Source organism: uncultured Sulfitobacter sp., from assembly GCF_964021855.1.
Lineage (GTDB): Bacteria > Pseudomonadota > Alphaproteobacteria > Rhodobacterales > Rhodobacteraceae > Sulfitobacter.
Window position 1 is genome coordinate 56564 of record NZ_CAXHZD010000005.1, and the last position, 57287, is coordinate 113850.

The 57287-nt window shown below is 60.1% G+C and carries 54 protein-coding genes (2 of these 54 running past the window's edge); 34 read left to right on the top strand and 20 right to left on the bottom strand.

What is annotated here, in order from left to right:
* A protein-coding gene (locus tag AADJ11_RS16295; protein ID WP_027238775.1) for an acyclic terpene utilization AtuA family protein crosses the window boundary here: on the bottom strand, positions 1–1707 show its 5' portion. The gene continues 93 nt to the left of window position 1, outside the view; only the first 1707 of its 1800 coding nucleotides appear in the window; its start codon is at positions 1705–1707; the stop codon falls past the left edge of the window.
* A gap of 21 nt (positions 1708–1728) precedes the next feature.
* Positions 1729–2514, bottom strand: a complete 786-nt coding sequence (locus AADJ11_RS16300; protein WP_027238774.1) for an enoyl-CoA hydratase-related protein — start codon at positions 2512–2514, stop codon at positions 1729–1731.
* 134 nt (positions 2515–2648) lie between these two features.
* On the opposite strand from AADJ11_RS16300, the gene AADJ11_RS16305 reads away from it, so the two are divergent.
* The 6 genes from AADJ11_RS16305 to AADJ11_RS16330 are packed head-to-tail and all read left to right on the top strand — an operon-like array spanning position 2649 to position 7636.
* The gene (locus AADJ11_RS16305; RefSeq protein WP_051360508.1) at positions 2649–3863 is read left to right on the top strand and encodes an acyl-CoA dehydrogenase family protein; all 1215 of its coding nucleotides are present in this window, start codon (positions 2649–2651) and stop codon (positions 3861–3863) included.
* Between the two features lie 15 nt (positions 3864–3878).
* Positions 3879–5078 carry an acyl-CoA dehydrogenase family protein gene (locus AADJ11_RS16310; RefSeq protein WP_027238772.1) on the top strand — a complete coding sequence of 400 codons (1200 nt, stop codon included), beginning with the start codon at positions 3879–3881 and terminating at the stop codon, positions 5076–5078.
* Positions 5079–5089: 11 nt separating this feature from the next.
* Positions 5090–5944, top strand: coding sequence for an SDR family oxidoreductase (locus AADJ11_RS16315; RefSeq protein WP_027238771.1), 855 nt, complete (start codon positions 5090–5092; stop codon positions 5942–5944).
* Entirely contained in the window at positions 5937–6740 is an 804-nt protein-coding gene (locus AADJ11_RS16320; RefSeq protein ID WP_027238770.1) for an enoyl-CoA hydratase-related protein, read from the top strand. Before AADJ11_RS16315 ends, AADJ11_RS16320 begins: the two co-directional genes overlap by 8 nt.
* A gap of 12 nt (positions 6741–6752) precedes the next feature.
* Positions 6753–7235, top strand: a complete 483-nt coding sequence (locus AADJ11_RS16325) for a PaaI family thioesterase (RefSeq protein WP_027238769.1) — start codon at positions 6753–6755, stop codon at positions 7233–7235.
* Positions 7235–7636, top strand: coding sequence for a PaaI family thioesterase (locus AADJ11_RS16330; RefSeq protein WP_027238768.1), 402 nt, complete (start codon positions 7235–7237; stop codon positions 7634–7636). Before AADJ11_RS16325 ends, AADJ11_RS16330 begins: the two co-directional genes overlap by 1 nt.
* A gap of 15 nt (positions 7637–7651) precedes the next feature.
* Here AADJ11_RS16330 and AADJ11_RS16335 read toward each other — a convergent pair whose 3' ends face one another.
* The gene (locus tag AADJ11_RS16335; protein WP_027238767.1) at positions 7652–9019 is read right to left on the bottom strand and encodes a TetR family transcriptional regulator; all 1368 of its coding nucleotides are present in this window, start codon (positions 9017–9019) and stop codon (positions 7652–7654) included.
* 27 nt (positions 9020–9046) lie between these two features.
* Here AADJ11_RS16335 and AADJ11_RS16340 point away from each other — a divergent pair, with 27 nt between their 5' ends.
* From AADJ11_RS16340 to AADJ11_RS16350, 3 genes are all read left to right on the top strand, one after another.
* Positions 9047–9871, top strand: a complete 825-nt coding sequence (locus tag AADJ11_RS16340; protein WP_341235577.1) for a glucose 1-dehydrogenase — start codon at positions 9047–9049, stop codon at positions 9869–9871.
* A gap of 112 nt (positions 9872–9983) precedes the next feature.
* Positions 9984–11921 (top strand): AMP-binding protein, encoded by a 1938-nt coding sequence (locus AADJ11_RS16345; protein WP_027238765.1) that lies wholly within the window; start codon positions 9984–9986, stop codon positions 11919–11921.
* A complete protein-coding gene (locus tag AADJ11_RS16350) occupies positions 11918–12772 on the top strand; it encodes an SDR family oxidoreductase (RefSeq protein WP_027238764.1) in 855 nt (284 codons plus the stop codon). The genes AADJ11_RS16345 and AADJ11_RS16350 overlap by 4 nt, the downstream gene beginning before the upstream one ends.
* Positions 12773–12892: 120 nt before the next feature.
* Here the strand turns inward: AADJ11_RS16350 and AADJ11_RS16355 are convergent, their stop codons facing one another.
* The 4 genes from AADJ11_RS16355 to AADJ11_RS16370 form a co-directional block, all read right to left on the bottom strand.
* On the bottom strand, positions 12893–13312 hold the full coding sequence (locus tag AADJ11_RS16355; RefSeq protein WP_205855511.1) for a flavodoxin family protein: 420 nt from the start codon (positions 13310–13312) through the stop codon (positions 12893–12895).
* A 24-nt stretch (positions 13313–13336) separates the two neighbouring features.
* Positions 13337–13468 carry a hypothetical protein gene (locus AADJ11_RS16360; protein ID WP_276202234.1) on the bottom strand — a complete coding sequence of 44 codons (132 nt, stop codon included), beginning with the start codon at positions 13466–13468 and terminating at the stop codon, positions 13337–13339.
* A 229-nt stretch (positions 13469–13697) separates the two neighbouring features.
* Entirely contained in the window at positions 13698–15236 is a 1539-nt protein-coding gene (locus AADJ11_RS16365; RefSeq protein WP_027238763.1) for an AMP-binding protein, read from the bottom strand.
* A gap of 27 nt (positions 15237–15263) precedes the next feature.
* The gene (locus tag AADJ11_RS16370; protein WP_027238762.1) at positions 15264–17297 is read right to left on the bottom strand and encodes an NADPH-dependent 2,4-dienoyl-CoA reductase; all 2034 of its coding nucleotides are present in this window, start codon (positions 17295–17297) and stop codon (positions 15264–15266) included.
* Positions 17298–17390: 93 nt separating this feature from the next.
* Between AADJ11_RS16370 and AADJ11_RS16375 the strand changes: the two genes are divergently transcribed.
* From AADJ11_RS16375 to AADJ11_RS16460, 18 genes are all read left to right on the top strand, one after another.
* Complete coding sequence (locus AADJ11_RS16375) at positions 17391–18572, top strand: acyl-CoA dehydrogenase family protein (RefSeq protein ID WP_027238761.1); 1182 nt, start codon at positions 17391–17393, stop codon at positions 18570–18572.
* Positions 18569–19348 (top strand): enoyl-CoA hydratase/isomerase family protein, encoded by a 780-nt coding sequence (locus AADJ11_RS16380; RefSeq protein ID WP_027238760.1) that lies wholly within the window; start codon positions 18569–18571, stop codon positions 19346–19348. The genes AADJ11_RS16375 and AADJ11_RS16380 overlap by 4 nt, the downstream gene beginning before the upstream one ends.
* Before the next feature lie 9 nt (positions 19349–19357).
* Positions 19358–20518 carry an acyl-CoA dehydrogenase family protein gene (locus tag AADJ11_RS16385; protein WP_027238759.1) on the top strand — a complete coding sequence of 387 codons (1161 nt, stop codon included), beginning with the start codon at positions 19358–19360 and terminating at the stop codon, positions 20516–20518.
* 26 nt (positions 20519–20544) lie between these two features.
* Positions 20545–21936: an AMP-binding protein gene (locus AADJ11_RS16390; RefSeq protein ID WP_341235578.1), complete on the top strand. Its 1392-nt coding sequence runs from the start codon at positions 20545–20547 to the stop codon at positions 21934–21936.
* Entirely contained in the window at positions 21933–23540 is a 1608-nt protein-coding gene (locus tag AADJ11_RS16395; RefSeq protein WP_027238757.1) for a carboxyl transferase domain-containing protein, read from the top strand. Before AADJ11_RS16390 ends, AADJ11_RS16395 begins: the two co-directional genes overlap by 4 nt.
* A gap of 10 nt (positions 23541–23550) precedes the next feature.
* Positions 23551–25557, top strand: coding sequence for a biotin carboxylase N-terminal domain-containing protein (locus AADJ11_RS16400; RefSeq protein WP_341235579.1), 2007 nt, complete (start codon positions 23551–23553; stop codon positions 25555–25557).
* A gap of 4 nt (positions 25558–25561) precedes the next feature.
* Positions 25562–26521, top strand: coding sequence for a hydroxymethylglutaryl-CoA lyase (locus AADJ11_RS16405; RefSeq protein ID WP_027238755.1), 960 nt, complete (start codon positions 25562–25564; stop codon positions 26519–26521).
* An 11-nt stretch (positions 26522–26532) separates the two neighbouring features.
* Positions 26533–27447: an SDR family NAD(P)-dependent oxidoreductase gene (locus AADJ11_RS16410; RefSeq protein WP_341235580.1), complete on the top strand. Its 915-nt coding sequence runs from the start codon at positions 26533–26535 to the stop codon at positions 27445–27447.
* On the top strand, positions 27447–28241 hold the full coding sequence (locus AADJ11_RS16415; protein ID WP_027238753.1) for a citryl-CoA lyase: 795 nt from the start codon (positions 27447–27449) through the stop codon (positions 28239–28241). The genes AADJ11_RS16410 and AADJ11_RS16415 overlap by 1 nt, the downstream gene beginning before the upstream one ends.
* A 3-nt stretch (positions 28242–28244) precedes the next feature.
* Complete coding sequence (locus AADJ11_RS16420) at positions 28245–29408, top strand: acyl-CoA dehydrogenase family protein (RefSeq protein WP_027238752.1); 1164 nt, start codon at positions 28245–28247, stop codon at positions 29406–29408.
* 10 nt (positions 29409–29418) lie between these two features.
* Positions 29419–30258: a MaoC family dehydratase N-terminal domain-containing protein gene (locus AADJ11_RS16425; RefSeq protein ID WP_027238751.1), complete on the top strand. Its 840-nt coding sequence runs from the start codon at positions 29419–29421 to the stop codon at positions 30256–30258.
* A 211-nt stretch (positions 30259–30469) separates the two neighbouring features.
* Positions 30470–31249, top strand: coding sequence for an ABC transporter ATP-binding protein (locus AADJ11_RS16430; RefSeq protein ID WP_036784113.1), 780 nt, complete (start codon positions 30470–30472; stop codon positions 31247–31249).
* A gap of 25 nt (positions 31250–31274) precedes the next feature.
* A complete protein-coding gene (locus tag AADJ11_RS16435; protein ID WP_027238749.1) occupies positions 31275–33251 on the top strand; it encodes an AMP-binding protein in 1977 nt (658 codons plus the stop codon).
* A gap of 15 nt (positions 33252–33266) precedes the next feature.
* Positions 33267–34151: a branched-chain amino acid ABC transporter permease gene (locus AADJ11_RS16440; protein WP_027238748.1), complete on the top strand. Its 885-nt coding sequence runs from the start codon at positions 33267–33269 to the stop codon at positions 34149–34151.
* 3 nt (positions 34152–34154) lie between these two features.
* A complete protein-coding gene (locus AADJ11_RS16445; RefSeq protein ID WP_027238747.1) occupies positions 34155–35207 on the top strand; it encodes a branched-chain amino acid ABC transporter permease in 1053 nt (350 codons plus the stop codon).
* Positions 35208–35242: 35 nt separating this feature from the next.
* Positions 35243–36481, top strand: coding sequence for an ABC transporter substrate-binding protein (locus AADJ11_RS16450; RefSeq protein WP_051360504.1), 1239 nt, complete (start codon positions 35243–35245; stop codon positions 36479–36481).
* A 61-nt stretch (positions 36482–36542) separates the two neighbouring features.
* Entirely contained in the window at positions 36543–37334 is a 792-nt protein-coding gene (locus tag AADJ11_RS16455) for an ABC transporter ATP-binding protein (protein WP_027238745.1), read from the top strand.
* 13 nt (positions 37335–37347) lie between these two features.
* On the top strand, positions 37348–38136 hold the full coding sequence (locus AADJ11_RS16460) for an SDR family NAD(P)-dependent oxidoreductase (RefSeq protein ID WP_027238744.1): 789 nt from the start codon (positions 37348–37350) through the stop codon (positions 38134–38136).
* 25 nt (positions 38137–38161) lie between these two features.
* Here AADJ11_RS16460 and AADJ11_RS16465 read toward each other — a convergent pair whose 3' ends face one another.
* Positions 38162–39265 carry a CaiB/BaiF CoA-transferase family protein gene (locus AADJ11_RS16465; protein WP_036784160.1) on the bottom strand — a complete coding sequence of 368 codons (1104 nt, stop codon included), beginning with the start codon at positions 39263–39265 and terminating at the stop codon, positions 38162–38164.
* Between the two features lie 112 nt (positions 39266–39377).
* On the opposite strand from AADJ11_RS16465, the gene AADJ11_RS16470 reads away from it, so the two are divergent.
* The 3 genes from AADJ11_RS16470 to AADJ11_RS16480 are packed head-to-tail and all read left to right on the top strand — an operon-like array spanning position 39378 to position 42603.
* On the top strand, positions 39378–40166 hold the full coding sequence (locus AADJ11_RS16470; RefSeq protein WP_036784110.1) for an enoyl-CoA hydratase/isomerase family protein: 789 nt from the start codon (positions 39378–39380) through the stop codon (positions 40164–40166).
* A 16-nt stretch (positions 40167–40182) separates the two neighbouring features.
* A complete protein-coding gene (locus AADJ11_RS16475) occupies positions 40183–41421 on the top strand; it encodes a thiolase family protein (RefSeq protein ID WP_027238741.1) in 1239 nt (412 codons plus the stop codon).
* 15 nt (positions 41422–41436) lie between these two features.
* Positions 41437–42603, top strand: a complete 1167-nt coding sequence (locus tag AADJ11_RS16480) for an acyl-CoA dehydrogenase family protein (RefSeq protein ID WP_341235581.1) — start codon at positions 41437–41439, stop codon at positions 42601–42603.
* An 80-nt stretch (positions 42604–42683) separates the two neighbouring features.
* Here the strand turns inward: AADJ11_RS16480 and AADJ11_RS16485 are convergent, their stop codons facing one another.
* The 10 genes from AADJ11_RS16485 to AADJ11_RS16530 all read right to left on the bottom strand — a co-directional run bounded on the left by AADJ11_RS16485 (position 42684) and on the right by AADJ11_RS16530 (position 51806).
* On the bottom strand, positions 42684–43880 hold the full coding sequence (locus AADJ11_RS16485) for a phenylacetate--CoA ligase family protein (RefSeq protein WP_286135106.1): 1197 nt from the start codon (positions 43878–43880) through the stop codon (positions 42684–42686).
* Positions 43881–43907: 27 nt separating this feature from the next.
* Complete coding sequence (locus tag AADJ11_RS16490) at positions 43908–44717, bottom strand: enoyl-CoA hydratase/isomerase family protein (RefSeq protein ID WP_027238738.1); 810 nt, start codon at positions 44715–44717, stop codon at positions 43908–43910.
* Between the two features lie 39 nt (positions 44718–44756).
* Positions 44757–45908, bottom strand: a complete 1152-nt coding sequence (locus tag AADJ11_RS16495; RefSeq protein WP_101657240.1) for an acyl-CoA dehydrogenase family protein — start codon at positions 45906–45908, stop codon at positions 44757–44759.
* Positions 45905–47029 carry an acyl-CoA dehydrogenase family protein gene (locus AADJ11_RS16500; protein ID WP_027238736.1) on the bottom strand — a complete coding sequence of 375 codons (1125 nt, stop codon included), beginning with the start codon at positions 47027–47029 and terminating at the stop codon, positions 45905–45907. Before AADJ11_RS16500 ends, AADJ11_RS16495 begins: the two co-directional genes overlap by 4 nt.
* Positions 47016–47465 (bottom strand): MaoC family dehydratase, encoded by a 450-nt coding sequence (locus tag AADJ11_RS16505; RefSeq protein ID WP_027238735.1) that lies wholly within the window; start codon positions 47463–47465, stop codon positions 47016–47018. Before AADJ11_RS16505 ends, AADJ11_RS16500 begins: the two co-directional genes overlap by 14 nt.
* Positions 47462–48181 (bottom strand): transglutaminase family protein, encoded by a 720-nt coding sequence (locus AADJ11_RS16510; protein ID WP_027238734.1) that lies wholly within the window; start codon positions 48179–48181, stop codon positions 47462–47464. The genes AADJ11_RS16505 and AADJ11_RS16510 overlap by 4 nt, the downstream gene beginning before the upstream one ends.
* A gap of 64 nt (positions 48182–48245) precedes the next feature.
* Complete coding sequence (locus AADJ11_RS16515) at positions 48246–49382, bottom strand: CaiB/BaiF CoA-transferase family protein (protein ID WP_027238733.1); 1137 nt, start codon at positions 49380–49382, stop codon at positions 48246–48248.
* Between the two features lie 10 nt (positions 49383–49392).
* Complete coding sequence (locus AADJ11_RS16520) at positions 49393–50250, bottom strand: MaoC/PaaZ C-terminal domain-containing protein (protein WP_027238732.1); 858 nt, start codon at positions 50248–50250, stop codon at positions 49393–49395.
* 23 nt (positions 50251–50273) lie between these two features.
* Positions 50274–51425 (bottom strand): thiolase, encoded by a 1152-nt coding sequence (locus AADJ11_RS16525; RefSeq protein WP_027238731.1) that lies wholly within the window; start codon positions 51423–51425, stop codon positions 50274–50276.
* 3 nt (positions 51426–51428) lie between these two features.
* Entirely contained in the window at positions 51429–51806 is a 378-nt protein-coding gene (locus tag AADJ11_RS16530; protein WP_027238730.1) for an OB-fold domain-containing protein, read from the bottom strand.
* 104 nt (positions 51807–51910) lie between these two features.
* Here AADJ11_RS16530 and AADJ11_RS16535 point away from each other — a divergent pair, with 104 nt between their 5' ends.
* Positions 51911–53077: a CaiB/BaiF CoA-transferase family protein gene (locus tag AADJ11_RS16535; protein ID WP_027238729.1), complete on the top strand. Its 1167-nt coding sequence runs from the start codon at positions 51911–51913 to the stop codon at positions 53075–53077.
* A complete protein-coding gene (locus AADJ11_RS16540; RefSeq protein ID WP_101657236.1) occupies positions 53074–54240 on the top strand; it encodes a CoA transferase in 1167 nt (388 codons plus the stop codon). Before AADJ11_RS16535 ends, AADJ11_RS16540 begins: the two co-directional genes overlap by 4 nt.
* A gap of 21 nt (positions 54241–54261) precedes the next feature.
* On the opposite strand, the gene AADJ11_RS16545 is transcribed toward AADJ11_RS16540, so the two are convergent.
* Positions 54262–55419 carry an acyl-CoA dehydrogenase family protein gene (locus tag AADJ11_RS16545; protein WP_027238727.1) on the bottom strand — a complete coding sequence of 386 codons (1158 nt, stop codon included), beginning with the start codon at positions 55417–55419 and terminating at the stop codon, positions 54262–54264.
* Positions 55420–55480: 61 nt separating this feature from the next.
* Here AADJ11_RS16545 and AADJ11_RS16550 point away from each other — a divergent pair, with 61 nt between their 5' ends.
* Together AADJ11_RS16550 and AADJ11_RS16555 are read left to right on the top strand one after the other, a co-directional pair.
* The gene (locus AADJ11_RS16550) at positions 55481–55639 is read left to right on the top strand and encodes a hypothetical protein (protein ID WP_161631283.1); all 159 of its coding nucleotides are present in this window, start codon (positions 55481–55483) and stop codon (positions 55637–55639) included.
* A 27-nt stretch (positions 55640–55666) separates the two neighbouring features.
* Positions 55667–56842, top strand: a complete 1176-nt coding sequence (locus AADJ11_RS16555) for an acetyl-CoA C-acyltransferase family protein (protein ID WP_027238726.1) — start codon at positions 55667–55669, stop codon at positions 56840–56842.
* Between the two features lie 112 nt (positions 56843–56954).
* On the opposite strand, the gene AADJ11_RS16560 is transcribed toward AADJ11_RS16555, so the two are convergent.
* Positions 56955–57287 carry the 3' portion of an electron transfer flavoprotein subunit alpha/FixB family protein gene (locus tag AADJ11_RS16560; protein WP_111368636.1) on the bottom strand. It continues 594 nt past the right edge of the window, so only the last 333 of its 927 coding nucleotides appear in the window; its start codon lies beyond the right edge, outside the window; the stop codon is at positions 56955–56957.

Genomic DNA, 57287 nt, shown 5'->3' on the forward strand with positions numbered 1-57287 from the left:
GCCTTGCGGATCGATGCGGACCGAGGCGATGCCGCCCCCGCCCAGCGATTCATGCAGCAGGAAGTTCAGCGCATGGCTTCCGGGCAAATCAAAGCGTTCGACCGCGCCGTCACACAGGTGGGCGAAATAGGCTTTCACCGTGTCTTCGGTCAGGGCCGACCGGATATAGGGCAGATACTCCGGCTTGCGCGCAAGGATGCCGATGTTGGCGATATCGCCCTTGTCGCCCGAACGGCCCCACGCCAGGTCGACGAGGCGCACCTTGACCGCGTCCGGACCGGGCGCGCGGCTATCTGTGGGCGGCGCGGCAGGCGGATCAAGTTGCACAGGTTTGGTGGCCACTGTGACGGGCACATCCTTGCCATCAACCTCAACCGCGACGGGGGTGTCGGCCTTGTCCTGAAGGAAGGAGAACAGACGGACCACCGGCTGTACCTTTGGCCGTCCGGCGAAGAACCCGGTCAGACCCTGCGCGGTCGAAATCGCCATGGGTGCGATTTCTCCGGCAAAGATGTTCAGCGCGGCGCGATCATCATGGACCGCGCCGATCTTGAGCACCACTTCGCGCGTCAGGGCGCGGGCGTTGGCGCCATAGGCGGCCTCGGCGCCCAGCACTTCGACGCTAACCTGCCGGAAATCGCCCATGTTGCGGTCGCGGAAAATTCGGCGGCAGCGGGTCAGGATCGCCTCGGCCACGCGCTCGGCCTTGGCGGGGGCATCAATCGCGGCCAGTGTCAGGGTAGAGACCGCGCGCCAGCCATCGGCATGGGTCGCCGACACCTTGTAGCTGTCGGTGCGCCCGAGACCCTTGCCGCCCTTGACCAACACCCGATCGGGTCCGACCTGTTCAAGGGTAACCCCGGACCAGTCGCAGGTCACGTCGGGCAACAGGTAAGCGCGCGGATCACCGATTTCATAGAGCATCTGCTCTCCGACCGATCCCGGCACGACCAGCCCGCCGGTGTCAGGCGTCTTGGTCATGACGAAACTGCCGTCTTCCGACACCTCGACGATGGGCATCCCCATATTGTCCCACCCCGGCACGTCCTGCCAGTCGGTAAAGTTGCCGCCCGTTCCCTGGGGGCCGCATTCGATCAGGTGGCCGGCCAGTGATCCCTGGCTGAGCTTGTCCCAGTCGTCATCGCCCCAGCCGTATTCGTGCATCAGGGGGCCAAGCGCGACCGCGCTGTCGGCGCAGCGCCCCGTGATTACGATGTCGGCCCCGGCATCCAGCGCGGCCGCGATGGGGCGGGCACCCAGATAGGCGTTCATGCTCCAGATGTCGCCCGGAAACGCGACATCCGAGAACATCTCCGTCTGGCCGGCGGCGCGGATGTCGTCGGCCCGCGCCGACAAATCATCGCCCAGCACGACTCCGATGGACAAATCGATCCCGACCTCGGCGGCGGCTTTGGCAAGCGCATCGCGGCAGCCGCGCGGGTTCACGCCCCCGGCATTGGTAACGACCTTGATGCCCTGACGTTTGATTTCAGGCAGCCACGGAACCAGCGCCTTGACGAAATCCGGCGCATAACCCGCCTCGGGCGTCTTTGCGCGGGCACGCGCCATCAGCGACATTGTCACCTCGGCCAGATAGTCGAACACCAGATAGTTGATCTCGCCCTTGGAGACCAGTTGACCGATCGCTTCAGGCGTGTCGCCCCAGAATCCCGATGCGCATCCGATGCGCAGTTTTCGATCTGACATATGCTTCTCCTCCCCGCTTGTTTAGCGGCCTGTCCATTCAGGTTTGCGCTTCGCAATGAAGGCATCAAAGCCTTCGCGCGCGTCTTCGGTCTGTGCTACTCGCGGTAAAAGTGTTTCTGCAAACCGCATTTGCTGCGGATAGGTCATGTCCTCCATCGCGTGACAGGCGTATTTTCCCAGCCGGATCGCGCTCGGCGACTGCGCAGCAATCTGGGCAACCAGTTCTGCAACCTTGTCGTCCAACCCTGCGGCATCGGTCACATAGTTGACCAGATTGAATTGCAGGGCTTCCTCGGCCGTCAGAGGAACGCCGGTGATGAACATCTCCATCAGCCTCCGCCGAGGCAAAACACGCATCATCGGTGGTACGATCGTCATGGGAAACAAACCCACCTTCACTTCCGGCGTTCCGATGCGGGCGTGGTCCGCCATCACAGCCAGATCGCAGGCACAGATAATGCCCGCCCCTGCCCCCATCGCGACGCCGTTGACACGCGCGATCGTCGGCTTTCGGCAGGCCTGTATCGTTTCGAACAACCTTCCGGCGAAATGATCAGGATCGGCCGGATCCTGAACGAACGGACCACCGTCCGCACCCGCCTTGATGTCGCCGCCGGCGCAGAAGGCGCGATCTCCCTCGCCGGTCAGAACGATCACACGGCAATCGCTGTCCTTCTCGGCAGCATATATGGCGGCCATGATCCCGTCTGCGACTTCACGGTTTAGGGCATTTCGATTCTCAGGACGTCGAATCGTGATACGAACTTCGTCGCCACGCATCTGCGATTGAACAACGCTCTCACCCATTTCCGAAGCTCCCCCAAAATAGTTTGTGCGCCGTGCCTTCTAACGTCAGGTCGCAAAAAGCTTGGCTTGATCTATTTTCTAACATGTGTTTGATTTTGGTCAACACCACAAACGACATTTCTCGGGAGGATGATATGACGACTCAAAGTGAGGCTATCGCGGCTGACCTGGAAGCCATCAGGGCAAACTATTCGTTGACCGACGAGCAACGCCAGATTGTCGATCACGTGGATCGTGTGTCGCGCGAGGTACTGCACCCGTTGCAGGCGCGCATGGACGAGGAAGAATGGTGGCCCGAAGACCTGTTCAAGCAAATGGGTGAGCTGGGCCTGCTGGGAATCACCGCTCCCGAGGAGCTGGGCGGATCGGGACAAGATGAATTCACCCAGGCGCTGGTGTCCGAGGTGATCTCGAAATGGAACCCGGCTGTGGGGTTGTCGCATGGCGCGCATGACAACCTGTGCCTGAACAACCTGCTGCGCAACGGGTCCGAAGAGCAGGTAAAGAAATACGTACCGGGCCTTTGCTCGGGCGAGCTTGTCGGTGCTCTGGGTCTGACCGAACCGGGTGCGGGATCCGATGCGCTTGGGTCCATGGCGACCACCGCGCGCCGTGACGGTGATGACTACGTCATCAACGGCTCTAAGATCTACATCACCAACGGCCCGATTGCCGACGTGATTCTGCTTTACGCAAAGACCGACAAATCGAAGGGCGCCAAGGGCATTTCCGCCTTCATCATTGAGACCGACAATCCCGGCTTCAAGGTGGCGCAAAAGCTCGATAAAATGGGCTTCCGAGGCTCTCCGACCGGAGAGTTGGTGTTCGAAGATTGCCGCGTGCCCGCATCCGCCATGGTGGGTGAGGAAAACACCGGCGTTTCGGTGGTAATGAGCGGGCTGGATCTGGAGCGTGCTATGGTTGCCTCAGTCTGCGTTGGCATGGCCGAACGCGCGCTGGAACTGGGTCTGGAATACGCCAAAATTCGCGAACAGTTCGGCAAGCCGATCGCAAGTTTCCAGATGATGCAGTCGAAACTGGCCGAGATCTACATCGAGGTCGAGACGGCGCGCGCCTTCGGGTATCGAGCGCTGGCCGCCTGTACGGGCCTGCCAAAAGGGGCCGGAGGCCGCGGCGAAATTCACAAACTGACTGCGGCGGCCTGTCTGTACGCCGGCGAGGCATTCAACAAGGCGGTGACCGAAGCCTGCCATATCCATGGTGGCTCTGGCTACATGCAGGACACCGAGATCAACCGGTTGTTCCGCGCCAACAAGTTGTTGGAAATCGGCGCGGGCACAAGCGAAGTCCGCAAGATCATCATTGCCGAAGAACTTCTGCGCGCCTGAGGGGGGGACGAAACCATGAACAAGCAACTTCGCAACGACACCGCTTTGCCAACACATTTCATGACGGAGGAGCAACAGGCTCTGGCCGATCAGGCCGGCAAGTTCTTCATGTCCGAGTTTCACCATCTGAATGCGGAAATGGACGACACTGATGACCTGCCGCCTTCGGTCTTTCCCAAGCTTGGCGAGATGGGCTATCTGGGCCTGAACGTGCCGCCTGAATTCGGCGGTGCGGGGCTGGATTTTACCTCGGCCTGTATCATCACCGAACAGCTTTCGCGGTCCTCTGCCGCCATCGGGCTAACCCATGTGGCCCACGACAACTTGTGCGTCAACAACATCTATCGCAACGCCAGTGACGACCTGCGCCGCAAGTATCTGCCGGGCCTTTGCGACGGCACGCTGATCGGCGCCCTGGGTCTGACCGAACCCGGCGCGGGGTCTGACGCGCTCGGTTCGATGCGGACCACGGCCAAAAAGGATGGAGACGACTACATCCTGAACGGTTCCAAGATCTACATCACCAACGGACCGATTGCCGATCTGGTCCTGGTCTATGCCAAGACCTCGCCGGAAAAAGGGGCCAAGGGAATTTCCGCCTTCATCGTTGAAACCGACACGCCAGGTTTCAAGGTTGCCCAGAAGCTCAACAAGATGGGCTTCCGTGGCTCGCCCACCGGGGAACTGGTGTTCGAAGATTGCCGCGTTCCGGCCAAGAATATGGTCGGCAAACTGGATGGCGGCGTTGCCGTGACGATGTCCGGGCTGGATCTGGAACGTGCCATCGTCTGCTTCAACGCAATGGGCATTGCGCAGCGGGCGCTGGATATTTCCATCGACTACGCCAAGACACGGCAGCAATTCGGCAAGCCGATCGCCAGTTTCCAGATGGTGCAGGCGATGCTGGCCGACATGTACACCCAGATCGAGGCGGCGCGCAGCCTGTCCTTGCGTACCGCGGCCATGTGTGAGGGCCTTGAAGAGGGCGAAGGCGGGCGTGGCGAGATCCACAAGCTCACCGCTGCGGCAATCTACAAGGCCGCCGAGGCGACATCCTTCGTGCTGGACAAGGCCGTCCAGATTCACGGCGGTTCGGGCTATATGCGCGATACCGAAGTGAACCGGCTCTACCGTACCGGTCGCGTGCTCGAGGTCGGCGCGGGCACCCAGGAGGTGCGCAAGCTCATCATCTCTGGCGAACTTCTGAAAAACTAAGGGGGCTGAACATGAGCGAAGAAAAATCAAGACGTTACGCAGCGGACCTCATGGCGGGACAGGTTGCCCTGGTCACGGGATCCGGATCAGGTATGGGCCGGGCGACGGCGCTTGAAATGGCCTCTTGCGGGGCCAGACTTGCGCTGTTTGCGCGCCGGGAAGAGCCGCTGGAGGAGACCGCCGAGATGATCCGGGCTGCGGGGGGCGAGGCGTTTGTGGTGCCCGGCGATACCCGCGACGAGGACAGTATCGAAGCCGCGATGGGACGCATCAAGGACCACTACGGACAGCTCGACGTTCTGGTGAACAATGCCGGCGGCCAGTATATCGCGGCCGCCCGCGATATCACCAACAAGGGCTTCGAAGCCGTGATCCGCAACAACCTGATCGGGTCATGGCAGATGACCCGCGCCGCCGCCGATCACTTCATGTATGACAACGGTGGATCGGTCGTGTTTGTCACCGCCATCTCGGCGCGCACCGCGCTCAGCGGCTTTACACACACCGTCGCCGCGCGCGCCGGTGTGACCGGCATGATGAAGACGCTGGCCGCCGAATGGGGCGAGTATGGCATCCGTCTGAACTGTGTCGCGCCGGGCACGATCAAGACCGAGGCGCTTGGCCGCTACCCCATTTCACCGGATCGATGGAAAGAGCTTAACCGCTCGGTCCTGAACCGGATGGGTATGGCCGAGGACATCGCTGGGACGATTATCTTCCTTGCGTCCGATCTGGGGAATTTCATCACCGGCGAAGATATCTATGTGGACGGTGGGGAAACCCTGCATATGGGCCACGATGCCCGCGACATGATCAATCCCGACATGTTCGAAAAACGCGAACGCGGAGATGGAAAGAATGAGTAAGCAACCCGTCCTTTTGGACATTTCCGACAGGATCGCCACGGTCACGCTGAACGATCCCGAGCGTCGCAACCCGATCACCGGTAATGAAATGATCGCCGCTCTTTTGGACACATTCGCCAAGGTGCAGGCAGACCCGCAAGTCAGCGTCATGATCCTGACCGGCGCCGACCCGGCCTTTTGTGCCGGCGGCGACATCAAGGAGATGAACGACCCCGACAGCGTCTTCCGCAAGGAGCCGCTTGCGGCGGCGCAGAGCTATGTCGATGGGGTGCAGCGCCTGCCACAGGCGCTCTATAACCTGGATGTTCCGACGATCGCCGCGGTCAACGGACCCGCGGTCGGCGCGGGGTGCGACCTGACCATGATGTGCGACATGCGCATCGCCTCGGAGAAAGCAAAGTTCGGCGAGGTGTTTCTGAATCTCGGGATCATTCCGGGCGATGCAGGCAGCTGGTTCCTGTTGCGTCGTCTGGGCCACCAGATGGCCGCCGATCTGACCTTCTCGGGGCGCATGGTCGAGGCCGAAGAGGCGCTGGAGCTTGGCATGGTGCTTGAACTTGTGCCCCATGAAAAATTGATGGAACGGGCCCGCGAGCGGGCCGCCGTCATCGCAGCGAAACCACCGCGCGCGGTGCGGGTCGCCAAACGTCTGATGCGCAATGCCGAACGGATGGACCTACCGGATTTCCTGAATTCCGCGGCGGCCTATCAGGCACTCATGCATCAGACCGAAGACCACCACGAGGCGGTTGCTGCTTTCATCGAGAAACGAAAACCCAACTTCACTGGGCGTTAAAGGAAAGATCGCATGTCTGACATCACCAAGAAGAAGATGGAGCAAATCGCGCAAATGTGGAATGCGCGCGGCAAGGGCCTGATTACGCATATGGCGCTTGAGATCGAAGAGGTTTCGAGCGAAGGTGTTCGGGTTCGGATGCCGTTTAATCCGGATTTTTGCGTCGATGCGGACCAGACCCTGCTTCATGGTGGTATCCTGACGGCTCTCCTGGACAGTGTCTTCGGACTGGCAAACTTTGTGGCAATCGAGGGCGTCAGCACCATGGCCACTCTCGACCTCAGAGTTGATTACCTGCGCCCCGCCTATTCGCGCGCGGATGTCATCGTTCGCGCGCATTGTTTTCGGAAGACCCGCCATATTGCCTTCAATTCCGGCAGCGTCTGGTTCGAGGGCCATGAGAATGCTGAAATAGCCCGTGGAACCGCCTCGTTTGCTTTGACGCGCGGCGGCACTGACCTGTTTGATGCGATGACTAAAGGAAAAACCTCGTGATGGATGTGCAAACTGCCAATGCCAATGTATCCAGGGTGCCGTTCTTCCGATTTCTCAATTTTGAGATCCGAAGCTTGGACAACCTTCATGCCGAGGCTGAAATGACCTTTGATGACCGCCATATCGGTAACCCTGTCATGGAGTACTACCATGGCGGAATCATCGCGAGTTTCATGGAAGCCACGGCCGCGATCGCGGTACAGCCCGACTTCGCGGATGTCCCGGCCAAGCCGATTAACCTGACCGTCGATTACCTCCGACCTGGCGTGAAGGGCCCGCTTTTTGCCCGCGCCAACGTGACGCGCAAGGGCAAGCGGATGGCGAGCGTCAGCGTGATCACCTGGCAGACGGACCGGGAAAAGGCGGTTGCGGAAGGGCTGTATCACTTCCTTCTGGTCTGACCACTGCGACTGCTTTCAGGTCGTGCCTTGTCCTGTGGACGGGGCGGTTTCCCGGTTGCAAATTCCTTCCAGCAGAAGCTTGATGAGCATACCGGAGAACTCAGGCAGTGAGAGATACCCTTCCACTCCTGCCTTGTTCGGGTCGAACCACTCTACCGTCCAGTTCAAGGCACCCAACATCACCTGGCGCAAAGGAACGATCTTGATATCCGACCTTATGGCACCGTCTTGCTGCGCTTCGCGAAGGATCATGTCCCAAAGTCGTCCGTAGTCGTGGCGAATGCCTCGGTGCCTTTCCCGAAAGTGGTTGGGCAGCATCCCATAACTTCTGATGTTCGCTGAGGTGAACTCGCTTGCCTTAAAGAGAAAATCGAGATGCGTCCAGATTGCGGTTGCTATTCTGGTGTGATGATCGCATGGGGAATCGAACTTCTGAACGGCTGCACTGACACCGGATAGCAGATCGCTTAACCCTTCGTTGAGTACCTCGTCCACGATCGCTTCCTTGGATTTGAAATGGTAGTAGACGCTACCCGCCTTCATGTCCGATTCGTCAGCGATCTTCCGCAGCGTTGTCGCCTTGTAGCCATTGTCCCTCAGAACGCGCGCCGCCACTCGCAGGATCTCTGCGCGGGTCTTCGCGGCCTTGCCGTTGGTATCAGGGATATTGACGGGAGCGGCGGGGGTCAGCTTCAGACCTTCTGTTTCAGCTCTGCGATCCAAACACATACCGTCAAGTATCAGCTTGCTCATACGTTCAGCGAGGATGTGCACCGGATACTTTTCGACATCGTACCATTCCACGGTCCAGTTCATGGCACTCAGGATGAACTGGCGGATCACAGTAATGGATATGTCTCTTCGAAGGTGACCGTTACGTTTTGCTTCTTTCAGGAAATTGCCCCAGGCTGCTGCATAAGAGGCACGCAGATCACGGTGGGGAGCGCGTGTTTCATCCGACAACATCGGATAGTTCCGGATATTGGCCGAGGTGAAATCGCTCTCAGTCAACAGGTAGGTCAGGTGGGTTTCGATCAGCAATGCGAAAGTCCTGCGGAAATCCTCCGGATTCTTCTTTGCAACCCGAACGATTTGACTGACCGTTTCGTAGAGCTGACGCACACCAAGTTCCAGAACCTCGGTGAGAATCTGATCCTTGGATTGAAAATGGTAGTATATGCTGCCGGCCTCAACGCCCGCTTCCTGCGCGATATCGCGCATCGTCGTCGCGTGATAACCTTCATACCGAAAAAGTCGAGCGGCCGCCGAAAGGATCGCTTCGCGGGTTCTCTCCGACTTGCTCAGATCATCGTCTGCTCTCTTGGCTGCGTCTGTCATCTGTACCATTCCATGTCGATACTTGCCGGTGGTGAGGCTGTCCATTGCAATAATTCTAACAAATGTTAGAATATGAAGGAGAACGTACCGAATCAAGTTCTCTACGAAGGTCTATTGGAGAAGGAGGACCTCCTTATGCGAGGGTTGAGTGGGAAACGGGTCATCGTGACCGGCGGCGGCAGCGGCATTGGTCGCGCGGTTTGCGGACGGTTCGGCGAAGAAGGTGCCGAAGTCGCCGTTTTCGATCTGAACAAGGATGGGGCGGAAGAAACTGTCCGACTGATCACCGAGGCTGGCGGAAAGGCGCAGGCCTTCAAGGTAGATATCACCGACCGCGCCCAGGTCGACAAGGCGGTGGCCGAATTCGAGGCCGGAGGCCCGATCGATGCGCTGGTGAACAACGCCGGCTGGGACGTGATTAAACCGTTCCTCGATACAGATGTCGATCTCTGGAAAAAGGTCATCGACATCAATCTATACGGTCCGCTGAACATGCACCACGCGGTGCTTCCGGGCATGGTGAAGAACGGTGGTGGCCGCGTTGTCAATATCGCGTCCGACGCTGGTCGCGTCGGGTCATCGGGCGAGGCTGTCTATTCGGCCTGCAAGGGCGGCATCATATCGTTCACCAAGACTGTAGCGCGCGAACTTGCACGCAAAGGTATTCAATTGAACGCCGTCGCCCCCGGCCCGACCGATACGCCGCTGTTCGCACAGGTTGCCCAGGGCGAAGCTGGTGAAAAAATTGCCGAAGGTCTCAAGCGGGCAATTCCGATGAAGCGCCTGGCGCAGCCGACAGATTACCCTGGCATCATCTGCTTCCTGTCGTCGGATGACGCCGGATTCATCACCGGCCAGGTGATATCGGTTTCGGGCGGCTTGTCCATGCACGGTTAACCGCTGGTCGCAGCGCCTGTTACATGGCGCTGCGACCAAGCCGTGACAAGATATTTTACCTCCCCGACTGGCCGCGCTCACTGTGCGGTCTTTTTTTGAAGAAAGGTGATGAATGTTTCAGCCAGACTCTGACATTCAGCGTTCAAGCACGCTGACCGCTTTTCTGAAGGACTGGGGCATTGACAGTTACGAAGATCTCGCCCGCCGCACCAATGAGGACCCGGACTGGTTCTGGGGCCGGATCATCGACCACGTCGGCATTCGGATCGCGCGACCCTACACACGATTGCGGGACATCTCCGAAGGTTCAGAATCGGTCAGATGGGCCGTCGGAGGCACTTTGAATCTGACGGAAACCTGTCTTGACGCCCGAATTGCCGATGGCCTGGGCGAAAAAGTCGCGATCGACTGGATCGGCGAAGACGGAAGCCGCCGCCGCTGGACCTATTCCCAACTTGCCGCCGAAGCCGCCCGCGCCGCCTCGGCCCTTGACGCGCGCGGCGTAAAGCCCGGTCAGGCGGTGGGCATTTATATGCCGATGATCCCCGAAATCGAGGCCGCGCTGCTGGGTATTGCCCGACTGGGCGCGGTCGCGGTGCCGCTGTTTTCCGGCTTTGCGCCCCATGCCATCGTATCGCGCCTGAACGATGCCGGTGCCGTAGCGGTGCTGACAGCGGATGCCACACCCCGGCGAGGCAAGCCGGTCTGGATGGAGGCGGCGCTTGCCGAAGCCCTGACCGAGGTGCCTTCGGTGCACACCGTGGTCAGCCTGCGACGGTTCGGCGGCGCGGTGGCCGATCCGACCCGCGATCTCGACTGGACCGAAACCGTGGGCCCCGCCAGTCCGGATTTCGCCGCTGTTCCCGTCAAGGCCGAAGATCCCTTCCTTATCGCCTATACATCGGGCACCACCGGGCGGCCCAAAGGCGTCGTGCATACCCATTTGGGGGTGCAGGCCAAGGCCACGGCTGATTTCCTGCTTTGTCTCGACATGAAACAGGATGACCGGCACCTGTGGATGACCGACATGGGATGGGTCATGGGACCGCTCACCCTTTTGTCGGTGCTGCTGTCGGGTTCAACGCTGGTGCTTGCTGAAGGCGCACCATCGATGCCCGGCGATTCGTTCAGACTTTTGCGCCTTGCGTCCGAGATGAAGGTCACGCATCTCGGCGTGGCGCCAACCCTGGTACGGCAGTTCATGACGCAGGAGCTCGAGCCGCTGACAGACTACGACCTGTCGCCCCTGCGCATTGTCGCCTCGACCGGGGAACCCTGGACCGAGGACGCCTGGCGCTGGCAACTGGATCATATCTGCCGCCGCCGCGCGGTGCCGCTGAACATCTCGGGCGGGACCGAGTTGTTCGGTGCTATTCTGACATCGACCGTGCTGCACGAAATCAAGCCCGGCGGATTTTCCGCCCAGGCCCTGGGGGTCGGCGCGAAAGTGCTGCGCGAGGACGGCAGCGAAGCCGCGCCGGGCGAGGTGGGCGAACTGGTCGTTACCCAGCCGCCTCTGGGGCTGACCCCGGCCATTTGGGGCGACCGCGATCGCTACCTTGAAACCTACTGGTCCACCTTCCCCGGCCTCTGGCGGCACGGCGACTGGGTGCGCTACGATCCGGACGGGACATGGTTTATCCTGGGCCGGTCTGACGACACGCTGAACATCGCCGGTAAACGGATCGGCCCGCCCGAGATCGAGGCGGCCCTGACCGAGAGCGGAGAGGTGGTGGATGCCGCCGCCATCGCGGCACCTGACGACATCAAGGGTGTGGCCGTCGTCTGCGTCTGCGTGGCGGCACCGGATGTGTCGCTGGACGCGGACCTCGTGGACCGGCTCAAGGATCGGGTCGGAGAGATCGTCTCGAAACCCTTCCGCCCGCGCGAGATCCACTTTGTCGAGGCGCTGCCAAAGACGCGTAGTATGAAAACCATGCGCCGGGTCGTGCGCGCCGCCTTCCTCGGCGAAGATCCAGGCGATCTGTCGTCGATCAGCAACCCTGAAACCATTCAACCCATCGCAGACCTGCAAAAGGAAAAGCCATGATCACTGTATTCGGAGCCACGGGCACCACCGGCGCGCCTCTTGTCGACACGCTTCTGGCAAAGGGCGCTACCGTGCGCGCTGTCACCAGTGACCCGGCAAAGGTTGGCACGCTCAAGGCCAAGGGATGCGAGGCGGTCGCCGCGGATTTCACCGATCCCGCCGCGCTGGCGCGGGCCTGTGACAGGGCAGAAAAGATATACCTGGTCACGCCTGCCCATCTGGACATGCGCCAATGGAAGGCGAACGTGATCGAGGCGGCCAAGGTCGCGGGGGTGCGCCATGTCGTTGTGGCCACCGGGCTGGGTGCGTCACCCAAGGCGGGGCTGACCTTTGGCAAATGGCATTCCGACACCCAGGAACTCTTGAAGCAAAGCGGCCTTGACTGGACCTTCGTTCAGCCGACCTATTTCATGCAGAACCTGCTCTGGCAGGCCGGCAGCATTGCGAAGAATGCGGTGTACTACGATGATCTGGGCGGCCCCGTTGCCTGGATCGACGCCCGCGACATCGCGGATGTCGCCGCCGAGGCGCTGACCGCTCCGGGTTACGCAGGCAAGGGTCTTGGTCTGACCGGGCCCGAAGCGCTGACCGGAGATGATATCGCGGCCCTTCTGTCCGAGGTGACAGGGCGAAATGTCACCTGCGCGCCCCTGTCGGCCGAGGATACCAAGGCGTCCATGATCGCCGGCGGAATGCAGGACGAGGTCGCCGGGGCCATGGTCGAACTGGCGTCCATCGCGCCCAAGGGCTACCTTGCCGGTATCGAGACCACGGTCAGCGACGTGCTGGGGCGCCCTGCCCGCCGATTTGCTGATTTCGTTGCCCAGAACCGGGATGCTTTCGTCCAGTGACCTGACGGCGATTGTCGGGCTGACAGGCGTGGCCGGATAACGGGCGGCCGGGCGGGACTCTGCGTTCCCGCCTCGACCGCCCCAAGCCGCAGGGGCCGGTCACCGGTCCGTGGCCCTGGTTCAGCCCTGCCAGCGCAGTGTGACTTCGGCCAACCGCTTGCCATAGGCGCGCGCGGTGTCCAGATCGCCACCGGCCGGGAACTCTTCGGGCGCGCTGTCGGAGGGCGCGATTGCCAGAAGGCCGGAATAACCACCTGTCCAGTTCATCTTTTCCGGGCCGTCGGCCTTGGTATTCGGCGCCATCAGCCCGACGCCGCACCAGATCTGGCCATGCTGTTGCGACAGCGTGATGAAATACTGGATGGTCGAGAATTTGTCACCGTTGACTGTAGCCGAGGTGGTGAACCCACCGGCGATCTTGTCCTTCCAGTTCTGCGTGAACCAGGGCTTCGAGCTGGCATCGGCGAACTTCTTGAACTGCCACGCGGGGCCGCCCATGTAGGTCGGACTGCCATAGACGATGGCGTCGGCAGCATCCAGCGCCGCCCAGCCGGCTTCGTCAAGTTACCCATTTTCGGGCAGTTTCAGAATCTTGGCTTCGGTGCCTTCAACACTTCTGACCCCTTCGGCCACGGCGTTCGCTTGAACCTCCGTGTGCCCATACCCGCTGAAATAGACAATTGCGACACTCGTCATGTTTTCGGTCTCCTTCTCGGTTTGAAACGCAATGCTGACGGCTTAGGATTGACGGTTACAAAAAGAAAGCGGATAATTATTTTACACCAACGCGATGATCCGGACAATCATCGGCAGGGGAATTCCCATCTTCGGTGTAAGTCACCGGAATACATTAATATTATATCAGCACCGGACGGGCTCACGGGATGTTATGTTCATGACCTCACATCCATTGTGCGCCGGTGTATCAACTGGTTTCGGCTTTCTCGTCCCCGATCCATGTTTCGAGCACATGCCGCTGAACCTTGCCGCTGGTCGATCTGGGAAAGTCCTCGAACGCGATAAAGCGAAACTCGCGCGGCCGTTTGTAGCCTGCGAGGCTTTCGCGGCACAAATTCATCAGCGCCTCGGCATCCGGCCCGTCATTGCCGCAGGCGACAAAGGCCACCGGGCTTTCCCCCCATTTCGTGTCAAATGCCCGCACCACCGCAGCATCGACTACACCGGGGTGGGATAGAAGCACACGCTCGATTTCCGCAGGATAGACATTCTCGCCGCCGGTCTTTATCAAGTATTTGGCCCGGTCCACAAAGTCGACCGTGCCGTCCACATTGCGCCGGAAAAGGTCACCCATGTGGAAGAAGCCGTTGCGAAAGTCGCGGGCGTTGGTGTCGTCGGCGTTCCAGTACCCTGAAAACAACGTTGGGCCCCGCACTGCCATTTCGCCCGGCGTTCCATCGGGGACTTCGCGGTCGTCAGGATCGACCAGCCGAACCTCGCAAAATGCGCTGATGCGCTTGGAAAGCCGGTGCGGGGTAACACCCGGCGCAATCAGATCGGCGGTCCCCGGCGGCAGGCCGGTTTCGGTTGCCCCGAAGGAATTCAGATAGGGCGTGTCCAGAAGGCCCGTCAGTTCCGCGATTTGATGCGGCGGCACCAGATCGGCCATTGCGCCGCAAACCTTGATGCCCTTCACCGGCAGAGGGTTGGCGCGCCGGTCTGCGATAAAGGCGTCCAGCGCACCCGGCATCATCACGAACCAGCCGATCCTGTGGCGCGACAGCGCCTCGTTGATGACCGCAGGCTGCAAACCATCCACCATCACCACGGTCCCGCCCCGCAGGATTGTCGCCAGCGCATGATCGGTGGACGCCATGTGGAACATCGGTGCCCAGGCGATGAACCCGTCGCTGGGATCCAGCGCCAGTTGTGCCGCAAAAGCCATGGATCGGGCGATATGCGCGCGGTGGCTGATGAGCGCCCCCTTGGGCAGGCCCGTGGTCCCCGAGGTGTAAAGGATCGTCAGACCGGCCTCTGGATCGTCTACCATGGTTCCGGTGCGCGGGTCCGGTTCGACCCCGGCAATGGCCGTGTCCAGGTCTGGCCCGACGGTCAGACAGGGTGTCGCCGCGACGGCCCGATAGGCTTCTGAAAGATCCGGTTCGGCGACGGCGAGAACCGGCGCGACCAGATCGATGCAATGCCGCAGTTCATCGGGAGCAAGCCGCCAGTTCAGGCAAGCGACGATCGCGCCGATTCCCGCCGCAGCCAGTTCGACCTCCAGGTATTCAGACCGGTTGTGCGACAGGATCGCGATCCTGTCGCCGGGTGCCACGCCTCTTGCCAGAAAGACGGCAGCCAGACGATCGACGCGCCCCAGCAATTCGCCGTAGGTCAGTTTCTTGCTGCCGTCCTCAATGGCCAAAGCCCCGGCGCAGTCCTGTGCGCGGGTTCGAAAGATCGAATACAGATCAGCGCGCCCTGCACGGATGACGTCGGTCAGCATGGTTTCCTCCCTTGCCAGGGCTTCGGTTCAGAGACTTTGCGCCAGACGCACCCCTTCATCAATGGCGCGCAGAGCATCAAGTTCGGCGGCCTCCTTTGCCCCGCCGATCATCGTAACCGTGACACCGCGGGCGGCAAGCTCCTCTGCCAGGGCGCGTTCCGGCTCCTGGCCGGTGCATAGCACAATCGTATCGGCCGAGATGATCATTGGGCTTTCGTCCGTGAGGATATGCAGCCCCGCGTCGTCGATGCGGTCATAGGTCACCCCGCCCATCGCCTCGACCCCGTGTTTGCGCAGCGCGTTGCGCAGAATCCACCCTGTTGAAACTCCAAGCCCCGCGCCCGGTTTTGCTGTCTTGCGCTGAAGCATAACGACTTTGCGTCGCGACGGTTTCGGTGCCAATGGATCGCCAGCCAGGGCGCCCGGGGTGGCAAACTCGGGGTCCACGCCCCATGTTTCGCAAAAGGCGTCTGTGTTGGCGGCCTCGGCGGGTTCGGTCACCAGGAATTCGGCCACATCATGGCCAATGCCACCGGCCCCCATCACCACGACACGGTCGCCCGCCTCGCGGTCGCCGGACAGGATTTCCGCATAAGTCGCGACGCTGGGATGGTCGATACCCGGCAGGTCGGGAATACGCGGCGTGACCCCTGTGGCGATAACCACATGGTCGAAACCGTCAAGATCGTTCACGTCGGCCCGCTGCCCCAGCCGCTGTTTGGCCCCGTGCTTTCTCAGCTGACCGGCATAATACCGCAGGGTTTCGTCGAATTCGTCCTTGCCCGGCGCCGCGCGGGCCAGATTCAGCTGGCCGCCCAGTTTGTTCTGCGCTTCGAACAGCGTGACATCGTGGCCCAGCCGCGCCGCCTCGGCCGCCGTGGCCAGGCCCGCCGCGCCGCCGCCAACCACAGCCACTTTCTGCGGCGCGTCAGTTGGCGTGTCCCGAAATTCGGTTTCACGCCCGGCGCGTGGGTTGACCAGACACCCGACAGGCCGGTCCGAAAAGATGAAATCCAGACAGGCCTGGTTGCAGGCGATGCAGGTGTTGATTTCGTCCGCGCGGCCGTCGCGCGCCTTTTTCACGAAATGCGGGTCGGCCAGAAACGGGCGCGCCATCGAGATCATGTCTGCATCGCCAGAGGCAAGGATGTCTTCGGCAAGCTCGGGCGTATTGATTCGGTTCGAGGCGACCACCGGAATCGATACCGCCGCTTTCACGTTGGCCGCTGCCTTGCGCCAGGCGCCGCGCGGCACCGGATAGGCGATGGTCGGCACGCGCGCCTCGTGCCAGCCGATGCCGGTGTTCAGAATATCCGCGCCTGCCGCCTCGATCTTGCGCGCCAGTGCGGCGATTTCATCGGCGGGCGCGCCGCCCTCGACCAGATCGGCGGCGGAAATCCGGTAGATGACCAGAAAGTCGGGCCCGCAGCGTTCACGCACCGTGCGCACGATCTCGACCGGGAATCGATGGCGCTTCTCGGCGCTTCCGCCCCAGTCGTCTTCGCGCTTGTTGGTGTGGGTAACGGTGAATTCGTTAATCAGGTATCCCTCGGACCCCATGATTTCGACGCCATCGAACCCGGCCGCCTGCGCGTTGGCGGCTGCCGCGGCGAAATCCTCGATGGTGCGGCGGATGTCAGCATCGGACATTTCACGCGGGACGAAACGGTTGATCGGTGCACGGATCGGCGACGGGGCCACACAACCTTCGATTTTTGCATAGCGCCCGGCGTGGAGGAGTTGCGCGCAGATCAGGCTGCCTTCGGCCTGCACCGCCTCGCAGATCGGGCGCAGGCTGCGCGCCTCTTCCGGGTCGTCGATTCGCGGACCTTCGGGATCGAATATGCCCTCGGCATTGGGGGAAAACCCGCCGGTGACCAGAATCGCCGCCTCCCCCCGCGCCCGCTCAGAATAAAAGGCGATCTGTTTGGCTATGCCGTCAGGCTCGGTTTCCAACCGCGTGTGCATCGACCCCATGATGACACGGTTTCGCAATGTATGCTGGCCTGCGCGGATCGGCGAGAGCATGGTCCCGAAGCTCTCCGTTGGCTTATTTTCCATTGTGGGCATCCTCCTCAAAACTATGCTTGATCTGTATTCTAACAAATGTTAGATTTTTGGAAAGATAAATTTCGGTCATTGGGAGGAGCACCGATGCATTTCCAGCCAACAGACGATCAGAAGGCTTTTCGCGAAACCGCGAAGCGCTTCGCAACTGAAAAGCTTGCGCCCACATATCAGGAGCGCGCAAGCGGCCATACCTTTGATCGTGCGCTGATCAAGGAGATGGGCGCACTCGGTCTGATCGGGGCCGATCTGCCGGAAGAATTCGGCGGACTGGGTGAAAGCTCTGTCGCGTCAGGGCTGATCGTCGAAGAGATCGCCTATGCTGATTTCAACGCAAGTTACGTGCAGCTTCTCGGCTCTCTCATGGGCGGAATGGTTGCCAAGCATGCCTCCCGCGACATCGCGGCGAAATGGGTGCCCAAGGTTGTTTCGGGTGATGCCGTCATTGGTCTGGGTCTGACAGAGCCGCGCGGCGGATCGGACGCGGCGAACCTGATTCTGAAGGCCGAGAAATCCGGAAACGGTTGGCGGCTGAACGGTGAAAAGACATCCATGAGTTTTGCCAGTCAGGCCGATGCGGCGGTCGTCTTTGCCCGCACCGGCGATCCTAACGGTGGCTCACGCGGGGTCAGCGCCTTTTTTGTCGATCTGAACCAGGACGGCATCAAGCGCACGCATTTTGACGACATCGGCACCAAGCCCGTCGGGCGTGGGTCGGTGTTCTTTGACGACGTCTTCGTGCCGGCCGAAAACATGATGGCCGAACAGGATCGCGCCTTCGGAACGATCATGGCCGGGTTTGATTATTCGCGCGCACTGATCGGGCTGGAGTGCCTGGGTGCCGCGCAAGCGTCGGTGGATGAAACCTGGGCCTATGTCCAGGAACGCGAAGCCTTTGGTGCGCCGATTGTGCAGTATCAGGGCGTCAGTTTCCCGCTGGCCGAAGCCGAAACTCAACTGACCATGATGCGCCAGCTTTGCTATTACACGCTGGACCTGCGCGACCGTGGTCTGCCGCATACGTCCGAGGCGGCCATGTGCAAATGGTACCTGCCCAAAACCGCCTGCGAGATCCTGCACCAGTGCCTGATCCTGCACGGACATTACGGCTATACCACCGACCTGCCTCACCACCAGCGCTATAACGATGTGCTTGGTCTGCAGATCGGTGACGGCACCGCGCAGATCCAGAAGCTGGTGATTGCCCGCGAGAAGGTCGGACGGATGGCGCTGCAATATGACAAGAAGGCGACGGGAGCTCAGAAATGAGCAATCCCATTATCGTCACGACCGAGGGCAACACCGGCATCATCGAGCTGGCCCGCCCCGAGAAATTCAATTGCCTGTCACTTGACGTGCATGAGCGCATATCTGCCGCGCGTTCGGAATTCGAGGCGAACCCGGATATCCGGGCGATCCTCATCCGGGCACAGGGCAAGAACTTTTGCACCGGTGCCGATCTGGTGGAAGTGAAAGGTAAATTGAACGATCCCGCCGCGCTGGATCACTTCATCGCCTTTGGCATGGAAAACCTGCGTGCGCTCGAAACCTCCTCCCTCCCTGTCGTGGTGGCAGTGCAGGGGTTGTGTCTGGCCGGCGGGATCGAACTGATGTTGGCTTGCGATGTGTGTTTCGCCGCCGAAACCGCTCAGTTTGGCGATCAGCATGCACAATTCGGACTGATTCCCGGTTGGGGCGGCTCGCAGCGGCTAACGCGGTTGATGGGGCAGCGCCGGGCGCTCGACCTGATGTTCTCAGCCCGCTGGCTTGCGGCGGGCGCGGCCAAAGAGGCCGGTCTGGTCAACTATATCGTGCCGGATGCGGATCTGCATCAGGCCGCGTTGGAATACTGTCAGAAAATCACCACCCGCTCGCGTCCCGGTATCGCCGAGATGAAGCGGCTGGCGCGGGAAGGCACGGACCTGGGCATCGACCAGCAAATGCGGCTGGAACGTGACGCCGCCGTGCGCGCGCTGCCCAGTGATGACGTCGCCGAAGGGCTCGACGCGTTCGAGAACCGGCGCACCCCTGAATTCAAGGCCTGAGGACGAAACATGGAATTCACTTTGAACGACGAACAGCGCCAGATTTACGAATACGGCGGTCAGTTGGCGCAGAAATACGACAATGCGTATTGGCTCGACCACGCCCGCAGGCATGAGTTCCCGCACGAGATGTTCAAACAGATTGCTGACGATGGTTTTCTGGGCATCATGGTGCCCGAGGAATACGGCGGCGCCGGCCTTGGCATGACCGAAATGGCGTTGTTCATGGAGGGCACCGCCAATCACGGCATACCGCTTCTGATGATGGTGGTCGGGCCGACCATGTCGCTGGCCCATATCGCCAGCCACGGGAGCGAATTCCACAAGAAGGAGCTGCTGCCGGCTGCCTGCCGCGGTGATATCCAGTTCTGTTTCGCGATCACCGAACCGGGTGCCGGGTCGAACACGATGAAGGCCACCACGCTGGCTAAGCGTCGGGGCAACCGGTTCAGCCTGTCGGGCGAAAAGACCTTTATCACCGGCGCCGAGGTGTCGGACTATTGTCTGGTGGTGGCGCGCACCAAGCCGCACACAGAAGTCAGCCGCAAGACCGACGGCTTTACCCTGTTCGCCGTAGATCTGAAGAAAAAAGGCGTCGACAAGCAGCGGGTGAAGATCTCGATCCCCCTGCCCGAAGAACAGTGGACCTTGTTTTTCGACGAGGTGGATCTGGGCCCCGAGGATGTGGTCGGCGAGGTGGACGAAGGGTTCTCGATCCTGTTCGACAGTCTCAACCCCGAACGCATCATCCTGGCCGCTTTGTGCTGCGGCATCGGCCGCTTCGCGCTGAACAAGGGCGTGGCCTATGCCTCCGAGCGCAATGTTTTCGGCCAACCCATCGGTGCACACCAGGGCGTGCAGCACCCGATGGCCAAGGCGCACACAGCGGTCGAGATGGCCAGCCTGATGACCCGTCGCGCGGCCTGGGAATTCGACAACAAGCTGCCCGCGGGGGCCTCGTCGAATATGGCCAAGTATGCCGCCGCCGAAGCTGGGATCGAAGCGGTGGACGCCGCGCTGCAGGCGCATGGCGGATCGGGTTTCACCGAGGATACGGGACTTTACGAGATGTATCCGCTGGTGCGCCTGTTGCGTACGGCACCCGTGAACCGCGAGCTGTGCCTCAGCTTCATCGGCGAAAAGGTCATGGGTCTGCCGCGGTCCTATTGATCGCCCGGTCCGGAACGGAGGACAATATGCAATTTGGAATGCGCTTCCGGCGGGAGGATGCCGCCGATAAGGTAAACGATCGTTTCTGGCACGAAATCGAGGGCACGCCGCTTGACGAAGTGCGCCGCATTCAGGAAGAGCGACTGCGTGCGCAGATGGCCTATCTCAAGACGAACTCGACCTTCTATCAGGAAAAGTTAGCCGAAGCGGGCGTGGAGTTCGACGATATTCGCACCATCGAAGACCTGCAAAAGCTGCCCTATACTTACAAGACCGAGATCCGCGAAAGCCTGGCCGCCGAGCCGCCGTTTGGCAAACACCGCGCCGCGCCGATGGCCGACATCATTCAGATGCAGGCCTCGTCGGGCACCACCGGCAGCCCCTCATATGTTGCCCTTACCGAATCCGACGCCAAAATGTGGCACGAGATGACAGCGCGCTGCTTCTTTGCCAATGGCGTGCGCCCCGGCGACATGGTGTTGCACGCGTTTTCGCTGGCCAAGGGCTTTGTCGGCGGCATCCCCGTGATGCAGGGATTGCAGTACATGGGCACAATCGATGTGCCGGTGGGGGCGGATGGCGGTGCGGAGCGGCTGCTGCGCGCTTGCGCCGACACGCGTCCGCGCTGCATCGTCGGCGCGCCGAACTTCGTGCTGCACCTGGCGGAAAACGCGCCGGAGGTGCTGGGATGCAAGGCCAGTGAGCTGGGAGTGGAACAGGTGATCGTCGGAGGAGAGCCCGGTGGTGGCATCCCGGCAATTCGCGCCAAGATCGAAGCGGCCTGGGGTGCGAAATGCACCGAAATGCTGGGTGGCACCGATCTGGGTGTGACCTACTGGGCCGAATGCGATGCCCAGTCGGGGATGCACATGGTCAACATGGACTATATCATCACTGAATTGCTCGACCCCGAGAGCGGCGACATCATCCCTTGGAAAAAAGGCGCCGAGGGCGAGATGATCTATACCGCGATTGGCCGTCAGGCGAGCCCGGTGGTGCGTTTCCGGTCCGGCGACTATATCGAGGTGATCGACACCGAATGTTCCTGCGGGCGTACCGGACCCAAGATCCGCTGCACCGGCCGGACCGACGACATGCTGATCGTGCGCGGGGCCAATGTGTTCCCGTCGGCCATCAACAGCGTGATCACCGAGATGGTGCCGGACACTAACGGCGTCATGCGCATCGTGGCCGATTTCGAAGGTCATACCACGCAGGGCGCGCTGAAAGTGATCGTCGAACGCGGACCCGACCGCGATACCGCGGACGATGCTGCCCTCAAGAAGAAAATCGAACAGCGCCTGCGCGATGCCCTGGTCTTCAAGGCCGACGTTCACCTGGTCGCGCCCGACACTTTTGAAAAACCCGGCGCCGCCAAGGTTGCCTTTGTTCTGAGAGAATATCCCGACCTGCCATGACAAAAATGATATCCCTGCTCGATACCGGGTCAGATGACTTCCGGCAAAACGATACACAGTATCGCGACAAAGTCGGCGAGCTGCATGCCCTTCGCTTGCAACAACGTGTCGGTGGCCCTGAAAAGGCCCGCGAACGGCACGTGTCGAAAGGCAAGATCCTGCCGCGCGAACGCGTCGAACGGCTGATCGATCCGGGCACCCCCTTTCTGGAAGTCGGGGAGCTTGCCGGGCTGAACAAATATGATGGTGTACCGCCGGGGGCGGGCATCATCACTGGCATCGGCGTGATCGAGGGCCGCCAGTGCATGATCATCGCCAATGATGCCACCGTGAAGGGCGGCACCTATTTCGGCATGACCTGCCGCAAGCACGTGCGCGCCCAGAAGATCGCGTGGAAGAACCGCCTTCCGGTGATCACGCTGGTCGATTCCGGCGGCGCGTTTCTGCCGGATCAGGAGAACATTTTCCCCGATGAGGGGCAGTTCGGATCGATCTTTCACCAGCAGATCGGCATGTCCGGTGACGGTGTGCCGCAGATCGCGGTGGTCATGGGCCCCTGCACTGCGGGTGGTGCCTATATCCCGGCGCTCTGCGACGAGGTGGTGATCGTGCGCGGTCAGGGCTTTATGTATCTGGGCGGACCGGAACTGACCTTTGCTGCCACCGGCGAAAAGGTGGATGCCGAAGAACTTGGCGGCGGCAAGATGCACTCGTCCGTGTCGGGTGTGACCGACCATCTTGCCGAGGATGACGCCCACGCGCTGGCCATCACCCGCGAGATCGTCAGCCATCTGGGCGAAAAACCCCTGCCCCGCAAGACGCCCAAGACGCCGCGCGCGCCCGCCTATCCGGTCGAGGAAATCTACGGCATCGTCAGCCGCGACCCCAAGGTGCCAACCGACAACCGCGAGATTGTCGCACGGCTGGTGGATGACAGCGATTTCCACGAGTTCAAGCCGCTTTATGGTGACACGATCATGACCGGCTGGGGCCGGATCCACGGCCACGAAGTGGGCATTCTCGCCAATACCGGCGTGCTGTTCGTCGAGGCCGCGTTGAAGGCGACGCATTTCATCAACCTCTGCGTACAGCGCGACATTCCACTGCTGTTTCTGGCGGATGTGAACGGCTTCATGGTTGGCCGCGAGGTCGAACAGATGGGCATCGCCAAGGCGGGTGCCAAGATGATCACGGCCATGTCTTCGGCCCGGGTGCCAAAGTTTACCATCATCACCGGCGGCTCTTACGGGGCGGGATACCTGGCAATGCTGGGCCGCCCGTTCCAGCCGGACGCAATGTTCGCCTGGCCAACAGGACGGTCCGCGATCATGGGGCCGGAACAGGCCGCCAGCGTGCTGGCGCAGGTCCGCGCACAGATCAACGAACGCGAAGGCAAAAGCTGGACCCCCGAAGAGGAGGAAGCCTTCAAGGCGCCCATCCGCAAGGAATACGAGGATTTTCAAGGTGCTTACAATTTTGCCTCTAACCTCTGGATCGACAGCGTGATCGAGCCTTGTGAAACCCGCGATGTCATGGCGCTCATGCTGGATGTGACCTCGCGCAGACCCAAGGCCGAAACCAATTTCGGCGTGTTCAGGATGTGAGGAGCGAATCATGAAAATCAAAACGCTTCTAATCGCCAATCGCGGCGAAATTGCCTGCCGGATCGCGCGCACCGCGCGGGCCAGCGGTATCACCCCTGTTGGCGTGCATTCCGAAGCCGACGCCAATGCCCTACATGTCCGCGAGATCGGGCAATCAGTCTGCATCGGTGCCGGACCGGCGTCCGAGAGCTATCTGAAGATCGACGCGGTGATTGCCGCCGCGAAATCGGTCGGCGCGGATGCGATCCATCCCGGTTATGGCTTTCTGGCCGAGAACTCTGATTTTGCCCGTGCGGTCGAGGCCGCCGGCATGGTCTTCATGGGGCCGACCCCGGACACGCTTGACCGTTTCGGCGACAAGGCCAGCGCCAAAGAGGCTGCCGTGGCCGCCGGCGTCCCGGTTATTTCGGGTGCCGAAGGCGCGTGGTCCGATCCGCAAGAGATTGCCGATGAAGTCCGCGCAATGGGCCTGCCCGTTCTGCTCAAGGCCGTCGGCGGCGGTGGCGGGCGCGGCCAGCGGCTTGTCACCGATGAGGCCACCCTTGTGGAAGACATCGAAGGCGCCCTTCGCGAGGCGAAATCCACCTTTGGCTCCGAAGGGCTGTTGCTGGAACGTTTCCTGCCAGAAGCGCGCCATGTCGAAGTGCAGATCGCGGGTGATGGCAAGGGGCACGTGGTGCACCTGTTCGAACGTGACTGCACGCTTCAGCGCCGTCACCAGAAGGTTATCGAAGAGGCTCCGGCTTGGGGCTTGCCCCGTGCGCTGCTGGACGAGATCGCGCATGACGCGGTGCGCCTGGGTGAAACGCTTGACTATCGCGGCCTCGGCACGGTGGAGTTTCTGGTCGCGGGCGAGGATTACTTCTTTCTTGAGGTGAACCCCCGCATCCAGGTGGAACACCCCGTCACCGAGGCGATCACCGGCCTGGATCTGGTTGCTCTGCACCTGCGCATTGCCGAAGGCGCAGGCCTTGGTCTGGTGCAGGATGATCTGGCGATCAATGGCCACGCGGTCGAGGCGCGGCTTTACGCCGAAGATCCGGCGATGCAGTTCGCCCCCTCAACCGGCACCTTGACCACGCTCAGCCTGCCGGAAGGTTTGCGCATCGACAGCGGTGTCGAAGAAGGCGACGCAGTGACGCCCTTCTATGATCCGATGATCGCCAAACTGATTGTGCATGCACCCGACCGGGAAACCGCCTTGGCGCGGCTGGCGACAGCCTTGGACCACGTCGCGGTTGAGGGTGTGCAAACCAATCGCGCCTTCCTGACGGCGTTGGTGCGGAACCCGGAATTCGAACGGATGCAGGTTCACACGCGCTGGATCGACGGCAGGCTGGACGAACTGACACAGGCAGCCCCCCTTGTCCGTCCCGATCTGTGGAAGGCGGCAGCCGCCATTCTCTTCGTGGCCAAGTCGCGTGGCGGTACTGATGCCAATCCCTGGACCAACCGTGACTCCTTTACCGGCTGGCGGCTTGGCCTGGGCGGTGATGCGATCGAAGCGGGGCCGAGTGTGACGCTCACCGATTCAGACGATGAATCCGAGGAATTGCGCATCGGACCTGTCAAACCGGGTGCCAAATACACCGTCCATTCGGAAAACGGCGAAGCGCTGACACTGTCCGCCCGTGAAATCACGCCGGGCCGCTGGCGCCTGAGTGAAGGCGACACCGTCCACCTGATCGAAGCACGTCTGAGCGCCGGCGTGATCGAACTGGACACGCCCGAAGGCCGCCTGGTCTTCCGTCCGGCCGCGCCCCTCGCCTTTGCTGGCGGTGATGCGGTGGCAGATCGCGCCGTGACCTCTCCGCTGACAGGGATGATTGTCGAAATCAAGGTCGCCGAAGGCCAGGCTGTCGCAGAGGGTGACGTGGTTGCGGTGATGGAATCGATGAAACTTGAAATCTCGATCCGGGCGGCTGCAGCCGGGATCGCCAGCAACATTTCCGTCTCGAATGGGGACATGGTCGATCGCGGCCAGGTCATCGCCGAGATTCTACCATCCGAGGAGTGATGACATGAGCGACTTTCCCAAATTCGTCGAATTTCGAGAAGAAGGCCCGCGTGAGGGATTTCAGATCGAAAAAAAGATCTATCCGATCGAAGAACGGATCGAACTGATCGACATGCTCAGCGAAACCGGTCTGAAGCGCATTCAGGTCGGTAGCTTTGTCAGCCCGAAATATGTGCCGCAGATGGCAGACACCGGGGAGTTGTTCCAGCGTATCAAGCGCAAGCCGGGCGTGAATTACACGTCGCTGTGGCTGAACGACAAAGGGTTTCGCAAGGCCCTGACGGCGCATGAGGTCGATATCGACCCGCGCCTGCTGTTCTATCCTTCCGAGGCATTTGCCCAATCGAACAACAATTGTTCGTCCGCAGACATGCGGGAAAAACAACGCGACTGGGTTCGTCTTTACAAGGAAGAGGGATATACGGTCGACGCGGCCTATGTGATGACCGCCTTCGGCTGCAACCTCGAAGGCCCCATCCCGCAAGAACGCATTCTGGACGATTTCCGCTTCATTCTTCAGCTTTGCGAAGAAGAGGACATCCCCGTGCCAATCCTTGTGATCGCCGACACCATGGGCTGGGGAAACCCCGAGGCGGTCAAACGCATGATCGACGCCCTGCGCGAAATGGCGCCCGAGGCGCGCATCGGTATGCATATCCACGACACGCGGGGGCTTGGGATCGCCAATCTCCATGCCGCCCTGTCGATGGGTGTGGACATGTTCGAAAGCTCGGTCGCCGGTCTTGGCGGTTGTCCTTTCGCGGGCCACGGCCACGCCCGCGCCGCAGGAAATGTCTGCACTGAGGATGCGGTGTTCCTGTGTCACGAGCTCGGCATCGAAACCGGCATTGATCTGGACAAGCTGATCGCAGCGGCGGCCAAGGCGGAAGAGATCATCGGCGTACCGCTCATGGGCCGGGTCATGCATACCGGCGGCCTGGACAAATATCGCAAGGCAAGCTGAGGGAGATGAGAATGTCAAAGGCACTTGATGGAAAGGTTGTTCTGGTCACCGGGGCCGGGGGCGGGATCGGGTGTGACATCGCCTTGATGGCAGCCTCCGAAGGCGCTGCCGTTGTGGTCAATGATCTGGGCGCGTCACTGAAGGGCACCGGACAGACGGAAACTGCGGCGCAGAAAGTCGTTGAAGAAATCAAGGCCGCCGGGGGCGACGCCATTGCCGATGGCGGCAACGTCACCGACCCCGACGCCGCCCGCGCGATGATCGAGGCCGGTGTCAAGGAATTCGGCCGCATCGACGCGGTGGTGAACAACGCCGGCATCCTGCGTGACGGGTTCTTCCACAAGATGACATACGAGGATTTCGACGCGGTGGTGAAGGTCCACCTGTACGGCGCCTTCAATACCAGCCGCGCGGCGGCCGATTATTTCCGCGAACAGGAGGGCGGTGCTTTGGTGCACATGACCTCGACCTCGGGGCTGATCGGCAATCTGGCGCAGGCGAACTATTCGGCCGCAAAGCTGGGCATCGCGGCCTTCTCGAAATCGGTCGCGCTCGACCTGAAACGTTGGAACGTGCGTTCGAACTGCATCGCGCCCTTCGCCTGGAGCCGGATGATCTCGTCTATCAAGACAGACACCCCGGAACAGGTGGCGCGTGTCGAGAAGATCAAGGAAATGACACCGGCCAAGGTCGCGCCAATGGCCTGTTTTCTGATGAGCGACCGCGCGGCTGACGTTTCCGGTCAAATCTTTGCGGTTCGCAAAAACGAGATCTTCCTTTTCAATCAGCCCCGCCCCGTGCGGTCGGTCCATTCCGGTGATGGCTGGACCGCCGATGAAATCGCCGAGCGCGCCATTCCCGCGCTCAAATCACAGTTCACGCCGCTCGAAGTTTCGGCGGATGTCTTTTCATGGGATCCGGTCTAATGAAAAAACGCAAAGAAAAAATCAGCTCCGATATTGCCTGGAGCACCTCTGACAAGATCAGCGTGCGTGGCCTCGACCTGCCGAACGAGATCCTCGGGCACATGAACCTCGGCGATCTGGCGTTCCTGCAGTTGACGGGACGGAAAGCCACGCCCGAGGAAAGCCGGGTGTTCAACGCCGTCGTCATTACCCTTGTCGAACATGGCATCACGCCTTCGGCTCTGGCGGCGCGGATGACTTACATGGGTGCGCCGGAATCGCTTCAGGCGGCCGTTGCGGCCGGGCTGTGTGGGCTTGGCACCGTCTTTGTCGGTTCGATGGAGGGTTCCTCGAAAATGCTTTACGAGGCGCTGCCGCAGGACAAGTTGGGCACCGGTGTCGATCTGGATGCGCTTGCCGTCGAAACAGTTGAAAAATTCCGCGCCCGCAAGGCCATCGTGCCGGGGCTTGGCCATCCGGTGCACAAGCCCGTCGATCCGCGCACGCCGCGCCTGTTCCAGATCGCCGCCGAAAACGGAAAATCCGGTGAATACATCGCGTTGATCCAGAAAATTCAGGCCGTCGCCGAAGAAAAATCGGGCAAGATGCTGCCGATCAACGCCACTGGTGCGATCGGTGCAATCTGCTGTGAATTCGGCTTCCCCTGGAAGATCGTGCGCGGCTTTGGCGTCATGGCGCGTGCCATCGGTCTGGTCGGTCATATCCTCGAAGAGAGCGAAAACCCGATTTCCTATGAGCTGTGGCAGCGCGCCGAACAGGAAATTCTTGAAACGTCGGGACCGGGAGCGAAGTAACCAATGCAGACGTCAGCCCCAGACACTCACACCGATCTGCGCGACGCCTTGCGCGCACTTTGCGCGCAGTTTCCGCCAGAATATCATCGCAAGTTCGGCGAAAACGAAACCTACCCCGAGGAATTCGTCGATGCGCTGACCCGCGAGGGCTGGCTCGCGGCGATGATCCCCGAGGAATACGGTGGCTCGGGACTGGGCTTGACGGAAGCCTCGATCATCATGGAAGAGGTGAACCGCTGCGGTGGCAACGCGGGTCATTGCCACGGGCAGATGTATAATATGGGCACGCTGCTGCGGCACGGGTCGGACGCGCAAAAGCAGAAATACCTGCCCAGTATTGCCAGCGGCGAGTTGCGCCTACAATCCATGGCCGTGACCGAACCGACAACCGGAACTGACACCACCAAACTGAAGACCACCGCGGTCAAGAAGGGTGACCGGTATGAGATCAATGGCCAGAAGGTCTGGATCAGCCGCATCCAGCATTCTGACCTGATGATCCTTCTGGCACGCACCACGCCTCTGAACGAGGTCAAGAAAAAGTCGCAGGGCCTGTCGATCTTTATGGTCGATCTGAAAGAGGCAATCGGCAACGGCATGGAGGTCCGCCCCATCGCCAATATGCCCGGCCACGAAACCAATGAAGTGTTTTTCGACAACCTGGAAATCCCCGCTGAAAACCTGATCGGGACCGAAGGGCGCGGGTTTTACCATATTCTTGACGGGCTGAACGCCGAACGGACCCTGATTGCAGCGGAATGTATCGGTGATGGATACTGGTTCGTTGACAAGGCCCGCGCCTATGCCGGCGACCGCGTGGTCTTTGACCGTCCTATAGGCCAGAACCAGGGCGTGCAATTCCCCATCGCCAGGTCCTATGTGAACATCGAGGCCGCCAATCTGATGCGCTTTGAGGCCTGCAGACGTTTCGATGCCGGGCTGGATTGTGGGGCGCAGGCGAATATGGCCAAGCTGCTGGCTTCGGAAGCCAGCTGGGAAGCGGCCAATGCCTGCATCCAGACCCATGGCGGCTTCGGTTTCGCGCGGGAATACGATGTCGAGCGCAAGTTCCGCGAGGCCCGACTGTATCAGGTGGCCCCGATCTCGACCAACCTGATCCTGTCCTATGTCGGCGAGCATATCCTCGGCATGCCGCGATCCTTCTGAGTTCGCGACCATGAGTGAGATCGACCTAGACGCGCTTGCGCCCTGGCTGGGACGCACCGAAACCAGTGAAGATGTTCTGACGCAGGGGCTGATCGACAAATTCCGTGCCACATTCGGCCCGCACCTTTGGGGCGGAGCGGGTGATGTTCCGCTGGGAATTCATTGGTGTATTGCCCTTGATACCGTGCCAGCTGCCGCCCTGTCAGAAGATGGCCATGCCGCAAGGGGTGGATTTCTGCCCCCGGTACCGCTGCCCGCCCGCATGTGGGCCGGCGGCGATGTTACACATATCGCGCCGCTGACGATCGGTGAAACCTTCACCCGCCGCTCGTCGATCGGGGATATAACGGCCAAGCAGGGCCGCAGCGGAGCGTTGGTCTTTGTGACCATCGAACACGAGTATTTTAGCGGCAACCGGCTTTGTATCCGGGAACAGCAGTCGATTGTCTTTCGTAAGATCACCGCGCCCCGCCCGGTGAAGAGCGCACCCGGCGCGGGCGACCCCGCCACGCTCAGATCGAGCCTGACTCCGGATCCTGTGCTGCTGTTTCGCTATTCGGCGCTGACGTTCAATGCCCATCGCATCCACTATGACCATGTCTACGCCACCGAAGCCGAAGCCTATTCCGGGCTTGTTGTGCATGGCCCATTGCAGGCGACGCTGCTTCTGAACCTGGCGGCGAATGCGTTGAAGACGTCGCCCCACCGGTTTTCTTTCCGCGGACTCGCACCGCTGACCCTGCCCTGCGAATTGCAATTGCACAATGAAGGGACCGGTGCCTCCGGGACAGTCTGGTGTCAGGATCAAAAAGGTCTTCGAAGCTTTTCCGCAGAGTACGCGGCTGTCTGATCGGTTTTCTTCGGTAGCGAATTCAGTTGTTGACTAAATTTTCTAACATCTGTTAGATTGTGCGGGGAAACTTGGTAAACAGCCCAGGCAAACCTCTGAACAAAGAGGTGGGAGGAGAAACGATGCGAGGAAAACTCGTTCTCAACGGACAACCCTACGGTAGGGCTGTGCGCGACTCCATGACGTGTCGGGAAAAGACACGGGCTGCATCATGACTACGAATGGCGGGATCGTCTCAGCGCCGCTTGCGGTGCGTGGTGCAACTTTGAAATTTGGCGGTGTGACGGCGCTCGACGATGTGAGCATCTCTGTAAACGACGATGAATTGCTTGCGATCATCGGCCCGAACGGTGCCGGAAAAACATCACTTCTGAACGTTACTGCGGGCTTCTACCGTCCGCAGAAAGGCCGTGTCGAATTGTCTGGTCAGGACGTGACCGGCCTGCGTGTTGACCAGATCGCCCGGCGCGGTTTGGCGCGGACGTTTCAGGGCACCCATCTTTTTGCCGGGCAGACCGTGGTGGAAAACATCATGATCGGCCGTCACATGCTGATGAAATCGAATGTGATCCAGGCCTTTTTCCAATTCGGTCCCGTGATGCGCGAGGAATCGGAACATCGCGAAGCCGCTGAAGAGATCATCGACTTTCTGGAGATCGAGGCAATCCGCAACCGGCCCGTGGGCACGTTGGGGTACGGGCTGCGCAAACGTGTCGATCTGGGCCGTGCATTGGCGCAGGAACCGTCGATCCTGCTGATGGATGAACCGATGGCCGGTATGAACTCGGAAGAGAAAGAAGACCTCGCGCGCTTCATTCTCGATGTGCGGGAAGCGCGCAAGATTCCGGTGGTTCTGGTCGAGCACGACATGGGCGTGGTTATGGACCTTGCCGACCGGATTGTGGTGTTGGATTTCGGGCGGGTGATCGCCGAAGGCACCCCGGAAGAAATCCAGAAGGACCCGGCTGTGATCAAGGCATATCTGGGGTAGCGGGATGGTCAAACAAAGAACAGCAATGGTCTATTCAGACCCGGCAGTGACACATAGCGAAACCCTGCCACAGGTGTTGCTCGCGCGTGCAATCTCCTCGCCGAACGACCTCGCCGAACGCCACAAGCGCCTTGGTATCTGGCGTGAATTCACCTGGGCCGATGTGCTTGACAGGGTTCGTGCCCTGGCTCTCGGGCTGGAGAACCTGGGCCTGTCGGCGGGCGATTCCGTCATGATGATCGGCGAAAACGAACCCGAACATTTCTGGGCTGAATACGCCGTCCAGTCATTGGGCGGCAAAGTCCTGTCCGTCTATCCGGATCAGAACGCCGAAGAGATTCTGTATCTGGCCGAAGACTCGCAAACGCGGATTTTTCTGGCGCAGGATCAGGAGCAAGTCGATAAATGCATCGAGATCGCGGGCAAATACCCGGGTGCCCTGGCGATCGTTTACTGGGATGATTCCGGCCTCTGGGGCTATGATCATCCCCTGTTGCATTCCTTTGAAAGTGTGAGCGCGGCTGGACGTCAGATCCACGCCAAAGAGCCTGCCAGATTTGAAGAACACGTCAAACGCGGGCGGGCGGACGATACCGCCTTGCTGTCCTATACCTCCGGGACCACGGGAAAACCCAAGGGCGTTGTCATCAGCCATCGTTACCTGTTCGACAACTGCTCGCGGGTGATGGGGGCAATCGAAATCGCGCCAGGCACGGAATACCTGACCTACATTTCCCCCGCCTGGGTCACGGAACAGATTTTCGGCCTGTCGATCGGTTTGATCGCGCCCATGGTCGTCAATTTCCCCGAAGGCCCCGAAGACGTGCTGACCAACATTCGCGAACTGGCGGTTGACGCGCTGGTGTTCAGCCCGCGCCAGTGGGAGAACCTCGCCTCTATCGTCCAGGCCCGGATGTTGGGTGCGGGCAAGTTCCGCAATGCGATGTACAATTGGGGTATGAAAGTCGGCCGCAACGTTTATGTCGAGCGGCTGGAAGGGCGCAGCCCCAGCCTTGCCGCACGCCTGCAGCTTCCCTTTGCCGAGGCGCTGGTGCTGCATCACCTGCGCGACAATCTTGGCCTTGGTAAGGCCAAAAACGCAATGAGCGGCGGCGCCCTGATGGCACCTGACGTCTTTCGCATGTTCCACGCAATGGGCGTCAAACTGCGCAACGTCTATGGCGCGACCGAAATCGGCCTTCTGACTGCGCATGTCGGCGAAAGCTATCAGCTGGAAACCAGCGGCAGCTGGATGCAAAGCAACACGAACTACGGCGAACCGCTGGACTACAGAGTCTCGGACGAAAGCGAGCTTCAGGTGCGGGGCGGATCGGGCTTCGGCGGCTATCACGGCAAGCCCGAAAAGACCGCAGAGGAGCTGACCGAAGACGGTTGGTACAAGACCGGTGACGCGGTGTCCATGACCGACGACGGCGAGCTTTTGTTCTTTGATCGTGTCAAGGACATGCGCCGCCTGGCAAACGGGCACAGCTATCCGCCGCAGTTCATCGAAACGCGGTTGCGCTACAGCCCCTTCATCAAGGATCTCATGACCCTGGGCGACGAAAGCCGTGACTTCGTCAGCGCGCTTATCAATATCGATATGGAAGTTCTGGGTCGTTGGGCGGAAGAGAACAAGATCAGCTTCTCGACATACACCGATCTGTCGCAAAAACCCGAAATTCTGGAGCTTATCAAAGGCGAAGTGGCGCGCATCAATGGCCTTCTACCCGAAGGCTCGCGCATCGCGCGGTTTGCGAATTTCCCTAAAGAGCTCGACCCGGATGAAGGCGAGTTGACCCGCAGCCGGAAACTCCGGCGGGCCTTTTTGGAGGAACGATATGCAAACCTTGTCGAAGCGATCTATGGCGGCGGTGACAAGACCGATCTTGAAATCGCCGTGACCTATCAGAATGGCCGTCAAGGCGTTCTCAAGGCCACGGTTCGCGTATCAGATGTCGAAAACGCATCGAAGGCTGCCAAGCGGCAGTCCAAAACCTAAGGGAGGTCGGCGAAGATGGTTTATTTCATCAATGACATTATAACCGGGGCTTTGATCGGCCTACTATATTCGCTGGTGGCCATGGGCTTTGTCGTGATTTACCGCGCCAGCAAGGTATTCAACTTCGCGCAGGGCGAACTTGTGATCATCGGCGGGTTCATCGTCTGGTTCACAACGATGCAAGCGGGGCTTAGCCTTTGGTTGTCGATACCGCTTTCGCTGGTTCTGGCTGGCTTGGTCGGCTACGCAATCGAACGGATTTTTCTGACAAAGCTGATCGGTGAATCGGTTTTTTCGATGGTCATGGTCACTGTCGGCCTGCTGATCCTGTTGCGCGGGCTGGTGCTACTTGTGTTCGGTCCCGCCGTGCGGCCCTTCCCGATCATTTTCCCGCTGAAACCGTTGTTCCTCGGTGATATGTTGATCCCGATGAACCTCCTTATGGGTGGGATCATCACCATTGTCGCCGCCGTCGGGCTGTCGTGGTTCTTCAACCGGACCCGGTCGGGTCTGCGGATGACCGCAGTGGCAGAAGATCACGTCGTGGCATCTTCGATGGGGATTTCAGTGAAGGGCTCGATTGCCTTTGCCTGGGTGCTTGGGGCAATCCTGTCCACGATCGGTGCAATGATCTTTCTCAGCGGCAAATCGCTGACCTTCCTGGCCTCGGATATCGGGTTCGCGGCCCTGCCGGTGGCGCTGTTTGCCGGGTTGGAATCCATCGGCGGGCTTATTCTGGCAGGAATAATCATCGGAATCGCCCAGAGCCTGACCACCAACTATCTTGACCCGCTGATTGGCGGCTCACTTGGCAGTGTCGTGCCATACATCATCATGCTTGCCATTCTGCTGATCCGGCCGACCGGCCTGTTCGGCTGGCGCACAATCGAGCGGGTGTAATCCATGGATCCCTCCGGTATTTTCCCGACAAGCTATCGCAGTGACAGACGTATTATCCGAACGCGCTGGCAGGTGCTTGCCCTCGTCTTGTTCATGGCTCTGCTGTTGTTAGCGCCTTATCTGGTAAGCGGGCGTATCATCGCTATCCTGAACATGATGATGATCAGCGCCGTCATTGCCGTAGGGCTTCAGATCTGCACCGGCTATGCGGGCCAGATTAACCTGGGTCAGGCGGCTTTCATGGGGGTCGGGGCCTATACGGCCTCGATACTTGCCTCGAAGACCGGCCTTACATTCTTATTGACGATTCCTCTGGCCGGCCTCTCGGCTGCGCTATTCGGCTTTCTCTTTGGTTTGACCGCGGCGCGGATCAAGGGGTTTTATCTGGCTCTGACCACGATTGCGGCACAGTTCCTGTTCCACTTTGCCGTATTAAACCTGCCGTCAACCTGGATGGGTGGATCAAACGGTATCACCGTGCCGCCCGCAGAACTTTTTGGGCTGCGCTTCGTTGGCGAAACTGCGCAGTTCTACATGAATTTTGCGGTCACCGCGATCATGGTCGCGGGCGCATTCGGGATCGTCCGGTCACGCTTTGGCCGTGCCTTCGTGGCGGTCAGGGATGATGACGTGGCCGCAGGTATCATGGGGATCAATGTCGCGGCCACCAAGGCGAATGCCTTCCTGATCGGCGCTTTCTATGCGGGTGTCGGCGGGGCGCTGTGGGCCTATCTGATCCGCTTCGTGGGGGTGGACCAGTTCACCCTGTTTCACTCGATCTTCTTTGTCGCGATGATCATCGTCGGCGGGATGGGATCAATCGTGGGAGCCCTGGTCGGTGTCTTCATTATCCGCATCATCCAGGAAATCATCGCGACGGTCGGCCCCAATATTGCCGACTCGGTATCATTCCTTGGCGGAGACATCGTGTTCGCCGGCATGAATGTCGTTCTTGGCGGCGTGATCGCATTGTTCATGATCCTCGAACCCAAGGGGCTGATGCACCGCTGGAACATAATGAAATCATCTTATCGTATCTGGCCGTTTCCCTACTGAAAAAATAGAGCGGCTCTTAACCTGGGAGGAAAAATATGACTTACCAAACGAAACAAGGCCTCCGCGGCCTGCTGGCAGCGTGTGCCATAGCTGTTGCGGCAACTATGCCTTTGAAAGCGCAGGCGGAGACAACCTATAATCTCGCCCTGCTGTCGGACTTTTCCGGCCCCTATGCTGACATCATGCCCATTCTGGCGGGCGGACGCGAGGCTGTGTTCACCTGGTGGAATGAAACCCGGGGCAAGGAACTTGGCGTTACGCTGAACTATAAGAACTACGAAACCCGCTATGACGCGGCACAGGTGGCGAGCCTCTGGCCCGGGATCAAATCGGAACTGGATCCGATTGCGGTCGTCGGCCTTGGCGGGCCTGACGTTGCCGCCCTTTCCGAACGCCTGCCGGAAGACAAGATTCCGATGTTCATGGCCACGGCCAGCTACGGTTTTGCCTGGAAACCGAATTCTTGGATTTTCAACCCGCGTCCGACCTATTCGCACGAAAGCGCCGGCTTTCTGAACTGGATGCGTGAACAGCGAGGTGGAGACGGTCCGCTTAAGGTTGCGATCCTGGCTTCCGAGGCCTCGCCTGCCTATGTCGATATGGCAAAGGGCCTCGAACTCTATGCCGAAGAGCACCCCGAGGAGATTGACCTCGTCGAGGTCATCTATACCGAAGTGCAACCGACCGATCTGACGGGGCAAATGCGCCGCGTCGTGCGGGCCGGGGCCGAGGCGCTGATCATCCAGACGAACACTTCTATCGTAGTTGCGGCGAAACGTGGACTGCAGGCCAACGGTTCGAACATCCCGATCATGATGAGTTCGCATAACGGGCTTCCGGCCTCGGGCGGCGCGCTTGGCGGGCTTGATCAACTGGAGGGCGATTTTGAAGCCTACGGCATGGCGATCGCGGCCGATGAGGACACTCCCGCGCGGCAATTCTATGAAACACTGGTTGCCGATTATGGGCTCAAGGCGCCCTGGAACGTCGTGACCGCAATGGGCGTGTCTCAGGGCCTCTTTGTCGCGACCGTGATCGATCACGCGATTGCGGCGAACGGTGCCGAGGGCCTGACCGGAGAGATGGTACGCGAGGCGCTCTTTGCCGGGCCGATCACGACCGAAGAAACCCACGGCTTTCTTCCATCCCTCACGTTCACTCCCGAAGCGCCTTTCCCTTTGGAAGGTCTCAAGGTGAATGTGGGCACTGTCAAAGATGGCAAGATCACCATCGAAGCGATCGGCGTCGACGTTCCTGACGTTCAGAAGTGGTGAATTAATCCGGGCGCCGCAGTCGCGGCGCCCGTCCTGATCCTTGGCCCCGGGCAATATGACCATGCTGGAACTCAATAATGTAGAAGTGACCTATTCCGACGTCATCCTGGCGCTCAAAGGCGTGTCCATGACAGTCAGTGAAGGTCAATGTATTGCTCTGCTCGGTGGCAATGGCGCGGGCAAAAGCACGACGCTCAAGGCCATCTCGGGAACGCTCAAATCCGAGGATGGAACCGTTTCGGCAGGGTCCATCGTTCTGGACGGAACCCCCGTTCAGAACATGGAAGCCTCGGAAGTCGTGAAGAATGGCCTGATCCACGTGATGGAAGGCCGGCGCGTGTTGCGCCATCTGACGTCAGAGCAGAACCTGATCGTCGGCGGACACATGGTGCCCAATTCCGCCGAGCTTAAAAACCGCCTGGACCATGTTTACACCTTGATGCCTCGGCTTGCCGACCTCCGAAATCGAACCTCTGGCTTCATGTCTGGTGGCGAACAGCAACTGCTGCTGATTGGTCGGGCCATGATGGCCAAGCCCAAGATCATCGCGATTGACGAGCCGTCCCTGGGTCTGGCCCCGATGATGATCCGGGATGTTTATGAAGTGCTCAAGCAACTCAAATCAGAAGGCACTACCTTTTTCCTGGTCGAACAGAACAGCGCTGCTGCACTGTCGATCGCCGACTACGCCTATGTGATGGAAAATGGCCGTATCGTGATGGATGGCCCGGCAGACAAGCTCGCTGACAACGAGGACATCAAGGAGTTTTATCTTGGTGTCACCGCGTCCGGCGAACGCAAAAGTTATCGTGCAATCAAACATTATCGCCGCCGCAAGAGGTGGCTGGGATAGGAAAGGAACGAAGATGAGTGAACTGCTATCCATCAAGGGTCGTACCGCAGTAGTAACCGGAGCGGGTCAGGGCGTGGGCCGACAAGTCGCGCTTTATCTGGCTGAACACGGGGCCGGTGCCGTCATCGTCAACGATTTTCACGCCGAACGGGCCGAAAGCGTTGCCGCGGAAGTGGAGGCAGCCGGTGCAAAGGCGATGCCGCTCGCGTTCGATGTGTCGGATTTCGACGCGGTCGGCGCGGCGTTTGCCGAGGCTCAGAACGCCTTCGGCGGCGTGGATATTCTGGTCAACAATGCAGGCAACGCCGGGCCGACATCGCGTCTTGACGATCTTGTCCCGTTTTGGGAGTCGGATCCCACCGAATGGCGCCGCTGGATGGCGACCAATTTCGATGGGGTTCTGAACTGCACCCGTCACGCCATGCCCTTGATGGTCAAAGGTGACTATGGGCGCATCGTGACCGTCATTTCCGACGCCGGTCGCGTCGGCGAGCCGCATCTGGCGGTTTATTCCGGTGCCAAGGCCGGTGCGGCAGGCTTCATGCGGGCCATCGCCAAGGCGGGTGGCCGGTTCGGGATCACCGCGAATTGCGTCGCCCTGGGGGGAACGAGAACGCCGGCTGTTGCCGACCTGATCCCGGATGCAGAGACCGAGAAGCGGGCATTGTCGCAATATGTGATCCGCCGTCTGGGCGAGCCGGAAGATCCCGCCGGAATGATCCTGTTTCTCTGCTCGGATGCCGCCAGCTGGATCACCGGACAGACCTATCCGGTGAATGGCGGGTATTCTTTTGCCTGCTAGAGCCGAAAGCGGACGGAAGCCGCCTCTAGCTGGCGCTGTCCGAAAGAACGCTGTCATTGTCTGCGCCAAGCTCTGGTGGCAGGTCAGGGGCTGCGGTCTCGAAACCATCGAACTTCAGAGGCTGGACAAGGAACGTCTCGGTCCTGCCGCTGTCATGCGCGATCGTGCGCAGCAACTGTCGCGCACGCACATGGGGGTCGTCCAGCGTTTCGACCAAGGAATTGACCGGACCCCAAGGCACGCCCGCCTTGTCCAGAAGATCGCCCCATTCGGCGCGCGTCTTGCCGACCAGAACCGCCGCGATCTCTTCGCGGAGCGCGTCCTTGCGGGCGACACGGTCGCGGCCTGTCAACGGCGCAAGATCCGCTCTGTCGATCACATCGCAGAACGGTTGCCAGAACCAGTCCTCATGCGCGATGGACAAGGTCATGAGCTTGCCGTCCTTGCAGGTGAACACGCCGTAGCCCGGCTCGGCGATGAACTCGCCCAGCGGTGTGCCGTTGGCCGCCGGAACAAGGAATGCCGTCAACATCGAAACCACAGCGTCCGACATGGACACGTCCACGAAACGCCCCTGTCCCGTCCGCTGGCACGATACGACCGCCGACAGGATTGCGATCGCCGCGAACAACGCCGCGCCCACATCCGCGAGGGGGATCGCCGGAACAGGGCCCGGTTGCCCTGCATCGGCCTGATCGGCCAGCAGGCCGCCAACGCCTTCGTAGCTCAGGTCGTGGCCGGCACGGTCACGATAGGGGCCGTCCTGCCCGTAGCCCGAAATCGACACGTAGACCAGCCGCGGGTTGACGCCACGCATGTCCTCGAACCCGGCGCCCAAGGCCGCGAGCTTTCCAGGGCGGAACCCTTCGACGATAACATCCGAAACCTTGGCCAGTTCGCGAAACCGTGCCAACCCGTCGACCGATTTCAGATCCAACGCGACGCTGCGCTTGCCCCGGTTCAGAGCCCGGAACAACGGCGGAAACTGCCGGGCCGGATCACCGATGCCCGGACGTTCGATCATGATCACCTCGGCCCCCATGTCGGACAACAGCATTGTCGCGTAGGGGCCGGGAAATTGTTCAGCAAGGCTGAGAATCCTCAGGCCGGCCAGGGGTGCATTACTCATATCAGTCTCCAGCTCTTGTTTTGTCCGCGTGCGGGTCCGACCCAGTGCAGCGCAGATCGCCGGGAAAGACAAGACAAAAAACCAAACTTCCATTATTTTTCAGGATCTTAGCATGAATGAAGCAAAGCAGACGCTATTTGTTGAGCGGGTGGCAAAAACTGAATGGATTACCTTCCAGCGCACCGAACAGCTCAACGCGATGTCAACGCAGATGTTGCGAGAGATCGCGGCCGCGCTGGAATCGGCGCTGGCCGACGATGCGGTTCGCACAATTGTCCTGACCGGTTCTGGCCGGGCATTCTGCGCCGGTGCCGATCTGAAAGAAGTTGCTGGCACCAAACATGCACCGGGCGAGCCGGATCTGATTGATCTTGTCGATCACACGTTTGGACTGATGCGACATGGGCCCAAACCCGTGATCGCCGCCGTGAACGGGCTGGCCATGGCGGGCGGTCTGGAAATGGTGATGGCCTGCGACCTGGTCTTTGCCGCCGAAAGCGCGCAACTGGGCGACGCACATTCCAATTTCGGGGTCTTTCCTGGAGCAGGCGGTGCGGCGATCCTGCCGCGCAGGATTGGACTGAACCGCGCGAAATACCTGCTGTTCTCGGGCGAGAACGTTTCGGCGCGGGACATGATGGACTGGGGGCTGGTCAACAAGGTCGTCACGGACGAAAACCTGCGCAACGCGGTGCAGACCTTTACCGACAGGCTGGCAGACAAAAGCCCGGCGGTCTTGCGCCGTATGAAGGCGGTTGCTAACCGGTCGCTGGATGTGGACGAAACCGCCGCCCTGTCCGAAGAGATGCTGAACCTGCGCGCGCACATGCGGTCCTGGGACATGCACGAGGGCCTGTCGGCGTTCAATGAAAAGCGAAAACCGCAGTTTCGCGGATACTAGATCAGGAGGACAAACGATGCAGGACATTTACGTCGTTGGCGTCGGGATGACGCCGTTCGGAAAATTCCGGGACAAAACCATCAAGGCCATGACCGGCGAGGCCGTCGCCGCCGCCCTTTCAGACGCCGGAGTGACGGCTGATCGCATCGACGGCGCGTTCTTCTCGAACGCGGTGCAGGGCCACATGGAAGGCCAGCACATGATACGGGGCGAGATCGCGCTACGCGAGATGGGCATTCAGGGCATTCCGGTGGTGAATGTCGAAAACGCCTGTGCCAGCGCCTCGACCGGGTTCAAACTGGCGGTGGATTTTCTCAAGGCGGGCAATGGCGATTGCTGCCTCGCCATAGGCGCCGAAAAGATGTATTCCGACGACCGCGCGTTGATGTTTTCGGCCTTCGACAGCGGCTGGGACGTCAGCAACGGCGACGAGGTCGCGCAACGGCTGGCCGATCTGGGTACCGGAGTCGAGGAACCCGAAGGATCGAAATCGCCCAAGCCCTACAGCGTGTTCATGGATGTCTACGCAGGCTTCGCGCGGTTGCACATGAAGACCTTTGGCACCACGCAGGAACAGTTCGCCGCCGTCGCCGCCAAGAACCATGCACATTCCGCGCATAATCCGCTGGCGCAGTATCGCGATGCCATGAGTGTCGATCAGGTTCTGGCCGCGCCGCCCATCACCTATCCGCTGACCCTGCCGATGTGCGCCCCGATCTCGGACGGTGCCGCGGCGGCCGTGCTGTGCACGGGCGAAGGGCTCAAGCGGCTGGGGCTCGATCCCGCCCGCGCGATCAAGGTCAAGGCCGCGATCCTGCGCTCGGGCACCGACCGTCCGCCGGAAGATTACAAGAACCACCTGACCCGGCTGGCCGCGCTTCAGGCCTATGAACAGGCCGGGCTCGGCCCCGAGGATATGTCAGTTGCCGAAGTGCATGACGCCACGGCCGTCGGTGAAGTGATCCAGATCGAGAACCTCGGGTTTGTCGAATTCGGTGAGGGCGGCCCGGCCAGCCTGCGCGGCGACACAAAGATCGGCGGACGCATTCCGGTGAACCCTTCGGGCGGATTGGAATCCAAGGGCCACCCGGTCGGGGCCACCGGTATCGGGCAGGTCTTTGAACTGGTCACGCAGCTGCGCGGCGAAGCCGGCGCGCGTCAGGTCGAAGGGGCACAGAACGCCATTGCCGAAAACGGTGGGGGCTTGCACGGGGTAGAAGAAGCTGCCGCCTGCGTCACCATTCTCGGCCGCTGAAACAAGGAAAAAACTATGGAAAACGTGATCGCCGCCGCTCAGGCAATCTATACAGACGAGCAACGCATGTTGCTGGAGCACTTCCGCAAGATGGCCGAGGCAGAGTTCGCTCCGCTGGCCGAGAAATACGAAGACCTCGGACACCCGCCCGATGCGAAAACGCTGAAGTCCCTGTTCGCCAAGGTCGAGGAATTCGGGCTGATCAGCGGCCTGATACCCGAGGAAGACGGCGGTGCCGGAATCGACCGCATGACCTATGGCATCCTTTACGAGGAACTGGCCCGGATATGGGCCGATCTGGCAATTGCGGTCCTGATCCAGGGTCATGCCGTGTTCGCCGTCAACCTTTTGGGAAATGCGGCGCAGAAAGAGGCCTATCTGAAGCCGCTCCTGCGCAGTGAACGGATCTGTGCCACGTGTATTTCCGAACCAGAGGTCGGCTCGAACGTGCGCGAGGTCAAGACCCGTGCAGACCGCGAGGGCGACAAGATTTTCGTCACCGGCCAGAAGCTCTGGATTTCCAATGGGGCCCAGTCGGATTTCGCCATCGTTGTCTGCAATCTGGACGACGGTATTTCCATGGTCATCGTCGACCGTGACACCGGCGGATACGAAAGCCGCGAATTGCGCAAGATGGGGCTTGTCGGTGCTTCGACCTGCGAATTGTTTTTCGACCGGGCGGAAACCACCGCCGAGCATGTTCTGGGTAATGCGGGCGGAGGCCTGTTCCAGACTTTGAAGCTGTTTGAAAGCGCTCGCGTGTTTGTCGGCCTGACGAGCATTGGCATTGCCCAGGCAGCGTTGGAATGTGCCGTCAAATATGCGCAGGATCGCGAACAGCATGGCAAGCCGATCGGCGGGCACCAGTTGATCCAGGGCTACCTGGCCGACATGGCCACGCACCTGGATGCAGCGCGCCTGTTGTGTCAGCGCGGGCTGCAACTTTTGGACCTGGGCGTGCGCTGCGACACCCAGACCTCGATGGCGAAATGGTATGCGACAGAGATGGCGGTAGAGATCGCCGGAAAAGCGGTGCAAATCCACGGCGGCAACGGCATCACCAAAGAGTTTCCAGTCGAACGGCACTTTCGCAATGCCAAGGTCATGCCGATCCCGGACGGGACCACCGAGATTCAGAAGCTGGTCATCGGCCGGAACCTGACCGGGTTGAACGCGTTCTGACTCTTGAACTGACTTGGGAGCGGCCAGGATGTCCTGGCCGCTCCCAAGTCTGTTGGAACGCTTTCCGGTTTCAGCCGATCTCAGCCGTCTTTTTGGTTGACGATCAGTTCTGCATTCTCGGGTAGTTCCGCAACAATGCTCACCTCGTCGGCGCGAATTCGTGCATGCAGTTTGAAGGTTTCGATGGCGGCTGTTTCCGCAGCAGAAGCGTCGGCACCGTCTTCCAGCACAAGCGAGAGGCGGATCATGTCGCGATCGTTCTCGCGCGTTACCACGGCCTGCGCGGCCGTTGCGCCGGGCGTACCGATGACAACTTCTTCGATCACGCGTGGATAAACGAATATCTCGCGCACTTTGACCGCTGCGCCGACCCGGCCCTGCAGTGCGGAAATCCGGCTGACGGTGCCATCCGCGTTGCTTTCCAGCGCAAAGGCGCTGTCGCCGGTACCGAACCGGATCATCGGCCAAGTTGCATCGCGCGCGGTCACAACAACCTCGCCCGGTTCCCCGTGAGCGACCTGTTCTCCACTGTCCGGATCGCAGATTTGCACCACGCGGTCGGGATGAACTCCATAGCCTTCGCCGCCATCCTCATAGGCGACAAGGCCCAGATCCGCAGTGGCATAGGCAGCCCAGGTGGAGACGCCATAGTCGGCCTCAATCCGGCGGCGCTTGGCCATCCAATCGCCCATCTCTCCGCCGAGGAAGGCCGTCTTTACCTTCCATGCGTCGCGGCCATAGGTTTCGATCACTTTGTCCGCCAGCGTCAGGAAAAACGCGGTCGAGGCGCAGATCGAGGTCACGCCGGTTTCGACGATGATCTGTGCCTGAAGCTCGGTATTGCCAACGCCTCCGGGGATAACCGTGGCGCCGGCGGACTGTGCCGCTTCGTCGAACAGCAAGCCTGCCGGCACGAGGTGGTACATCCAGGTGTTCAGGATGATATCCCCGGGCCCCACGCCGGCCGCCTTGAACAGCAGGTCCAGACCGTGGCCGCCACCGCCCGATAGGGCCGGTTCGAAAATCGGGCCGGGGGATACGTAGATCCGCCCGATATCCTTGAGATCCGATGCGAGGAACCCGCCGAAGGGTGGATTGTCACGCTGGATCTTCAGAAGCTCCTCCTTCTTCATCACTGGAAGACGCGAGAGGTCCGCCACCGATGTGACGGCTGCCGGATCAAATCCGGCAGCCGTAAATCGCGATTTCAGGCCAGGAGCCTTTTCGGCCGCAGCGGCATAGGCTTGCGCTATATCTTGGTAGATATCTTCAGACATTTCCATGCCTCCTCGTCCAATCAGGCGTTAAAGCGGGCAGTCCTTGCGGAAGTTCGGCGCGCGCTTCTCCCGATGTGACAGAACGCCTTCCCTGACGTCTTCACCCATGAAACCGAGCATCTCCAGCGCGGTCGACGCATCGAAGATCGGGCCAGCCTGGCGCAGCCAGTTGTTCAGCGAATACTTGGTCCAGCGGATTGCGCTTTGCGAGCCGTTGGCCAGCTCGACGGCCGTGTCCAAAGCGATTTGTTGCAACTCGTCATCTTCGACGCACATTGAGACAAGGCCGATGCGCTCGGCCTCTTCGCCCGAAACCGGCTTACAAGTCATCAGATAGTATTTCGCCTTGGCCATCGAAGTCAGCAGCGGCCAGATGATCGCCGCGACATCGCCAGCGGCAACACCCAGGCGCGGGTGACCATCGACAATCTTGGCCTTCTTCCCGGCAATCGAGATGTCGGCGAGGATGGCAACCACAAGACCGGCACCGGCCGCAGGTCCGTTGATCGCGGAAATGATGGGTTTGTTGCAGTTGATGATGTTGTAGACAAGGTCCTTGGCCTCTTTCCAAGTCTTCATGATCTCGTGCGAGTCGCCGATCATTTTTTCAATCAAGCTAAAATCACCGCCGGCGGAAAACGCCTTTCCCGCGCCGGTTACAATGACCGCGTTGATGTCGGGATCACGGTCGATATCGATCCACATGTCCGTCATCTGGGTATGGGTTTCCGCGTCCACGGAATTAAAGGACTCAGGGCGGTCAAAAGTGATGCGCAGGACGCGATCCGCCGGGTAGTCAAATTTCAGTTTGTCGTACTTTGCATAGCGCTCCGACATAGTTCTTTTCCTCCGTAGGGTGTGGGTATGAGTATGGGTTCAGCCAGGCAGTCCGAGGACGGCCTTGGACAGAATGTTTCGTTGGATTTCGTTCGACCCACCGTAGATCGTGGTCGGCCTGGCCTTATAAAAGCTCGCAAGGACATCGACACTTACGTTGCCGACCTGAAGTGGCCCGATGGTACCGCCGTCGGGGCCGGCAGCTTCGATCATAAGCTCGGTAATGCGCTGAAAGCACTCAGTCACCCAGATTTTGAGCATCGAGACATCCGCGCCGAGCGTTTCACCTCGCTTGAGCTGATCGGCAAAACGGGCGTATAGCGCGGCGTGATCTTCAACATCGAGTGCGGCTTGGGCAAAGCGGTCGCGGAACACCGGATCATCGAAAGCGCCACGGCCCCGGGCAAAGCTTTCCAGTTGCCCCAGTGCGTTCTGGGCCAGGCTTGGTGAGCCGATGAAGATGCGCTCGAAACTCAGAAGCGCCTTGGCCATCGTCCAGCCCTTGTTCAACTCGCCCACGAGGTTTTCACTGGGCGTACGGGCATTGTCGAAGAAGACCTCGCAAAACTCGGTCTCGCCCGACAGGGTAGTGATCGTGCGCACCTCGACTCCGGGTTGATCCATCGGAGCGAGCAGGAAACTGATGCCCTGTTGTTTCTTGGGCGCATCCGGATCAGTGCGCACCAGCATGAAGATGTGCGTGGCATCATGCGCCATCGTGGTCCAGATCTTCTGTCCGTTGATGACAAATTCGCCGCCATCAATCTCTGCGCGTGTGCGCAGGTTGGCCAGATCGGATCCGGCGCCGGGTTCCGAATAGCCCTGACACCAGATGTCTTCACAACTCAGGATACGCGGCAGCCAATAGTCTTTCTGTTCCTGGGTGCCAAACTTGATAATCAGTGGGCCGACCATCTGCACGCCCATGTCGCGGCCACGATTGACGCCCCAGCGTTGCTGCTCCTCGTAGAAAATCAGAAGCTTGGCGGCGTTCAGCCCCATGCCGCCGTATTCCGCAGGCCAGGCCGGCGCGACCCAGCCCTTGGCGTGCAGCTTGCGGTGCCAATGTTCGATCTCGGCGAACTTGGGACGATGCGGCAGGTGGCGCAGTTCCTCGGGATATTCCGCCTCGAAGAACTGGCGCACTTCTTTGCGGAAGTCCGCATCGCTCGTTGCGTTCCAGTCGGTCATTGTGCTGCCCCCTCTGCTTCGCGTGCATCGAACCAAATCCGTCTGTGATAGGCGTCGTCGCCCAACCAGGCCGACAGCACCAGCGCCCGGTTCAGGTAGAGCCCGATATCGAACTCATCGGTGTAACCGACCGCCCCGTGCAACTGGACCGCGTCGCGGGTAATCCTTTTGGCGGTCGTAACCGCACGCGCCTTGGCACGGCTGGCAAGCTGTGCCCGAACCTTCTGATCGGTTTCACGGTCCATCAGCGCCAGAACTTCGCGGACGCCCGCCTGTGCAACCTCGCACATCACGTTAAGGTCGACGGCTCGATGCTGGATGACCTGGAATGACCCGATCGGCTTGTCGAACTGCTCGCGCGTCTTGATGTAGTCGAGCGTAATCTCGAAGGCGCACTCGCTCAGGCCGACAAGCTCTGCCGCGGCTAGCGCCGTTGCATCGGCGACAGCCTCGGCAAGCGCAGCCTGAACCGCGTCGCCGCTGGCCAGTTCCGCGGCCGGTATTCCTGAAAACGAAAGCTCGCCCAGGGAACTGCCGTCGGCCTGCGCCCGCCTGGTCGTAACAAGCCCGTCCGCGTCTGCCTCGGCCAGAACCAGAACCGGACCATCATCTCCTTTGGCCACAACAAGGAAGCCGTGCGATCCGGTCGCGCCGACCACCCAAGCCTTGCTGCCGGTCAGCCGTCCGTCTGCGTATCGGCAGGTCGCATTGGCGGGCGCTCCGCCCGGGCCACGTTCCTGCCAGGCAACCGCCAGTGAAATTTCGCCGCCGATGAGCTGCGCCATCTTCGGATGTTCCGGGCAAAGGCGGCGCAGAAGGCCGAGGCTCAGACCGATCGTCAGCACGACCGGTTCCGGTGCAATCACGCGACCGGCCTCTTCTGCGATGACGCCCCCGGCGGCCAAGCCCATGCCAAGACCCCCCTGATCTTCGGGCACCGCCACGCCGAATACGCCGGCCTCGGCCAATTCCCGGACCATTTTCGGGTCGAAACCGCCGTCGGCATCACGTAGTTTTCTGGCTCTTCCACTTCCGCCCGCGCGCTCGAACAGGGTGCGCGCGCTCTCTCGCAACAGGCGAAGGTCTTCTTGTTCGCTGGAAACTGTATCAGTCTGTGTCATTTTGTTTTCGCTGAATCATCACAGGGGTGTCGGTCGAAAAAACGATCTCGCCTTTGGGGTTTTTGGCGCTGAGCGTATAGTGCAAAATACCTCTGTCGGGCTTGCTTTTGGACGGCGTGACCGAATTGACCGTCATATCAACATCAAGGGGTTCGTTCGGGCGCACTGGCCGCAGCCAGCGCAAATTGTCAAAGCCCATGCCACCGATATTGGCAACATCGACCATCATCTCGGTCATGACAGGCTTGAACACCTCCAGCATCGTCTGAAAGCCCGAGGCGATCAGGCTGCCATGTATGGTGGCCGCATAGTCTTCGTCGGTGTGCAGCCGCTGCGGATCCCATTCCTTGGCAAATGCCTTTATTGAGGCTGCGCTCATCGGGGCGCTGCGAAAGTGATAGACTTGGCCCGGCGCGAAATCCTCCAAATACCTCAAGAAGCATCCTCCTTTGCGAAACCGGAATCGTATCCGCTTGCATCCCTGGAAATCCGTACGCGGTTGAATTCTTCCAGCTTCGGATAGGTTTCCTTGAACGCCACCAGGAATTCGTCCATGGGCGCGTCGAAATAGAGCCCTCGATCGTTCACATATTCCATGTGCCGGTGGTCCTGTTCATCGAACTCGTGGAACAGCGCATCGTGATACCCGTCGAAGACCAGAGGCTTGACCCCGAATCTTTCACACAGCTCCATGTTGAATGCAGGTGTTACCTTGTAGGGCTCACCATCCAGCCACAGTTGAACGTAGCCGTGATAGATGAATAGGTCAGTCCCCATCAACTCCTGCAGCTTAGGGGTGTTCAGGTGGTTGCGCACATCGGCAAACCCAAGTGCGGCGGGGATACCCACAGCACGCAAACAGGCCGCAAGCAGGATCGCCTTGGGAACGCAAAATGCCGCTTCTGCCCCTGCGATCCGGCTGGCACGGTAAGAATCTTCATCCAGCGCAAAACAATATGGGTCGTAACGAATGTCGTCGCGAACCGCTTCAAACAGACGGATCGCCTTGTCCCGCTTGGTTGCATCCAGCGAAAGATCGCGCAAAGCCGCTGTCGCAAACCCCTGCACTTCGAGGCTGTCGCTTTCGACATAGTGCGACGGCATGACAAAGCGCTCGGCTTCTGCAGGCAGGTGGTCATCGGACTCGGCCATTGGATCTCTCCATTTTTCTAACAATTGTTAGAATAGTGATTCACCACCAGCACGTCAACGGGATTTAATCTGTGTCCGGCGCGTCCAGCCCGTAACGCGCATTGTCTTCTCCCAAGGCGGCCGCAACTCCGACCGAGTTGGCCGGAGACCGGAACTCCGGCGCAATTGGTAGCGGCAATGCGGGCGCATTCTGGCCGGATATGCTCAGGGTTCGCCCAAAAACGTCACGCGCTTTGAAATGCGGGTCACGCGACGCCTCGGCGTGCGTTTTTACGACCGAACAGCAACAATCTGCCGCCGCCAGCAAAGGCTCCCAATGGGTCGAGGGCTGTTTCCCCAGACGACGCGCAACTTCCGCAGCACAGGAATCAGGCTCGGACCAGTCATCGCGAAGCGCCGACGGCAAACCGATGACATCGCAGAACGACTGCCAGAACTTTTCTTCCAACGCGCCAACGGCGATCTGACGCCCGTCCGCAGCCGTATAAAGCCGATACCGGGCCAGGCCGCCCGTCAGGCGGCTGCCGCCGCTTTCGATGTTTTGCCCGGCGATCACACCTTCGGCATGGGCCCAATAGGCAAAGGCGAACGCCCCCTCGGACATGGCGATATCCAGATGCGTCCCCTGCCCGCTTGCCTGCCGCGCGATCAGGGCCAGCAGGATATTCATCACCGCCGGATAGGTTCCGCCTCCGATATCGGCGACCAGCCCGAACGGCATTGTCGGTTGGTCATCGGGTCCGCGACTCAGCGACAGGATACCCGCATCGCCGATGTAGTTAAGGTCGTGGCCAGCGGCGCTGGCCTTTGGTCCGGTCTGGCCATAGCCGGTGATCGAACAATAGATCAGACCGGGATTGATCTCGCGCACAGCCTCATATCCCAGCCCGAGCCGGTCCATCACGCCGGGACGGAACTGCTCTACCAGAACATCGGCCTTTTCAAGTAAAGGCCGCAGAGCATCTACCGCGCCCTTTGACTTGAGGTCGATGGCCACCGACCGCTTGCCTTGGTTCAACACAGCAAAGCCGATGCTCTCCCCGTCGATCATGGGTTCCGTGTGGCGTGCGTCCTCACCGACCCCGGGCCGTTCGAACTTGATAACCTCTGCCCCGGCCTCGGCAAGCATGAGCGTCGCCATCGGACCGGGAAGAAGGGTGCTGAAATCCAACACCAGAATATCCTTGAGCGGTTGAGTCATCTTCTGCTCCTCACGCGAAGCGCGCGGCGCCATTGTTCAGAACAACGACGTCGCGTGCCGGGACCGACGCGCGAAACCGGGCCTCGCCGTCCTCTTCCCAAATTTCGAACCGCACGGTTTCGCCGGGATAGACCGGTGCCGAGAACCGAACATCCAGACCGACAAGCCGGGCGGCGTCGTAATCCAGCACCGACTTGAGGATCGCCCGGGCGGCCAGACCATAGGTCGCCAGACCGTGCAGGATCGGGCGGTCGAACCCGACAGAACGGGCGACATCCGGGTCAGCGTGAAGCGGATTGAAATCGCCGCTGAGGCGATAAATGAGCGCTTGGCGCGGCAGGGTTTCGATTTCACAGACGTGATCGGGCGCGCGGTCAGGCAGCGCTGCCGGTGCCGGGCCCGCCTTATTTTCACCGTCAAAGCCGCCATCGCCGCGACAGAAGGCCGACATCGCCACGCGCGCCAGCTTTTCACCGCTGTCCGCGTCGATGATATCGCGGCTTTGGTAGATGACGGCTCCCTTGCCCTCGCCCTTGTCGGAGATGAAGTCGATCTTGCTGCGGCCGACAATCCGGCCATGGGTCGGCAGCGGCTTGTAGATATCCAGCCACTGTTCACCATGTAACACTTGCTGCCAGTTCACACCGGTCTTGGGATCGCGCAGCCAGAAGCCGGGGTACCCCATAGTGACCGCCATCGATGGAACCGTCTTCAGCCCGTCCTCATAGACGTAGGCCAGTTCCTTTTTGTCGGTCGGATCCTCGCCGAACCCTAGGCCGAGCGCATACAGGATGGTATCCCGCTCGGTCAGCGTCTGTTCGATTTCCTCAAAGTCCCAGTTCGACAGTGCCTCGAAATCCAATGGCATTATCTTTCCTCCCTTAATTGCCGTCAGAGCGTGTTTTGCGATCCAAGTATTGCCGTGACCTGACTGGACAGCACACCGCCGTTGCCATGCGCCAGCGCCAGGTCGATATCCTTCAACTGAATGCCCGGCGCGTCGCCACGGATCTGACGCGCAGCCTCGATCACGGTGAAGATTCCGTACATCCCGGGGTGCACGCAGGACAGGCCCCCGCCATTCGTGTTAACAGGCAAGATGCCGCCAGGCGCGATGCGCCCGCCTTCGACGAAGGCCCCGCCCTCGCCCTTGGCGCAGAACCCCAGATCTTCAAGAAACAGGATGGTATTGATGGTGAAGGCATCATAAAGCTCGACCGCCTGGATGTCCGCAGCGGTCACTCCGGCCGCAGCAAAGGCGCGCGCGCCCGAGTCGCGGGCGGCGGTCACGGTGAAATCTTTCATCTGCGAAATCTGCCGGTGCGAGCTTTCCGCAGCACTGCCCAGCACATAGACAGGCGCCTTTGGGAAATCCCGGGCGCGGTCCGCGCGGACCATTACGATCGCGCCGCCGCCGTCGGTGACAAGACAACAATCGCGCACGGTCAACGGATCGCCCACCATGCGCGCGCCCAACACGTCCTCGCGGGTCAGCGGGCCGCGCTCGAACGCTTCGGGATTGTGGTGCGCCCAGGCCCGCGCGGCAACGGCCACGTCGGCCAGTTGTTCGCGGGTGGTGCCGTATTCATGCATGTGCCGCGCCGCGGCCATCGCATATGCCGAGATCGGATAGCGCGGATTGTACGGCGCCTCATAGGCCGGCGGGCGCGAGGCGGTCACCAGTCTGCCCGACGCGGTGCGCTGGTTGGAGCCATAAACAATCAGGGCGACATCACACAGGCCGGCATCAAGCGCCATGGTCGCTGACGTCAGATAATTCACGAAGGATGATCCACCCGACATCGTGCCATCAATGAAACGCGGCTGAATGCCCAGATACTCAGCCGCCATAAGCGCCGGCATGCTGTCTTCCATCATGGTGCAGAACAGCCCATCGACGTCGGACAGATTCAGCCCGGCATCGCCAAGCGCTGCAAGTGCGGACTGCGCCATGACATCATATGCCGTCAGACCATGTGCCTCTCCAAAACCGGCATGACCGGTTCCCACGATGGCGGATTTTCCCCGAAGTTCAGCGGTCATATCTTATCCCTCCGATGGCTTGAAAAGCACGGCCGGAGCGCCCTCGGCCTCGCTCACGAAAGCGGTTACAGCCATGTCGATGGCGACCTCACCTGGAGCAATGCCCTCGACCCGGCTCATCATCCGAACGCCCTCGTCCAGCTCGACAACGCACACATTGTAGTCACCTCCCCGTTCGGGCTTTCGGCGCACGACGGTTGTGGTGTGGACCCGTCCCTTGCCGGTGGCCTGCTTCCATGAAATCGCGGCGCCATGACAATGGGGACACAGGACGCGCGGGAAAAAATGATAGGCCTCGCAGTCTTCGCACTTTGGCAGCAGGATCTCTCCCTTTGTCAGTGCGCCCTGGAAAATCTGGTCTGGTCCTTTGGCGTCCGGCACCGGCGTTCTCCTTCAAGTAATCAATTCTCTGGTTAAGCGTATTGATAATAAATCTAACAAATGTTAGATTTAGTCAACCTCTTTGGAACATTTTCGGGAAACTCATGTCAGGTTCAGATTTAGCCCCCCTTTCTGGCAAACTCATAGTTGCGCTGGAACAGGCAGTCGCCGCGCCTTTTTGCTCCTCGCGACTGGCCGATGCCGGCGCGCGCGTGATCAAGATCGAACGCAAGGGCACAGGCGATTTCGCCCGCGCCTACGATACCGCCGCCAATGGTGAAAGCGCCTATTTCACATGGCTGAACCGAGGGAAAGAATCGGTCGCCCTGGATATTAAAGCCGGCGAGGACCGGGAAATCCTGCTCAGGATGCTGGAAAACGCGGATGTGTTTATTCAAAACCTGCTGCCGGGCGCGCTGGTCAAGCTTGGGCTCGATTCCGCCACGCTGCGAGAGAGGTTCCCGCGTCTCGTGACCTGCGACATCACCGGATACGGTGAGGACGGTCCGATGCGCAATGCCAAGGCCTATGATCTTCTGGTGCAATGCGAAAGCGGTCTGGCATCGGTGACCGGCACGGCGGACGGACCGGGGCGGGTTGGCGTTTCCGTCTGCGATATTGCCACCGGTATGACAGCCCATGCCGGAATTTGCGAAGCACTTGTCGGGCGTGATCGCACCGGCAAGGGCAGCGGTGTTTCGGTGGCAATGTTTGACGTGATGGCCGACTGGATGTCGGTTCCGCTGCTATATCACGATTACCTTGGCAAGCCGACACCCCGTGTCGGACTGAACCACACGGTCATCTGCCCGTACGGGGCCTATGCGTGCAAGGACGGTCAGCTTGTCGTCATTACCGTGCAGCACAGCGGCGAATGGCAACGGTTCTGTGAACACATACTGGGCGACGCGCCTCTGGCAACCGACCCCCGGTTTCACGACAACACGGCGCGAATTGAAAACAAGCCCGCGCTCGAAGCGCTCATCAAGGCCGTGTTCTCCTCTCATGACCGCGCCGAGATGCTGAAGCGGCTTGACGCTGCGGGCATTGCCTCCGGGGCCGTGAACGACGTGGCGACCCTGTCCGATCACCCTCAGCTTGACCGGTCCGTGATTGGCACACCCTCCGGCGAGATCAAGGTCCCGACACCCCCGATCCGGCGCAGCGTCGGCGAAACGACACTGGGCCCCTGCCCGGCCTTCGATGCGGAAGGCAAAGCCCTTCGCGCCGAGTTCTACCCTCGTTCAAAAAAAGGTTGGGCAACTAAATGACCGCTGAGAAAAAACCCGCGATCCTTCAAGGCGTGAAGATCGTGGATCTGACTTCGGTCGTTTTCGGACCTTTGGCGACGCAAATGCTGGGCGATCTGGGGGCCGATGTGATCAAGGTGGAAGGCCCAGAGGGCGATCTTCTTCGCCAGGTCCAGCCATCACGCAACAAACTGATGGGCGCCGCTTTTCTGGGTACCAACCGTAACAAGCGCAGTGTCGTACTCGATCTGAAGACGCAGACCGGTCGGGATCGATTGCGCAAGCTGCTTATCGATGCCGACGTGATGATTTCAAGCATACGGCCTGCGGCGCTAGCCAGATTGTCTCTCGATCCCGAAACCCTACGCCAGGAAAATCCGAACCTGATCACGGTATCTGCCACTGGATTCGGGCAGGACGGACCCTATGCCGCCCGACCCGCGTTCGACGATGCCGTCCAGTCGGTTTCCGGGTTAGCTAGCCTGGCAACATTGCGCGATCCCGAAGCGCCGCCCGCATATGCCCCTACGATTCTAGCCGACAAGCTTGGCGGCGTGACGGCCGCCTATGCCGTGATGGGAGCCCTGTTCCACCGCGAGCGTACGGGAGAAGCCCAGCATGTCGAGGTGCCGATGTTTGAGACGCTGGCCGCCTTCCTGCTGGCCGAACATCTGGATGGTGCCACCTTCGAAGAGACCCCGCAGGATTTCGGCTATGCCCGGATGCTGGTTCCGCATAGGCGTCCGGTTAAGACGGCAGATGGATATATCACAATTCTGCCCTACACCAACGTACAATGGGCGCGGTTCTTCAAGGCGGTCGGGCGCGATGACATGATCGACCACGTCTGGGTCACTGACATGGACACCCGTAGCCGCAACATCGGCGCTGTATACGATATGGTGGCGCAGATTGCCCTAACTCGGACAACAGATGACTGGCTTGCCCTGATGGAGAATGCCGACATACCCGCCATGCCGGTGCGCAACCTGTCGGATTTGCCGAACGATCCCCATCTTGCCGCGACCGGGTTCTTTCAACAGATTGATCACCCAACCGAAGGTGCGATCTGGACGACACGCCCGCCGATACGATTCTCGGCAACGCCGGCGCGGCATGATCACCGCCCTGCCCCTCGACTGGGGGAGCACAGCGAAGATATCCTCGGGCCGGGAGAAGAATAACCCCCCCCGGCACCGAACGGATCAAACATCCATCGAACGTGCGATCAGTTCCTTCATGATCTCGTTGGTGCCGCCATAGATCATCTGGACCCGGCTGTCGGCATAAAGGCGCGCGATCGGGTATTCCATCATGAAACCATAACCGCCGTGCAGTTGCAGGCATTCATGCATGACCTCGTTTTGCGTCTGGCTGCCCCACCATTTCGCCATCGAGGCCGTGGCCGCATCAAGTTCGCCCTTTTCGAGGCGCACGAGCCCGTCATTGACGAAGGTGCGCAGCAATTCGGCCTTGGTCTTGCATTCCGCCAATTTGAAGCGTGTGTTCTGGAAATCCATGATGCGGTTACCAAATGCCTTGCGGTCCTGTACATATTTCACAGTTTCATCGATGGCAAAGTCAATGAAGCCTAGCGCGGTAACGCCAATCATCAGCCGTTCCCAAGGGAGCTGCTTCATCAACTGGTAGAAACCTTGCCCTTCTTCCGGGCCAAGCAGGTTCGCCGTAGGCACGCGCACATCCTCGAAGAACAACTCAGCCGTATCCGATCCCTTCATGCCCAACTTCTTCAGGTTCCGTCCCCTACGAAAGCCTTCGGCGTCCTCGGTTTCCAGAACGATCAGCGAAACGCCCTTGGCGCCAGCGTTACGGTCGGTCTTTGCCACGACGACAACCAGATCGGCTGTATGTCCGTTGGTGATGAAGATCTTCGAGCCGTTGATCTTGTAATGGTTGCCATCCTTTTCCGCATGGGTCTGGACGTTCTGGAGGTCAGAGCCCGTTCCTGGCTCGGTCATCGCGATCGCCGCGACACTGTCGCCGCTGACCAGCTTCGGCAACCACTTTTTCTTCTGTTCTTCGCTGCCATAGGCGTTGATATAATGGATTACGATGGACTGGATGCCATAGCCCCAACCCGTGTCACCGGTGCGCCCTTGCTCGTAAACGGTAATCGCATCGAACCCGATGCCGCCACCGAACCCGCCATATTCTTCGGCAATCGAGCCACCCATGACACCCTGTTGACCGACTGTTTTCCAGAAGTCGCGGTCAACAATGCCCTGCTCCGCCCATTTTTCGATGTTTGGAGCCATTTCGGCATCGAAAAGCTTGCGTGTGCTATCCGCGAACATCTTATGTTCATCTGCGGCCCAGGCCGAACTATTCGTAATCAGAGACATTTTGGAATCCATTCCTAAGGTTGGTATTGCCATAAATCTAACATCTGTTATTTTTTCGGCAATGGCCCAGTCTCAAGGCAAACGCCGCGTTATTTTGCTCGAGACGGCTTTCCTGAACTGGCGCGGTATCAACTTCCTACTCCCAGGCAAGTTCCACCAAGGCACCGAACGCGCAGGTCAGGGTAACGGGCTGACACTGGGCAGTACACGGCCTGCGTGACGCAAAAAATGAAGAACCGGAGTGAAAATGAAAGATATCGTAGTATTGGATGGTGTGCGAACAGCCATCGGAACCTTTGGCGGCTCTCTTTCGGGCACGTCTCCGATCGAACTGGGTAGCATAGTGGCGAAAGAGGCGCTTGCGCGTTCAGGTGTCGAAGGCAAGCAGGTTGGAAACGTTGTTTTTGGCCATGTTATTAACACAGAGCCGCGCGACATGTATCTTAGCCGCGCGGCGTCTATTGCCGCTGGCGTGCCAGAAAAGGCGCCCGCAATGAACGTCAATCGGCTCTGCGGTTCTGGGCTACAGGCTATTGTGTCAGCGGCGCAGTCGCTGATGCTGGGTGATGCAACAATGGCTCTTGCCGGTGGCAGCGAAAGCATGAGCCGCTCGCCCTATATCGTGCCAGCCATTCGCTGGGGGCAGAAAATGGGTGACACGGGTGCAACTGACATGATGCTCGGCGCGTTGAACTGTCCGTTTGGCACCGGGCATATGGGCGTAACAGCGGAAAACGTCGCCGCCGAATACGACATCACGCGCGAAGCTCAGGATGCGTTTGCCCTTCAAAGCCAGGAGCGCGCTCTGAACGCGCTCAAAGAGGGGTATTTCAAATCCCAGATCGTTCCCGTCGAGGTCAAGGTCAAACGCAACACTGCTTCTTTTGACACCGATGAACACCCCAAGGCGAGCACAGTTGAAATGCTCGGCAAACTGCGTCCGGCCTTCCAGAAGGATGGCACCGTGACGGCGGGGAATGCTTCGGGTCTCAATGATGGGGCCGCCGCAGTTGTGCTGGCCACGGCAGATGCTGCATCAGATGCAGGGTTGAAACCGCGCGCACGCCTGCTTGGATATCATGTTGCAGGAGTACGCCCGGACATCATGGGAATCGGGCCAATTCCGGCTGTCGAAGGACTTTTGAAACGTACAGGCCTGACAATTTCTGATTTCGACGTCATCGAGTCAAACGAAGCCTTCGCGGCTCAGGCTTTGGCCGTGAGTAAAACTCTTGGTCTGGATGGCAACAAGGTGAACCCCAACGGCGGCGCAATTGCTCTCGGACATCCTATCGGGGCGTCGGGGGCCATAATCTTTGTCAAAGCGCTCTACGAGCTGGAGCGTACCGGCGCAAAACGCGCGCTGATTACCATGTGTATCGGTGGTGGGCAGGGGATTGCCCTAGCCATAGAAGCCATATGAATTAGAGTCTATGGGCACCTCAAAAAAGCGGTTCCCTTTCAATTAGTAACAAGATGAGCATACAAAAAGGCCCGCCGGATGGCGGGCCTTCTCGCATTTGATGTGACGCAATTTACAGTGCGTCAGTCAGGGCCGGGACGGCCTCGAACAGGTCGGCGACCAGGCCGAAGTCAGCAACCTGGAAAATCGGTGCTTCTTCGTCCTTGTTGATCGCGACGATGATCTTCGAGTCCTTCATGCCAGCCAGGTGTTGGATGGCGCCCGAGATGCCAACGGCGACATACAGTTCGGGGGCAACAACCTTGCCGGTTTGACCCACCTGCCAGTCGTTCGGGGCGTAGCCCGAGTCGACAGCAGCGCGCGAAGCCCCAACGGCGGCGCCCAGCTTGTCAGCCAGCTTCTCGATCAGGGCAAAATCCTCTTCAGATCCGACGCCACGGCCACC

Coding starts and splice junctions, on each gene's coding strand:
- AADJ11_RS16350 (WP_027238764.1), top strand. CDS start 11,918: ATGATCACTGTATTCGGAGCCACGGGCACCACCGGCGCGCCTCTTGTC.
- AADJ11_RS16410 (WP_341235580.1), top strand. CDS start 26,533: ATGTCAAAGGCACTTGATGGAAAGGTTGTTCTGGTCACCGGGGCCGGG.
- AADJ11_RS16425 (WP_027238751.1), top strand. CDS start 29,419: ATGAGTGAGATCGACCTAGACGCGCTTGCGCCCTGGCTGGGACGCACC.
- AADJ11_RS16510 (WP_027238734.1), bottom strand. CDS start 48,181: ATGGCCGAGTCCGATGACCACCTGCCTGCAGAAGCCGAGCGCTTTGTC.
- AADJ11_RS16405 (WP_027238755.1), top strand. CDS start 25,562: ATGAGCGACTTTCCCAAATTCGTCGAATTTCGAGAAGAAGGCCCGCGT.
- AADJ11_RS16450 (WP_051360504.1), top strand. CDS start 35,243: ATGACTTACCAAACGAAACAAGGCCTCCGCGGCCTGCTGGCAGCGTGT.
- AADJ11_RS16305 (WP_051360508.1), top strand. CDS start 2,649: ATGACGACTCAAAGTGAGGCTATCGCGGCTGACCTGGAAGCCATCAGG.
- AADJ11_RS16455 (WP_027238745.1), top strand. CDS start 36,543: ATGCTGGAACTCAATAATGTAGAAGTGACCTATTCCGACGTCATCCTG.
- AADJ11_RS16540 (WP_101657236.1), top strand. CDS start 53,074: ATGACCGCTGAGAAAAAACCCGCGATCCTTCAAGGCGTGAAGATCGTG.
- AADJ11_RS16420 (WP_027238752.1), top strand. CDS start 28,245: ATGCAGACGTCAGCCCCAGACACTCACACCGATCTGCGCGACGCCTTG.
- AADJ11_RS16415 (WP_027238753.1), top strand. CDS start 27,447: ATGAAAAAACGCAAAGAAAAAATCAGCTCCGATATTGCCTGGAGCACC.
- AADJ11_RS16545 (WP_027238727.1), bottom strand. CDS start 55,419: ATGTCTCTGATTACGAATAGTTCGGCCTGGGCCGCAGATGAACATAAG.
- AADJ11_RS16550 (WP_161631283.1), top strand. CDS start 55,481: ATGGCCCAGTCTCAAGGCAAACGCCGCGTTATTTTGCTCGAGACGGCT.
- AADJ11_RS16435 (WP_027238749.1), top strand. CDS start 31,275: ATGGTCTATTCAGACCCGGCAGTGACACATAGCGAAACCCTGCCACAG.
- AADJ11_RS16495 (WP_101657240.1), bottom strand. CDS start 45,908: ATGACCGACTGGAACGCAACGAGCGATGCGGACTTCCGCAAAGAAGTG.
- AADJ11_RS16430 (WP_036784113.1), top strand. CDS start 30,470: ATGACTACGAATGGCGGGATCGTCTCAGCGCCGCTTGCGGTGCGTGGT.
- AADJ11_RS16335 (WP_027238767.1), bottom strand. CDS start 9,019: ATGGACAGCCTCACCACCGGCAAGTATCGACATGGAATGGTACAGATG.
- AADJ11_RS16315 (WP_027238771.1), top strand. CDS start 5,090: ATGAGCGAAGAAAAATCAAGACGTTACGCAGCGGACCTCATGGCGGGA.
- AADJ11_RS16300 (WP_027238774.1), bottom strand. CDS start 2,514: ATGGGTGAGAGCGTTGTTCAATCGCAGATGCGTGGCGACGAAGTTCGT.
- AADJ11_RS16325 (WP_027238769.1), top strand. CDS start 6,753: ATGTCTGACATCACCAAGAAGAAGATGGAGCAAATCGCGCAAATGTGG.
- AADJ11_RS16320 (WP_027238770.1), top strand. CDS start 5,937: ATGAGTAAGCAACCCGTCCTTTTGGACATTTCCGACAGGATCGCCACG.
- AADJ11_RS16345 (WP_027238765.1), top strand. CDS start 9,984: ATGTTTCAGCCAGACTCTGACATTCAGCGTTCAAGCACGCTGACCGCT.
- AADJ11_RS16365 (WP_027238763.1), bottom strand. CDS start 15,236: ATGCTGACCGACGTCATCCGTGCAGGGCGCGCTGATCTGTATTCGATC.
- AADJ11_RS16555 (WP_027238726.1), top strand. CDS start 55,667: ATGAAAGATATCGTAGTATTGGATGGTGTGCGAACAGCCATCGGAACC.
- AADJ11_RS16515 (WP_027238733.1), bottom strand. CDS start 49,382: ATGACTCAACCGCTCAAGGATATTCTGGTGTTGGATTTCAGCACCCTT.
- AADJ11_RS16440 (WP_027238748.1), top strand. CDS start 33,267: ATGGTTTATTTCATCAATGACATTATAACCGGGGCTTTGATCGGCCTA.
- AADJ11_RS16400 (WP_341235579.1), top strand. CDS start 23,551: ATGAAAATCAAAACGCTTCTAATCGCCAATCGCGGCGAAATTGCCTGC.
- AADJ11_RS16470 (WP_036784110.1), top strand. CDS start 39,378: ATGAATGAAGCAAAGCAGACGCTATTTGTTGAGCGGGTGGCAAAAACT.
- AADJ11_RS16360 (WP_276202234.1), bottom strand. CDS start 13,468: ATGACGAGTGTCGCAATTGTCTATTTCAGCGGGTATGGGCACACGGAG.
- AADJ11_RS16485 (WP_286135106.1), bottom strand. CDS start 43,880: ATGTCTGAAGATATCTACCAAGATATAGCGCAAGCCTATGCCGCTGCG.
- AADJ11_RS16460 (WP_027238744.1), top strand. CDS start 37,348: ATGAGTGAACTGCTATCCATCAAGGGTCGTACCGCAGTAGTAACCGGA.
- AADJ11_RS16370 (WP_027238762.1), bottom strand. CDS start 17,297: ATGGAAAATAAGCCAACGGAGAGCTTCGGGACCATGCTCTCGCCGATC.
- AADJ11_RS16490 (WP_027238738.1), bottom strand. CDS start 44,717: ATGTCGGAGCGCTATGCAAAGTACGACAAACTGAAATTTGACTACCCG.
- AADJ11_RS16330 (WP_027238768.1), top strand. CDS start 7,235: ATGGATGTGCAAACTGCCAATGCCAATGTATCCAGGGTGCCGTTCTTC.
- AADJ11_RS16445 (WP_027238747.1), top strand. CDS start 34,155: ATGGATCCCTCCGGTATTTTCCCGACAAGCTATCGCAGTGACAGACGT.
- AADJ11_RS16310 (WP_027238772.1), top strand. CDS start 3,879: ATGAACAAGCAACTTCGCAACGACACCGCTTTGCCAACACATTTCATG.
- AADJ11_RS16395 (WP_027238757.1), top strand. CDS start 21,933: ATGACAAAAATGATATCCCTGCTCGATACCGGGTCAGATGACTTCCGG.
- AADJ11_RS16380 (WP_027238760.1), top strand. CDS start 18,569: ATGAGCAATCCCATTATCGTCACGACCGAGGGCAACACCGGCATCATC.
- AADJ11_RS16340 (WP_341235577.1), top strand. CDS start 9,047: ATGAAGGAGAACGTACCGAATCAAGTTCTCTACGAAGGTCTATTGGAG.
- AADJ11_RS16385 (WP_027238759.1), top strand. CDS start 19,358: ATGGAATTCACTTTGAACGACGAACAGCGCCAGATTTACGAATACGGC.
- AADJ11_RS16475 (WP_027238741.1), top strand. CDS start 40,183: ATGCAGGACATTTACGTCGTTGGCGTCGGGATGACGCCGTTCGGAAAA.
- AADJ11_RS16465 (WP_036784160.1), bottom strand. CDS start 39,265: ATGAGTAATGCACCCCTGGCCGGCCTGAGGATTCTCAGCCTTGCTGAA.
- AADJ11_RS16535 (WP_027238729.1), top strand. CDS start 51,911: ATGTCAGGTTCAGATTTAGCCCCCCTTTCTGGCAAACTCATAGTTGCG.
- AADJ11_RS16520 (WP_027238732.1), bottom strand. CDS start 50,250: ATGCCATTGGATTTCGAGGCACTGTCGAACTGGGACTTTGAGGAAATC.
- AADJ11_RS16375 (WP_027238761.1), top strand. CDS start 17,391: ATGCATTTCCAGCCAACAGACGATCAGAAGGCTTTTCGCGAAACCGCG.
- AADJ11_RS16500 (WP_027238736.1), bottom strand. CDS start 47,029: ATGACACAGACTGATACAGTTTCCAGCGAACAAGAAGACCTTCGCCTG.
- AADJ11_RS16525 (WP_027238731.1), bottom strand. CDS start 51,425: ATGACCGCTGAACTTCGGGGAAAATCCGCCATCGTGGGAACCGGTCAT.
- AADJ11_RS16390 (WP_341235578.1), top strand. CDS start 20,545: ATGCAATTTGGAATGCGCTTCCGGCGGGAGGATGCCGCCGATAAGGTA.
- AADJ11_RS16480 (WP_341235581.1), top strand. CDS start 41,437: ATGGAAAACGTGATCGCCGCCGCTCAGGCAATCTATACAGACGAGCAA.